At 71.4% G+C, this 53,295-nt stretch carries 65 protein-coding genes (2 of these 65 running past the window's edge); 12 read left to right on the top strand and 53 right to left on the bottom strand.

The genetic code is table 11. The features are described from left to right. Positions 1–144 carry the 3' portion of a WhiB family transcriptional regulator gene (locus ACZ7LE_RS04430; protein WP_020016179.1) on the top strand. The gene continues 144 nt to the left of window position 1, outside the view, so only the last 144 of its 288 coding nucleotides appear in the window; its start codon lies beyond the left edge, outside the window; its stop codon occupies positions 142–144. A gap of 192 nt (positions 145–336) precedes the next feature. Here the strand turns inward: ACZ7LE_RS04430 and groES are convergent, their stop codons facing one another. Beyond that, the gene (gene groES / locus ACZ7LE_RS04425) at positions 337–633 is read right to left on the bottom strand and encodes a co-chaperone GroES (protein ID WP_020016178.1); all 297 of its coding nucleotides are present in this window, start codon (positions 631–633) and stop codon (positions 337–339) included. A 335-nt stretch (positions 634–968) separates the two neighbouring features. Here groES and ACZ7LE_RS04420 point away from each other — a divergent pair, with 335 nt between their 5' ends. Beyond that, the gene (locus ACZ7LE_RS04420) at positions 969–2,237 is read left to right on the top strand and encodes a class I SAM-dependent methyltransferase (RefSeq protein ID WP_470402109.1); all 1,269 of its coding nucleotides are present in this window, start codon (positions 969–971) and stop codon (positions 2,235–2,237) included. Further along, positions 2,234–3,412 carry a glutamate--cysteine ligase gene (locus tag ACZ7LE_RS04415; protein WP_470402108.1) on the top strand — a complete coding sequence of 393 codons (1,179 nt, stop codon included), beginning with the start codon at positions 2,234–2,236 and terminating at the stop codon, positions 3,410–3,412. The genes ACZ7LE_RS04420 and ACZ7LE_RS04415 overlap by 4 nt, the downstream gene beginning before the upstream one ends. 46 nt (positions 3,413–3,458) lie before the next feature. Here ACZ7LE_RS04415 and ACZ7LE_RS04410 read toward each other — a convergent pair whose 3' ends face one another. Continuing rightward, positions 3,459–4,076 (bottom strand): malonic semialdehyde reductase, encoded by a 618-nt coding sequence (locus ACZ7LE_RS04410; protein WP_470402107.1) that lies wholly within the window; start codon positions 4,074–4,076, stop codon positions 3,459–3,461. Positions 4,077–4,198: 122 nt separating this feature from the next. Between ACZ7LE_RS04410 and tsaD the strand changes: the two genes are divergently transcribed. Further along, on the top strand, positions 4,199–5,242 hold the full coding sequence (gene tsaD, locus ACZ7LE_RS04405; RefSeq protein ID WP_470402106.1) for a tRNA (adenosine(37)-N6)-threonylcarbamoyltransferase complex transferase subunit TsaD: 1,044 nt from the start codon (positions 4,199–4,201) through the stop codon (positions 5,240–5,242). A gap of 43 nt (positions 5,243–5,285) precedes the next feature. After that, positions 5,286–6,017 carry a hypothetical protein gene (locus ACZ7LE_RS04400; protein ID WP_470402105.1) on the top strand — a complete coding sequence of 244 codons (732 nt, stop codon included), beginning with the start codon at positions 5,286–5,288 and terminating at the stop codon, positions 6,015–6,017. A 22-nt stretch (positions 6,018–6,039) separates the two neighbouring features. Here the strand turns inward: ACZ7LE_RS04400 and ACZ7LE_RS04395 are convergent, their stop codons facing one another. The 6 genes from ACZ7LE_RS04395 to ACZ7LE_RS04370 all read right to left on the bottom strand — a co-directional run bounded on the left by ACZ7LE_RS04395 (position 6,040) and on the right by ACZ7LE_RS04370 (position 11,418). Next, a complete protein-coding gene (locus ACZ7LE_RS04395) occupies positions 6,040–6,900 on the bottom strand; it encodes a sulfurtransferase (RefSeq protein ID WP_470402104.1) in 861 nt (286 codons plus the stop codon). Then, positions 6,897–7,457, bottom strand: a complete 561-nt coding sequence (gene rimI / locus ACZ7LE_RS04390; protein ID WP_470402103.1) for a ribosomal protein S18-alanine N-acetyltransferase — start codon at positions 7,455–7,457, stop codon at positions 6,897–6,899. Before rimI ends, ACZ7LE_RS04395 begins: the two co-directional genes overlap by 4 nt. Next, positions 7,454–8,215 carry a tRNA (adenosine(37)-N6)-threonylcarbamoyltransferase complex dimerization subunit type 1 TsaB gene (gene tsaB, locus ACZ7LE_RS04385; protein ID WP_470402102.1) on the bottom strand — a complete coding sequence of 254 codons (762 nt, stop codon included), beginning with the start codon at positions 8,213–8,215 and terminating at the stop codon, positions 7,454–7,456. The genes rimI and tsaB overlap by 4 nt, the downstream gene beginning before the upstream one ends. A 340-nt stretch (positions 8,216–8,555) precedes the next feature. After that, positions 8,556–9,131, bottom strand: a complete 576-nt coding sequence (tsaE, locus tag ACZ7LE_RS04380) for a tRNA (adenosine(37)-N6)-threonylcarbamoyltransferase complex ATPase subunit type 1 TsaE (protein WP_470402101.1) — start codon at positions 9,129–9,131, stop codon at positions 8,556–8,558. Continuing rightward, on the bottom strand, positions 9,128–10,363 hold the full coding sequence (gene alr / locus ACZ7LE_RS04375) for an alanine racemase (RefSeq protein ID WP_470402100.1): 1,236 nt from the start codon (positions 10,361–10,363) through the stop codon (positions 9,128–9,130). Before alr ends, tsaE begins: the two co-directional genes overlap by 4 nt. Positions 10,364–10,410: 47 nt before the next feature. Further along, on the bottom strand, positions 10,411–11,418 hold the full coding sequence (locus ACZ7LE_RS04370) for a pseudouridine synthase (RefSeq protein WP_470402099.1): 1,008 nt from the start codon (positions 11,416–11,418) through the stop codon (positions 10,411–10,413). A 79-nt stretch (positions 11,419–11,497) separates the two neighbouring features. Here ACZ7LE_RS04370 and ACZ7LE_RS04365 point away from each other — a divergent pair, with 79 nt between their 5' ends. Then, complete coding sequence (locus ACZ7LE_RS04365; RefSeq protein WP_470402098.1) at positions 11,498–11,980, top strand: glutathione peroxidase; 483 nt, start codon at positions 11,498–11,500, stop codon at positions 11,978–11,980. 37 nt (positions 11,981–12,017) lie between these two features. Here ACZ7LE_RS04365 and ACZ7LE_RS04360 read toward each other — a convergent pair whose 3' ends face one another. Continuing rightward, on the bottom strand, positions 12,018–12,323 hold the full coding sequence (locus tag ACZ7LE_RS04360; protein WP_470402097.1) for a hypothetical protein: 306 nt from the start codon (positions 12,321–12,323) through the stop codon (positions 12,018–12,020). Between the two features lie 142 nt (positions 12,324–12,465). Here ACZ7LE_RS04360 and ACZ7LE_RS04355 point away from each other — a divergent pair, with 142 nt between their 5' ends. Further along, positions 12,466–12,939 (top strand): GNAT family N-acetyltransferase, encoded by a 474-nt coding sequence (locus tag ACZ7LE_RS04355; protein WP_470402096.1) that lies wholly within the window; start codon positions 12,466–12,468, stop codon positions 12,937–12,939. A gap of 30 nt (positions 12,940–12,969) precedes the next feature. On the opposite strand, the gene ACZ7LE_RS04350 is transcribed toward ACZ7LE_RS04355, so the two are convergent. The 3 genes from ACZ7LE_RS04350 to ACZ7LE_RS04340 are packed head-to-tail and all read right to left on the bottom strand — an operon-like array spanning position 12,970 to position 16,095. Further along, positions 12,970–13,611, bottom strand: coding sequence for a response regulator (locus ACZ7LE_RS04350; RefSeq protein ID WP_470402095.1), 642 nt, complete (start codon positions 13,609–13,611; stop codon positions 12,970–12,972). Beyond that, positions 13,604–14,926, bottom strand: a complete 1,323-nt coding sequence (locus tag ACZ7LE_RS04345; protein ID WP_470402094.1) for a sensor histidine kinase — start codon at positions 14,924–14,926, stop codon at positions 13,604–13,606. The genes ACZ7LE_RS04350 and ACZ7LE_RS04345 overlap by 8 nt, the downstream gene beginning before the upstream one ends. A 38-nt stretch (positions 14,927–14,964) precedes the next feature. Next, positions 14,965–16,095, bottom strand: a complete 1,131-nt coding sequence (locus tag ACZ7LE_RS04340; RefSeq protein WP_470402093.1) for a hypothetical protein — start codon at positions 16,093–16,095, stop codon at positions 14,965–14,967. Positions 16,096–16,220: 125 nt separating this feature from the next. Here ACZ7LE_RS04340 and ACZ7LE_RS04335 point away from each other — a divergent pair, with 125 nt between their 5' ends. Next, positions 16,221–16,982: a class I SAM-dependent methyltransferase gene (locus ACZ7LE_RS04335; RefSeq protein WP_470402092.1), complete on the top strand. Its 762-nt coding sequence runs from the start codon at positions 16,221–16,223 to the stop codon at positions 16,980–16,982. A gap of 35 nt (positions 16,983–17,017) precedes the next feature. Here the strand turns inward: ACZ7LE_RS04335 and ACZ7LE_RS04330 are convergent, their stop codons facing one another. The 5 genes from ACZ7LE_RS04330 to ACZ7LE_RS04310 all read right to left on the bottom strand — a co-directional run bounded on the left by ACZ7LE_RS04330 (position 17,018) and on the right by ACZ7LE_RS04310 (position 26,743). Further along, positions 17,018–18,397 carry a copper amine oxidase gene (locus tag ACZ7LE_RS04330; RefSeq protein ID WP_470402091.1) on the bottom strand — a complete coding sequence of 460 codons (1,380 nt, stop codon included), beginning with the start codon at positions 18,395–18,397 and terminating at the stop codon, positions 17,018–17,020. Between the two features lie 139 nt (positions 18,398–18,536). Further along, complete coding sequence (locus ACZ7LE_RS04325; RefSeq protein WP_470402090.1) at positions 18,537–21,443, bottom strand: choice-of-anchor G family protein; 2,907 nt, start codon at positions 21,441–21,443, stop codon at positions 18,537–18,539. Positions 21,444–21,816: 373 nt separating this feature from the next. Then, positions 21,817–24,240 carry a helix-turn-helix transcriptional regulator gene (locus ACZ7LE_RS04320; protein ID WP_470402089.1) on the bottom strand — a complete coding sequence of 808 codons (2,424 nt, stop codon included), beginning with the start codon at positions 24,238–24,240 and terminating at the stop codon, positions 21,817–21,819. Positions 24,241–24,525: 285 nt separating this feature from the next. After that, complete coding sequence (locus tag ACZ7LE_RS04315) at positions 24,526–24,990, bottom strand: hemerythrin domain-containing protein (protein ID WP_470402088.1); 465 nt, start codon at positions 24,988–24,990, stop codon at positions 24,526–24,528. 28 nt (positions 24,991–25,018) lie between these two features. Continuing rightward, positions 25,019–26,743 (bottom strand): bifunctional ADP-dependent NAD(P)H-hydrate dehydratase/NAD(P)H-hydrate epimerase, encoded by a 1,725-nt coding sequence (locus ACZ7LE_RS04310; protein ID WP_470402087.1) that lies wholly within the window; start codon positions 26,741–26,743, stop codon positions 25,019–25,021. A gap of 99 nt (positions 26,744–26,842) precedes the next feature. On the opposite strand from ACZ7LE_RS04310, the gene ACZ7LE_RS04305 reads away from it, so the two are divergent. Beyond that, entirely contained in the window at positions 26,843–27,892 is a 1,050-nt protein-coding gene (locus tag ACZ7LE_RS04305) for an LLM class F420-dependent oxidoreductase (RefSeq protein WP_470402086.1), read from the top strand. Positions 27,893–27,964: 72 nt separating this feature from the next. Here the strand turns inward: ACZ7LE_RS04305 and ACZ7LE_RS04300 are convergent, their stop codons facing one another. The 4 genes from ACZ7LE_RS04300 to glmS all read right to left on the bottom strand — a co-directional run bounded on the left by ACZ7LE_RS04300 (position 27,965) and on the right by glmS (position 31,775). Beyond that, positions 27,965–28,315, bottom strand: a complete 351-nt coding sequence (locus ACZ7LE_RS04300; protein WP_285101023.1) for a holo-ACP synthase — start codon at positions 28,313–28,315, stop codon at positions 27,965–27,967. Between the two features lie 254 nt (positions 28,316–28,569). Next, positions 28,570–29,430, bottom strand: coding sequence for an alpha/beta fold hydrolase (locus ACZ7LE_RS04295; RefSeq protein WP_470402085.1), 861 nt, complete (start codon positions 29,428–29,430; stop codon positions 28,570–28,572). A 53-nt stretch (positions 29,431–29,483) separates the two neighbouring features. Then, a complete protein-coding gene (locus ACZ7LE_RS04290; protein ID WP_470402084.1) occupies positions 29,484–29,840 on the bottom strand; it encodes a pyrophosphatase in 357 nt (118 codons plus the stop codon). Positions 29,841–29,873: 33 nt separating this feature from the next. Further along, complete coding sequence (glmS, locus tag ACZ7LE_RS04285; protein ID WP_470402083.1) at positions 29,874–31,775, bottom strand: glutamine--fructose-6-phosphate transaminase (isomerizing); 1,902 nt, start codon at positions 31,773–31,775, stop codon at positions 29,874–29,876. Between the two features lie 121 nt (positions 31,776–31,896). On the opposite strand from glmS, the gene coaA reads away from it, so the two are divergent. Continuing rightward, the gene (coaA, locus tag ACZ7LE_RS04280) at positions 31,897–32,892 is read left to right on the top strand and encodes a type I pantothenate kinase (protein ID WP_377231670.1); all 996 of its coding nucleotides are present in this window, start codon (positions 31,897–31,899) and stop codon (positions 32,890–32,892) included. On the opposite strand, the gene ACZ7LE_RS04275 is transcribed toward coaA, so the two are convergent. The 4 genes from ACZ7LE_RS04275 to rplM form a co-directional block, all read right to left on the bottom strand. Continuing rightward, complete coding sequence (locus ACZ7LE_RS04275; RefSeq protein WP_470402082.1) at positions 32,893–33,642, bottom strand: DedA family protein; 750 nt, start codon at positions 33,640–33,642, stop codon at positions 32,893–32,895. It lies immediately after the preceding gene. Positions 33,643–33,842: 200 nt separating this feature from the next. Continuing rightward, positions 33,843–35,207, bottom strand: coding sequence for a phosphoglucosamine mutase (glmM, locus tag ACZ7LE_RS04270; protein WP_470402081.1), 1,365 nt, complete (start codon positions 35,205–35,207; stop codon positions 33,843–33,845). Between the two features lie 123 nt (positions 35,208–35,330). Continuing rightward, positions 35,331–35,816: a 30S ribosomal protein S9 gene (gene rpsI / locus ACZ7LE_RS04265; RefSeq protein WP_182620582.1), complete on the bottom strand. Its 486-nt coding sequence runs from the start codon at positions 35,814–35,816 to the stop codon at positions 35,331–35,333. Positions 35,817–35,859: 43 nt separating this feature from the next. Continuing rightward, positions 35,860–36,309 carry a 50S ribosomal protein L13 gene (gene rplM, locus ACZ7LE_RS04260; RefSeq protein WP_377220017.1) on the bottom strand — a complete coding sequence of 150 codons (450 nt, stop codon included), beginning with the start codon at positions 36,307–36,309 and terminating at the stop codon, positions 35,860–35,862. Between the two features lie 282 nt (positions 36,310–36,591). Here rplM and ACZ7LE_RS04255 point away from each other — a divergent pair, with 282 nt between their 5' ends. Further along, positions 36,592–37,017 carry a DUF5709 domain-containing protein gene (locus ACZ7LE_RS04255; RefSeq protein WP_377231666.1) on the top strand — a complete coding sequence of 142 codons (426 nt, stop codon included), beginning with the start codon at positions 36,592–36,594 and terminating at the stop codon, positions 37,015–37,017. A gap of 114 nt (positions 37,018–37,131) precedes the next feature. Here the strand turns inward: ACZ7LE_RS04255 and ACZ7LE_RS04250 are convergent, their stop codons facing one another. Beyond that, positions 37,132–38,046, bottom strand: a complete 915-nt coding sequence (locus ACZ7LE_RS04250; protein WP_470402080.1) for a tRNA pseudouridine synthase A — start codon at positions 38,044–38,046, stop codon at positions 37,132–37,134. A gap of 39 nt (positions 38,047–38,085) precedes the next feature. Between ACZ7LE_RS04250 and ACZ7LE_RS04245 the strand changes: the two genes are divergently transcribed. After that, positions 38,086–38,844, top strand: a complete 759-nt coding sequence (locus ACZ7LE_RS04245) for an ROK family protein (RefSeq protein ID WP_020016142.1) — start codon at positions 38,086–38,088, stop codon at positions 38,842–38,844. Between the two features lie 75 nt (positions 38,845–38,919). Here the strand turns inward: ACZ7LE_RS04245 and rplQ are convergent, their stop codons facing one another. From rplQ to rplB, 27 genes are all read right to left on the bottom strand, one after another. Further along, positions 38,920–39,441, bottom strand: a complete 522-nt coding sequence (gene rplQ / locus ACZ7LE_RS04240; RefSeq protein ID WP_470402079.1) for a 50S ribosomal protein L17 — start codon at positions 39,439–39,441, stop codon at positions 38,920–38,922. A gap of 58 nt (positions 39,442–39,499) precedes the next feature. Continuing rightward, a complete protein-coding gene (locus ACZ7LE_RS04235) occupies positions 39,500–40,516 on the bottom strand; it encodes a DNA-directed RNA polymerase subunit alpha (RefSeq protein WP_285101000.1) in 1,017 nt (338 codons plus the stop codon). 184 nt (positions 40,517–40,700) lie between these two features. Continuing rightward, positions 40,701–41,105, bottom strand: a complete 405-nt coding sequence (gene rpsK / locus ACZ7LE_RS04230) for a 30S ribosomal protein S11 (protein ID WP_020016139.1) — start codon at positions 41,103–41,105, stop codon at positions 40,701–40,703. Between the two features lie 75 nt (positions 41,106–41,180). Continuing rightward, complete coding sequence (rpsM, locus tag ACZ7LE_RS04225; protein ID WP_036964594.1) at positions 41,181–41,555, bottom strand: 30S ribosomal protein S13; 375 nt, start codon at positions 41,553–41,555, stop codon at positions 41,181–41,183. Between the two features lie 183 nt (positions 41,556–41,738). Further along, positions 41,739–41,852: a 50S ribosomal protein L36 gene (gene rpmJ, locus ACZ7LE_RS04220; RefSeq protein WP_003956441.1), complete on the bottom strand. Its 114-nt coding sequence runs from the start codon at positions 41,850–41,852 to the stop codon at positions 41,739–41,741. 128 nt (positions 41,853–41,980) lie between these two features. After that, positions 41,981–42,202 carry a translation initiation factor IF-1 gene (infA, locus tag ACZ7LE_RS04215; protein ID WP_020016137.1) on the bottom strand — a complete coding sequence of 74 codons (222 nt, stop codon included), beginning with the start codon at positions 42,200–42,202 and terminating at the stop codon, positions 41,981–41,983. Between the two features lie 295 nt (positions 42,203–42,497). Next, positions 42,498–42,911 (bottom strand): hypothetical protein, encoded by a 414-nt coding sequence (locus ACZ7LE_RS04210; RefSeq protein ID WP_470402078.1) that lies wholly within the window; start codon positions 42,909–42,911, stop codon positions 42,498–42,500. 60 nt (positions 42,912–42,971) lie between these two features. Beyond that, complete coding sequence (locus tag ACZ7LE_RS04205; protein WP_470402077.1) at positions 42,972–43,913, bottom strand: type I methionyl aminopeptidase; 942 nt, start codon at positions 43,911–43,913, stop codon at positions 42,972–42,974. A 3-nt stretch (positions 43,914–43,916) separates the two neighbouring features. Continuing rightward, the gene (locus tag ACZ7LE_RS04200; protein ID WP_470403276.1) at positions 43,917–44,474 is read right to left on the bottom strand and encodes an adenylate kinase; all 558 of its coding nucleotides are present in this window, start codon (positions 44,472–44,474) and stop codon (positions 43,917–43,919) included. A gap of 80 nt (positions 44,475–44,554) precedes the next feature. Continuing rightward, positions 44,555–45,850: a preprotein translocase subunit SecY gene (gene secY, locus ACZ7LE_RS04195; RefSeq protein WP_397391596.1), complete on the bottom strand. Its 1,296-nt coding sequence runs from the start codon at positions 45,848–45,850 to the stop codon at positions 44,555–44,557. A gap of 213 nt (positions 45,851–46,063) precedes the next feature. Then, positions 46,064–46,516 (bottom strand): 50S ribosomal protein L15, encoded by a 453-nt coding sequence (gene rplO, locus ACZ7LE_RS04190; RefSeq protein WP_285100994.1) that lies wholly within the window; start codon positions 46,514–46,516, stop codon positions 46,064–46,066. 2 nt (positions 46,517–46,518) lie between these two features. Further along, the gene (rpmD, locus tag ACZ7LE_RS04185; RefSeq protein ID WP_020016131.1) at positions 46,519–46,701 is read right to left on the bottom strand and encodes a 50S ribosomal protein L30; all 183 of its coding nucleotides are present in this window, start codon (positions 46,699–46,701) and stop codon (positions 46,519–46,521) included. Next, complete coding sequence (gene rpsE, locus ACZ7LE_RS04180; RefSeq protein WP_020016130.1) at positions 46,701–47,354, bottom strand: 30S ribosomal protein S5; 654 nt, start codon at positions 47,352–47,354, stop codon at positions 46,701–46,703. The genes rpmD and rpsE overlap by 1 nt, the downstream gene beginning before the upstream one ends. A 31-nt stretch (positions 47,355–47,385) precedes the next feature. Then, positions 47,386–47,757 carry a 50S ribosomal protein L18 gene (gene rplR / locus ACZ7LE_RS04175; protein WP_026365834.1) on the bottom strand — a complete coding sequence of 124 codons (372 nt, stop codon included), beginning with the start codon at positions 47,755–47,757 and terminating at the stop codon, positions 47,386–47,388. Between the two features lie 2 nt (positions 47,758–47,759). After that, entirely contained in the window at positions 47,760–48,296 is a 537-nt protein-coding gene (gene rplF / locus ACZ7LE_RS04170) for a 50S ribosomal protein L6 (RefSeq protein ID WP_397391591.1), read from the bottom strand. Positions 48,297–48,317: 21 nt separating this feature from the next. Next, positions 48,318–48,716 (bottom strand): 30S ribosomal protein S8, encoded by a 399-nt coding sequence (gene rpsH, locus ACZ7LE_RS04165; protein ID WP_026365832.1) that lies wholly within the window; start codon positions 48,714–48,716, stop codon positions 48,318–48,320. 73 nt (positions 48,717–48,789) lie between these two features. Then, positions 48,790–48,975, bottom strand: coding sequence for a type Z 30S ribosomal protein S14 (locus ACZ7LE_RS04160; protein WP_020016126.1), 186 nt, complete (start codon positions 48,973–48,975; stop codon positions 48,790–48,792). Position 48,976: 1 nt separating this feature from the next. Next, positions 48,977–49,549: a 50S ribosomal protein L5 gene (gene rplE, locus ACZ7LE_RS04155; protein WP_020016125.1), complete on the bottom strand. Its 573-nt coding sequence runs from the start codon at positions 49,547–49,549 to the stop codon at positions 48,977–48,979. Next, positions 49,549–49,890, bottom strand: a complete 342-nt coding sequence (gene rplX, locus ACZ7LE_RS04150) for a 50S ribosomal protein L24 (RefSeq protein ID WP_020016124.1) — start codon at positions 49,888–49,890, stop codon at positions 49,549–49,551. Before rplX ends, rplE begins: the two co-directional genes overlap by 1 nt. A gap of 2 nt (positions 49,891–49,892) precedes the next feature. Next, complete coding sequence (gene rplN, locus ACZ7LE_RS04145) at positions 49,893–50,261, bottom strand: 50S ribosomal protein L14 (protein WP_020016123.1); 369 nt, start codon at positions 50,259–50,261, stop codon at positions 49,893–49,895. 133 nt (positions 50,262–50,394) lie between these two features. Next, positions 50,395–50,685, bottom strand: coding sequence for a 30S ribosomal protein S17 (gene rpsQ, locus ACZ7LE_RS04140; RefSeq protein WP_020016122.1), 291 nt, complete (start codon positions 50,683–50,685; stop codon positions 50,395–50,397). 4 nt (positions 50,686–50,689) lie between these two features. After that, complete coding sequence (gene rpmC, locus ACZ7LE_RS04135) at positions 50,690–50,929, bottom strand: 50S ribosomal protein L29 (protein ID WP_020016121.1); 240 nt, start codon at positions 50,927–50,929, stop codon at positions 50,690–50,692. Further along, the gene (gene rplP / locus ACZ7LE_RS04130) at positions 50,929–51,345 is read right to left on the bottom strand and encodes a 50S ribosomal protein L16 (RefSeq protein ID WP_020016120.1); all 417 of its coding nucleotides are present in this window, start codon (positions 51,343–51,345) and stop codon (positions 50,929–50,931) included. Before rplP ends, rpmC begins: the two co-directional genes overlap by 1 nt. Before the next feature lie 2 nt (positions 51,346–51,347). Continuing rightward, positions 51,348–52,184: a 30S ribosomal protein S3 gene (gene rpsC, locus ACZ7LE_RS04125; protein ID WP_470402076.1), complete on the bottom strand. Its 837-nt coding sequence runs from the start codon at positions 52,182–52,184 to the stop codon at positions 51,348–51,350. After that, positions 52,184–52,543 (bottom strand): 50S ribosomal protein L22, encoded by a 360-nt coding sequence (gene rplV, locus ACZ7LE_RS04120; RefSeq protein WP_020016118.1) that lies wholly within the window; start codon positions 52,541–52,543, stop codon positions 52,184–52,186. Before rplV ends, rpsC begins: the two co-directional genes overlap by 1 nt. Before the next feature lie 68 nt (positions 52,544–52,611). Further along, complete coding sequence (gene rpsS, locus ACZ7LE_RS04115) at positions 52,612–52,893, bottom strand: 30S ribosomal protein S19 (protein WP_020016117.1); 282 nt, start codon at positions 52,891–52,893, stop codon at positions 52,612–52,614. 14 nt (positions 52,894–52,907) lie between these two features. Beyond that, on the bottom strand, positions 52,908–53,295 hold the end of the coding sequence (gene rplB / locus ACZ7LE_RS04110) for a 50S ribosomal protein L2 (protein WP_020016116.1). The gene runs 449 nt beyond the window's last position; the window shows 388 of its 837 coding nt (coding positions 450–837); its start codon lies off the right edge, out of view; its stop codon occupies positions 52,908–52,910.

The following is a 53,295-nucleotide window of genomic DNA, read 5'->3' as shown; positions in this document are numbered from 1 at the left end:
GCCAAGGCGATCTGCCGCTCCTGCCCCGTGATGATGCAGTGCCGCGAGCAGTCGCTCCGCGTGCGCGAGCCGTACGGCGTGTGGGGCGGGCTCAGCGAGGACGAGCGGTCGGCGATCCTCGCCGGCAAGTCCGTCTCCGCCTGACCCAGGCTGCACAACTTCTGACGCTCGAGGCGTGACGCGCTTCTGCCGCACGCCCTGCTGTGAACGCACGACCGCTGTGCACGCATGCCTGCTTCGATGCCGAAGCAGCGCCTGCCGCGACGCTCTCCGGACAGGACGAAGGCCCCGCACCGATCCGGTGCGGGGCCTTCGGCTGTCTGACGCGGGCTGGAATCAGCCCACGACCACCGCGAGGACGTCGCGGGTCGAGAGCACCAGGTACTCCTCGCCCGCGTACTTGACCTCGGTGCCGCCGTACTTGGAGTAGATCACCTTGTCACCGACGGCGACGTCCAGCGGCACACGGTTGCCGTTGTCGTCGATACGGCCCTGGCCCACGGCCAGAACCTCGCCCTCCTGGGGCTTCTCCTTGGCGGTGTCCGGGATGACCAGGCCGGAAGCGGTCGTGGTCTCGGCTTCGAGAGCCTTGACGACGATCCGGTCCTCGAGCGGCTTGATGGGGACCGACACGTCGGACCTCCCTCTTTCGTGAGCGGATCAAGTGATCAGCTGCGTGGTTGACTTCAGGGGCTCGAACGTTCGACGGTCCGCCGTCGTCGCGGGTGCCGGCGGGCACGAACGTCTGGGTCCTCCGCCGAGGGCCCCGGCTACCGGGATCCGCGGCGATGAACAACCCCAAATCTAGGTCGGCGCTAGCACTCGGTCAAGGCGAGTGCCAATCGCGTGGAGCACCTCACACGCCCGGCGCGCGACGCGCCGTCCGCACTTCGAGATCTCGTCATCCCAACGAAAAGGTTGCGTCCAGCCACTCGTCATGACCTGGACAAACATGGAAAGATATTCCCATGGATGCGGCGATTCTGGGCAAACTCCTCAGCCCCGACGGGTGGGCCCTGCTGGCGGCTCTTCCGCCGTACGACGAACGCGACGCGATGAAGACCGTGACGACCCTGCGCTCCCAGGGCGTCGCGGCGGACCTCGCGGCCGCCGTGGTCACCCAGTCCCGGCTGCGGGCCCGGGCACGGGCCAAGTTCGGTGACTTCGCCGACGGGATGCTGTTCACCGCCGACGGTCTGGAGCAGGCCACCCGGCTCGTCGTCGCGGCGCTGCACGCCCGACGATACCTCGACGCGGGCGTGACCACGCTCGCCGACCTCACCTGCGGCATCGGTGCCGACTCCCTCGCCTTCGCCGGCACCGGCCTGCGTGTCGTCGCCACCGACCTCGACGAGTGCACCGCCGCCATCGCGCGGTGGAACCTGCGCCACTTCCCCGAGGCGGAGGTGCGGCACGCCGACGGCCTGACGCTCGACCTCCGTGCCGAGGGGATCGACGCCGTCTACGCCGACCCCGCCCGGCGCGTGCGCGGTGGACGGGGCGGCCGCAGCAGCCGCATCTTCGACCCGCGCGCCTACGAGCCCCCGCTCGACGCCGTCTGGGCGCTGCGGGACTCGGTCCCGGCCGTCGGCATCAAGGTAGGCCCGGGCATCGCGCACGAGGGGCTGCCCGACGACGCCGAGACCCAGTGGGTCTCGGTCAACGGCGACGTGGTCGAGGCCGGGCTCTGGTTCGGCTCCCTCGCGCCCGACGGCCCCGGCCGCTCGGCGCTCGTGCTGCGTTCGTTCACCGACGACGACGGCAAGGAACACACCCTCAGCCGCACCCTGCGCGGCGACGGCGCGGAACCGGACGTCGGCGCCGTCGGACAGTATCTCTACGAGCCCGACGGCGCGGTCATCCGGGCCGGGCTGGTGGGCGAGGCGGCCGCCGAGCTGGGCGGACGCCTCGTCGACCCGACGATCGCGTACGTCACCACCGACGACCCCGCCGTCCTGCCGTCGGCGCGGCCCGCCGAGGCCGCCGGGGCGCAGGCCCCGATCGCGACCGGATACCGGGTGCTCGACACCATGCCGTTCGGCCTGAAGCGACTCAAGTCCTACCTCCGCGACCGGAACGTCGGGCGCATCACGATCAAGAAGCGGGGCACCGCGGTGGTGCCCGAACAACTTCGCAAGCAGCTCGTACTCACCGGAACCGAGGAGGCGACGATCGTGCTCACCCGTGTGGCAGGCAACCAACAGGTACTCCTCGTCGAACCGCTGGGAGCCGTATGAGCTCGCCGGCACGGCTCGGCTTCGGCGCCTCCCCACGATCGACCGTGGGCCTCGAGTGGGAGATCGGGCTCGTCGAGCCCGGTACCGCCGACCTGTGCCAGGCAGGCCCGGCGGTGCTCGAGGCTCTCGCGCGCGACGGGGGCAACCAGCGGGAGGATCCCGCGGGACATCTCGTCCCGCACGTCGCCGGCGAGTACATGAAGAACACCGTCGAGCTGGTCTCCGGCGTCGGCCGGACCGTGGCCGACGCCGGGGCGGACCTCAGCCGCACGCTCGACCGCGTGCGGTCGGTGACGGACCCGATGGGCGTGGAGCTCATGGGCGGCGGCTCGCACCCGTTCGCCAGGGCCGCCGACCAGGAGATCGGCGAGAAGGAGCGCTACGCCCGCATCCGCGAGCGCACAGGGGTGTGGGGCGCGCAGCTCATCATCTGGGGGCTGCACGTGCACGTCGGCATCGAGCACCGGGACAAGGCGCTGCCGCTGATGCGCGGGATGCTCAAGTACTTTCCGCACCTGCAGGCGCTGTCCGCCGCGTCGCCGTACTGGGCCGGCGAGCACTCGGGGTACGCCTCGAACCGGTCGCTGCTGTTCCAGCAGATCCCGAGCTCGGGTCTGCCGGTCGCGTTCGAGACCTGGCAGGAGCTCGAGGCCTACGCGGGCGACATGCAGCACATCGGTGCGGTCGAGGCCTTCAACGAGGTGCACTGGGACATCCGCCCGTCGCCCAAGTTCGGCACGCTCGAGGTCCGGGTGTGCGACGGCCCGACCAACCTCGCGGAGGCCCTCACGCTCGCCGCGCTGGTGCACTGTCTCGTGGAGCACCTGTCCACGCAGCTCGACCACGGCCGGGAGCTGGTCGAGCTGCCGCCGTGGTTCGTTGCGGAGAACAAGTTCCGCTCGGCCCGCTACGGGCTGGACGCCACGGTGATCCTCGACGCCCACGGCAACCAGGGGCCGGTCGTCGACGCGATCGGCAAGCTGCTGGTCGAGCTGGAGCCCGTGGCGCACCGGCTGGGCTGCGCGGCGGAGCTGGCCGGGGTGCGGGACATCCTCCGCACCGGGCCGTCGTACCGGCGGCAGGAGCGGGTCGCCGCCGCGCACGACGGCGACCTGGTGCCGGTGGTGCGCGCGATGTTGGAGGAGATGCGGGCCGGCCGGCCGCTGCCCGCCTGACGGCGCTCTCCGCTCCCGCTCCGCGCCGGACGGCGCCGGGCGCGGGTCAGATGACCTGCGCGGCGTCGTCGAAGTTCAGGCGCGGGGCGCGGGGGCGGGTGGTGTCGGCGCCGTCGGCCGCGCTGACGTTGACGACGAGGAAGCCCTTCCAGCCGTTCTCGGCGAAGAACTCGGCGTCGATCCCGGCGTAGTCGCCGTTCATCGGGCCGACCGCCAGGCCCGCGGCGCGCAGGCCGACGAGGAGGTAGCCGGCCTGGAGCAGGGCGCTGGTGCGCGCCGCCCCGGCGCGCATCGCGGCGTCGCCGGCGAACATCTCGCGGGCACCGGGGTTGTGCGGGATCAGCACGTCGAGCCGCTCGTGGAAGTCGGGGTCGGAGGCGAGCACGAGCGTGACGGGAGCCTTGGACACGCGCTCCTGGTTTCCCTCGGGCATGTGGCCGACGAGGCGCTGCCGGGCCTCCGGCGTGCGGACGACCAGCATCCGCAGCGGGCTGGTGTTCATCATCGTCGGGCCCCACTTGATGAGGTCGTAGACGGCGGCGAGCTGCTCGTCGGTCACCTCGGACTCGGCGAAGGTGGTCACGGTCCGCGCGGTGCGGAACAGGCGGTCGGCGGTCGCGTCGTCGATGGCGAGGCCCTGGGCCTCAAGAACGGTGTCGGTCATACGCGCGACAACAAGTTGCTCCAAGCGATAGTTCCAGATTCAACCGTGACGTCCCGCACGTCCGCGTGTCACATCCCGTCCGGTTCCCCGCTCACCGGCGCCGGGGAACTAGGCTGGAGCACATGGCAGATCCACTGGTCCTCGGTATCGAGACGTCCTGCGACGAGACGGGCGTCGCGCTGGTGCGCGGAGACGACCTGCTGGTCGACGCGGTGGCCAGCTCGATGGAGGAGCACGCCCGCTACGGCGGCATCATCCCCGAGGTCGCCAGCCGGGCCCACCTCGAGGCGATGATCCCCACGATCCAGAAGGCCCTCGGCGAGGCGGACGTCGACTTGTCCGAGGTCGACGCGATCGCCGTCACCGCCGGGCCCGGGCTCGTCGGTCCGCTCACGATCGGTGCGTCCGCCGCGAAGGCCCTGTCCATCGGCCTGAACAAGCCGCTATACGGCGTGAACCACGTGATCGGCCACGCGTGCGTGGACCAGCTCGTGGACGGTCCCCTGCCGGAGCGGGCGATGGCGCTCGTGGTGAGCGGCGGGCACAGCTCGCTGCTGCTGGTGGACGACATCGCCACGGACGTCACGGAGCTCGGCTCCACCCTGGACGACGCCGCGGGCGAGGCCTTCGACAAGGTCGGCCGCCTGCTCGGCCTGCCCTACCCCGGCGGCCCGCACATCGACCGCCTCGCACGCGAGGGCGACCCCACCGCCATCCGGTTCCCCCGCGGCCTGACGGCCGCGAAGGACCAGGCCAAGCACGCCTACGACTTCTCCTTCTCCGGCCTCAAGACGGCGGTGGCCCGCTGGGTCGAGGCCCGCACGGACGCCGGCCAGGAGATCCCCGTGCACGACGTCGCGGCGTCGTTCGCCGAGGCCGTCGCCGACGTGCTCACGGCTAAGACCATCGCCGCGTGCCACAAGCACGGCGTCGACACGCTCGTGGTCGGCGGCGGGTTCTCCGCCAACAGCCAGCTCCGCGAGATGGCGGCCAAGCGCTGCGCCGAGGCCGGCATCGACCTGCGCATCCCACCGATCCGCTACTGCACCGACAACGGCGCGATGATCGCGGCGCTCGGCTCCGCCGTCGTGCGGGCCGGGGTGGCGCCGAGCGACCTGGACATCCCGGTTGACTCGTCGATGCCGCTCACGACGATCACCGTCTGAGCCACAAGCCGCACTGTCGGCGGGTGGCTCTACGCTGCGTCCCGTGGCCGTCAGCACACTCGGGAAGCTCGAGCCCGTACCCGTCATCGAGACCGCGCGCCGTCTGTGCGACCGCATCGGCGCGCGGTTCCCCGACCGGGGTATCCACCGCGTCGCGCACGAGCTCGTCGCCCTGACCGAGCAGGTGGCGGACACCTCCGCCGGGACCCGCCGGCGCAGCCGTCTCGTCCGGACCGGGTCGCGGGGCATGATCGCCGTCGTCGTGCTGGTGGCGCTGGTCGCGTTCGGCTTCGCCGTGGAGGCCGCGTTCACCGAGGCGCCCGACAACGGCCTGGACTGGCTGCCGCTCATCGAGAGCGCGGTGAACGACGTGGTGTTCGTCGCGATCGCCGTCGTCGTGCTGCACTCGTTCCCCGAACGCGTGCAGCGCACGGACCTCCTCGCCAAGCTGCACCGGTTGCGCTCCCTGGCGCACATCATCGACATGCACCAGCTCACCAAGGAGCCGGAGAGCCTCCGGGACGCCTTCGCGGGCAGCCTGGACGACGACGTCGACCTCACCGCCGAGCAGGTCGAGTACTACCTGGAGTACTGCACCGAGCTCCTGTCCCTCGTGAGCAAGGCCGCGGCGCTGTGCGCGGAGGAGTCGCAGGACGACGTCGTGCTCACCACCGTGTCGACGATCGAGACGCTCACCATGGGCATGTCCCGCAAGGTCTGGCAGAAGATCTTCGTGCTCAACGAGGGGCGGATGACCCCGGACGCCATGTCCTGACGCCGTCGTCCACGTCCCGGGCTCAGGCCCCGGTCGCGACCTCGCGCGCCGGGTCGTTCGACCACTGCGACCACGACCCCGGGTACAGGGCGGCGTCGACACCGACGATCGCGAGGGCCGCCACCTCGTGCGACGCCGTGACGCCCGACCCGCAGTACACCCCGACGGTCCCGCCGTCCGCGACGCCCAGCTCGCCGAAGCGCCGCTTCAGGTCCCCGGTGGGCAGGAACCGGCCGTCCGCGCCGAGGTTCTCGCCGGTCGGCGCGCTGACGGCGCCGGGAATGTGCCCGGCCTGCGGGTCGACGGGCTCCACCTCGCCGCGGTACCGCTCGGCGGCCCGCGCGTCCAGGAGCACACCCTCGCCGTCGGCCAGGGCTGCCGCCTCGTCGGCGTCGAGCACGGGCATCCCGCCCGGCTGCACGACGACGTCGCCCGGCTCGGGCGTGACGTCACCCGGTTCGAGGGCGCGCCCCTGCGCGGTCCAGGCGTCGAGGCCGCCGTCGAGGATGCGCACGTCCTGCGCGCCGAAATACCGCAGCAGCCACCAGGCGCGGGCGGCCGACGTGCCGCCCACCGAGTCGTAGACCACGACGCGCGACCCGGCCGAGACGCCCCAGCGGCGCGCGGCCTGCTGGAACGCCGACGCCGAGGGCAGCGGGTGCCGCCCGTCGGTGGGGGCCCCGTGCGCGGCCAGCTCGGTGTCGAGGTCCACGTACACGGCGCCCGGGACGTGGCCGGCGCGGTACTGGTCGTGGCCGTCGGTCATGCCGAGCGCCCAGCGGACGTCGAGCACGACGGGCCGACCCTCGACCGGGTCCGGGCCCGCGCCGACCTGGAGGTCGGCGGCCAGCGTGGCGGCGTCGACCAGAACTCGTTCCCTCATGCCGCGTCTCCCGTGGCGTCGTCGGGGGTGTCGTTCGGAGCGTCCACCGGCGACTCCACCGGGGCGTCCGTGGGGTGCGCGGCCTCGTTCAGGTCGAGGCGCATCGTGTACGCGTCGACGTCCTCGGGCTGGTAGTAGCGCTTGCGCACGCCCAGGATCTGGAAGCCGAAGTCCCGGTACATCTCGATCGCGGGCTGGTTGTCGACCCGCACCTCCAGCAGCACCGCCTCGGCCTTGACCTTGCGCGACCGCTCGATGAGCGCGTCCATGAGCTGCCGGCCCACGCCGTGGCGCTGGACGTCAGGGTCCACGCCGATGGTCATGATCTGCGTGACATCGCCGTCGAACCACAGCCCGGCGTAGCCGACGACGGGCTGCTCCCCCGCGCGGTCGAGCCGCTCCGGCTCGGCCACGATGTACCAGCGGCCCAGGCCGGCGAGCTCGTCGGCGAGCATGCCGTAGGTCCAGGCGCCCCGGCCGAAGAGCTGTCGCTCGAGCTGCAGCACGCGGTCGAAGTCGGCGTTGCGCAGCGGGCGCAGCCGTACCTCGGTGATCATGCGGCACCGCCCGTGGCGACGGAGGCCGTACCGGCCCCGGAGCCGGTACCGGTCGGCGATCCCGGATCGTGCACGTCGGGACGCCGCAGGTACAGCGGCTCGGTCGGCAGTTCCTCGCCGGCGGCGCGGCGGACGAGCGCCAGGCGGGCGAGCACCGTCGCGTCGGGGACCAGCGGAGCGTCGTCGGCCACGGGAAGAAATTCGGGGTAGAGCATCGCGCCCTCGCCGACCACCACGGGCAGTTCCTCGCCGGCGTCCGGCGGCGCGAGCTGACCCTGGGCGACGAAGCCGGCTCGGTCGACGTCGGGCCCCGCCGTCCGCTCCACGACGGGGACGCCGTGCGGCCCCTCGTGCGCGACCACGCGGTAGCGCGCCCAGTACACCTCCTTGCGGCGGGCGTCGGAGGTGGCCAGGATCTCCTGCCCCGCGCGGAGCCCGAGATCGCTGACGGCCTGCACCGCCAGCGCGTCGAGGCTCGGCACGCCCAGCACGGGGATGCCGAGGGAGAGCGCGAGCGTGCGGGCGGTCACCAGCCCGACGCGCAGCCCCGTGAACGGGGCGGGGCCCGTTCCGGCGACGACGGCGGTCAGGTCGGTGCGCTCGATCCCTGCCTCGTCGAGGACCTCGGTGATCAGGGGCGCGAGCGACTCGGCGTGCCTGCGGCGCTCGTCGGAGGAGCGGGACGCGAGGCGCGTGCCGTCCTCGTCGACGAGGGAGACGGCGACGGCTGCTGAGGTATCGAGAGCTAGAACGGCCACGTGACCAGGGTATTACTGACGGGCGGCGCGGGTGGGCACAGGATCAGGATGACCAGGGCTCGAGCCAGCTCCACTCCCCGGGGCACGATCTGAGTTCACGCAACACCCGGTTCAGCCCGTCGTGAAGGGATGTCGAGTCCGTTCTGATGAACGCCTTGTCGCCAGTCCCCGGACCCGACAGGACCACCGTCCATGGCTTGCCGCCCTCGGCCATTCGTTCGTGGTCAACCTTGACGATGCAGGTAATCCCTTCTCGTCCGAGGCTGTCCAGAAGAAGCTCTATGTCCACGACGCCTTCTCGGTGTCCGTGCAGCAACAACGCGACGTCCCTAGCGGGACGTCAGCCCAGCAACGCCCCGAGGTCCACCCCGGCCCACCGCGGCCCCACCGCGCGGATCGTCACCTTCCGCGTCCCCGCCTCCGGGTCCTCGGCCGTCTCCACGCCGGGGTCGAACGCCGCCGCAGCACCCCGCGGCCGCTCCAGGTCGATCTCCAGGCGGTCGTCGGCGAGCGTCTCGGCCAGGCCGCGCCCCCACTCCACGACCGTCACGGAGTCCTCCAGCGACGAGTCCAGGTCGAGCGCGTCGAGCTCGCCCAGCCCGCCGAGGCGGTAGGCGTCGACGTGCACCAGCCCGGGCCCGCGCGTGCCGTCCTCGCGGGGCAGCGGCGGGTGCTCGCGCGCCACGATGAAGGTGGGCGACGCCACCTGGCCGCGCACGTTCAGCGCGGCCCCGATCCCCTGCGTCAGGGTCGTCTTGCCCGCGCCGAGGTCACCGGTGAGGATCACCAGGTCCCCGGAGCGCAGCACCCCGGCGAGCGCAGCCCCGAAGGCGCGCGTCGTATCGGCGTCAGGCAGCTCGAAGACCACTGCCTCCGACGTCGAGATGTTGCCCGGTCCGTTCACTGCCCCGCTCACGCGGTCTCCCTTCCTGCCGTGCCCACGTACACCCGGGGCACGCGCGCGCCGAGGCGCGTCACGATCTCGTAGCTGATGGTGCCGGCGGCCTGCGCCCAGTCCTCGGCGTTGGGCGCTCCGGCACGGGTCAGCCCGTCCGACGCCCCGAACAATGTGACCACGTCTCCAGCCTGCTCGGGTGCGTAGGGCCCGAGGTCCAACATGATCTGGTCCATGCACACCCGGCCCGCGACGCGCAGCACGCGGGCGGTGCCGAGTCCGTTCTCGGGGGTCGCGACGTCGTCCACACCGCCGCCCACGAGCACCGGACCGCCCGCCCCCAGCGAACCGCCGGAGGCGTGCCGCGGGATCCCGTCCGAGTAACCGAGCGGGACGACGCCGAGCACCGTGTCCTGCGGTGTGACGTAAAAGTGCCCGTACGAGACGCCGTGGCCCTCCGGCACGCGCTTGACCGTGGCGAGCCGCGCCTCCAGGGTCATCGCCGGCCGCAGGCCGTAGTCGCCGGGCGCGCCGAGCTGCGGCACCGGCGAGAGCCCGTAGACGGCGATCCCCGGGCGCACCAGGTCGTAGTGAGACGCCGGGTTGGTCAGGGTCGCCGCCGAGTTGGCGATGTGCCGCACCTCGAGGTCGAACCCGGCCGCCTCGACGGTGCGGACCGCGTCGTCGAAGACGTGGGTCTGCATCTTCACCGACGGGTCGTCGGGCTCGTCCGCGAGCGCGTAGTGCGACATGACGCCGACGACCGCGAGCGCGCCCTCGGCCTGCAGCGCCTTCGCCCGGTCGAGGACGGCGGGGAGGTCGCCGGGCATGATCCCGTTGCGGCCGAGCCCGGTGTCGACCTTGAGGTGCACGCGCGCGGTGCGGCCCGCGACGCGGGCGCCGTCGGCCACCTCGTCGAGGGCCCAGGCCGCGGCGACGGCCACGTCGACGTCGTCGCGCACCAGGTCCGCGAACGGCGCGCCGGGCGCGTAGAGCCAGGTCAGGATGCGCGGCCCAGGTCCGACGGCGGCGCGGATCGCGAGCGCCTCGGTGCTCTGCGCCGCGCCCAGCCACGTCGCGCCGCCCGCGAGCGCCGCCCGGGCCGCGGGGGCCAGGCCGTGCCCGTACGCGTCGGCCTTGACGACGGCCATGACCTGGGCGGTCGGGGCGGTCGTCCGCAGGGCGCGCACGTTGTCGCGGATCGCGTCGAGATCGACGACCGCGCGAGCGGGGTAGACGGGGGCGGTGCTCATCGCACCGATTCTTGCACCTGTCCGAACCTGGCGGACGTGTCAGCCGCTCAGGTCACTCCGGTGATCTGTGGGTCTGACAGGTCCGGGGGTGTGTGGCCGGGCCATTCGCTGAGCACCCGGCGGGACTCGAAGCGGCGCGGCAGCCCGGACAGCGGGTCGGTGAGCTCCAGGGAACGGGACAGGAGCTGCAGCGGCCTGCCGAAGTCATCGGGGTCGGTGGCGCGCAGCTCGGGCCAGAACGGGTCGTGCAGGATCGGCAGGCCGAGCGACGCCAGGTGCAGCCGGAGCTGGTGGGTCTTGCCGGTGTGCGGCTCCAGGCGATACAGGCCGAGACCCCGTGCCTCGTCGACGGCGGCGAGCGTGATCAGCGACTCCGCGTTCGGCTCGCCGGGCACCTCCTCGGCGCGCGTGACGCCGCGCCGCTTCACGATGCGGCTGCGCAGGGTGACGGGCTCGCCCAGGCCCAGGCGCCCGTCCGACGGTGGCAGCGGCGCGACCGCCTCGTACACCTTGCGCACCTCCCGGCGGGCGAACGCCTCCTGGTAGGCCCCGCGCACCTCGGGCCGCACCGTGAGCACGAGCACGCCGGCCGTGCCGCGGTCGAGCCGGTGGGCCGGGGAGAGCTCGGGCAGGTCGAGGGCGACCCGGAGCCGCACGAGCGCCGTCTCCCGCACCCACCTGCCGCGCGGCATCGTCGCGAGGAAGTGCGGCTTGTCCACGACCAGCAGGTTCTCGTCGCGGTGCAGCACCTCGGGCTCGAACGGGATGTGGTCCTCGTGGGCGGGCGGGTCGCGGTACAGGTAGAGGAACCCGCGCGGCTCGTACGGCGTGGTCGGGGTGAGGGGTTCGCCGTGGCCCGTGACGACCTCGCCCTGGGCGACCTTCTCGAGCAGCCGGTCCGCGTCGTCGCGGAACCGGTCCAGGAGGTAGTCGAGCGCGTACGGGAACCGCACCACGACGTCGGGGTCGTGCGGCAGCACGATCCGGGTGGGGTTCAGCCCGTCCCGCACGGGCAGCGGGGGCCGGTGCTTGGCGGGGCCGGGCGTGCGGTTCACGCCGTCAACCTAACCCGCGAGATCCTTCGCCGTGCACGAAGGGTTCCGTTGACCCGGACAACGGGTGGAAGATGTCCGGGTGACCCTCTACGACATTCCCTTCCACACGATGGACGGCACCGAGATCTCGCTGGCCGACCACAAGGAGGACGTCGTCCTCGTGGTGAACGTGGCCTCGCGGTGCGGCCTGGCCCCGCAGTACGCGACCCTCGAGGAGCTGCAGAAGAAGTACCAGGACCGCGGCTTCACGGTGCTGGGCTTCCCCAGCAACCAGTTCCTGCAGGAGCTGAGCTCGAACGAGAAGATCGCCGAGTTCTGCTCCATGACGTACGGCGTCACCTTCCCCGTGCTCGACAAGATCCGGTTGAACGGGCGGCACGCGCACCCGCTCTACGAAGAGCTCAAGAAGACGGAGGACGCCGAGGGGCACTCGGGCAAGATCCGCTGGAACTTCGAGAAGTTCCTGGTGCTGCCCGGGGGCGACGTGCGTCGCTACTCGCCGAGGACCCTGCCGGACGACCCGGCGATCATCAGCGAGATCGAGGCGCACCTGCCCCGCTGACGCCCGGCCGGCGGGCCGGCCCTCACCGGGCCGGCCCTCACCCCGGGTCGCCGGCCGCGAGCGTGAGCCGCATCGCGACCGGCACCACGTCCGAGGCGTCCCCGAGCCAACCCGTCCAGACCCGGGTCAGGCCCAGCTCCCGACCCGGTTCCGGCTCCACCGGCGTCAGCCGGTACCGGGTCACGAGCGGCAGGGCCGTGAGCTCGTTGACGGTCAGTATCTCGATGACAAGCACGTCCACCCGGTCCAGGCCGAATGCCAGCCAGTCCTGTTCCACCCGCAGCGAGAGTGTGTCGAGCGCCGAGAGGCGGGACATCACCGCGCTGAATGCTGTGTTCGTCATGCACCCTTGACGCGCGAACCGCACCGAGGTCACAGCACTTCGGGAAGAAGTTGCACACCAGTTTTCGCCCGCTCCCGCGCAGGTCCGGGACGCAAATCTCAGCGGTGGTGCCAGGGGTGAAGCAGGGCCGTAGGCTGGGGCAATGGTCGAGAACCTGTTCCGGCAGGCCACGCCCGAGGATGCGCAGGCGCTCCTGGACGTGGAGCGCGCCGCTGGGATCGCGGCGCTGGGCCACATCTTCCCGCCGGGCATGTACCCGTTCCCGTCCGCCGAGGTCCTGGCCAAGTGGCAGGCCGCACTCGTCGAGCCGGGCGTCCGCGTCCATGTGCTCGACGACGACGCCGACCGCGCCGGGCTGGCCTGCTTCGTCGCCCACGACGAGCGGCTGCTGCGGCACCTCGCGGTGCACCCGACGCACTGGGGCAGCGGCCTGGCCCGGGCCGCCATGGACGTGGCGGTCGCGGAGATGAGCGACCCCCGCCTGTGGTGCCTCGCCGACAACGACCAGGCGATCGGCTTCTACGAGCACCTCGGCTGGCGCCGCACGGGCCGCCGCAAGACCTCGGACTATTCGCCGTTCCCGGACGAGATCGAGATGGTCCTTCCCCGCGACTGACGCGGGACCGACCCGGGACGGCTGGACCGCCTACAGCTCCACCAGCCCCGCCCGGTAGCCCAGCACCACGGCCTGCGTCCGGTCGCGCGCCTGCAGCTTGGCCAGCACGGACGCCACGTGGGTACGCACCGTCTCGACGCCGACCACGAGCGCCGTCGCGATCTCCGCGTTCGTCATGCCCTGCGCCACGAGCGCCAGCACCTCCCGCTCGCGCGGCGTCAGCGCCGGCGCCCCCGCCGTCGCGCGCGGCCGCGTGCGCACCAGGTCGCGCAGCGCCTGCGGGTACAGCAGGCTCTGCCCGACGGCGACGGTCCGCACCGCCTGCACCATCTCGTCGGCCCCGGCACGCTTGAGCAGGAACCCCGAAGCCCCGGCCGTGAGCGCGTCGAGCACGTAGCCGTCGTGCTCGAACGTGGTCACCACGAGCACCCGGGGCGGCTGCGGCAGCCGGAGCACCAGCTCTGTGGCGCGCAGGCCGTCCACGCCCGGCATCCGCACGTCCATGCAGACGACGTCGGGCCGCAGGCTCCGCGCCAGCTCGACGGCTCGCGCGCCGTCGCCCGCCTCCCCCACCACCTCCAGGTCGGGCTCCGCGTCCAGGATGAGGCGCAGGCCGCTGCGGACCAGCGGCTCGTCGTCGGCGAGGAGCACCCGCACGGGGGCGTCAGGCATCGGGTTCCTTCCGGTCGGGGCGGACGGCGGGCGGGACGACGACGGGCGGGACGACGGCGGGCGGAACGACGGCGGAGCCGCCGGGGTCGCCCGGCGTCGGTGTCCAGGGCAGCGTCGCACGGAGCACCCAGCGGTCGCCGTCGGGCCCCGCCTCCGCCGTGCCGCCGAACAGCGCGACCCGCTCCCGGATACCGGCCAGGCCGCGTCCACCGGACGAACGACGCCCGCCGGCCCGGCCTCGACCTCCGACCGCACCCGCCCGCACGGGGTTCACCACCTCGATCAGCACCCGCTCGCCGTCCTGCCCCACGACCAGCCGCACCGGTCCCGCCCCGCCGTGCCGGTGCGCGTTGGTGAGCGCCTCGGTGACGATCCGCTGCACCGTGCGGCCCAGCAGGGCGGGCAGCCCGGCCGGCAGGTCGACGGTCGCGCCCAGGTCGAGGCCGGCGCGGCGGTGGGCCCGCACGACGTCGTCCAGGGCGGGCGCGAGCGCCAGGGGCGCGGCGGCGTGGGCGTCGTCCCGCAGGACGGCGAGGAGCTGGTCGAGCTCGGCGAGCGCCGACCGGGCCGTGTCCTCGATGGCCGCGAGCGCGTCGGCGGCCGCGTCGGGGTTCGCCGCGACGACGCGCCGTCCGGCCGCCGCCTGCACGCTGACGACGGTCAGGGCGTGGCCGATGCCGTCGTGCAGCTCGCGCGCGAGGCGGGTGTGCTCCGCCTCGCGGTGGGCTCGGGCGAGAGCGGTCTCCATCCGGTCGTGCGACGTGGGGCCGAGCACGCGCCCGGCGAGCGCCGAGGCCGCCGCCCCCAGTGGCCAGGTGGCCGCGAGCGCCAGCAGCCCGACGACGGCGCACGCCGCCAGCCGCAGCACCGCCTCCGGGGCGCTGTCCGGCAGGGGGAACCCGGACCCGAACGGACGCCCGGCCACCGCCTCGACGGCGACCAGCGCCGCACCGGGGAGCACGGCGAACAGGCAGACGGCGACGAGCATCCCGGTCGCGAGATGGAGCACCACCCAGGCCGCGGTCCGGACCCGGTGGGCGAGCCGGGGCCGGGCCGGGACCACGAGCTCGGCGTCGACGTCGAGCAGGGCGCGGGCCGCCGTAACCTCCAGCTCGCGGGCGCCCGGGACCAGGCCGAGCCCGACGGCGGCGGCGACCGCCACGACGGCGACCACCCAGGCGGGCAGCCCCGTGACCGCGGAGAACAGGAGGCTGTACACGAGCAGCACGAGGGCCAGCCCGATCGCCGCGCCGAGCATGTGCCAGGCGAACCGCCGGGCCAGGTACCGCGCGAGGTGCCGCGTCGTCGCCTGCATGCCGTCATCCTCTCCGGTCGTCGGGGCTGCCCGCCAGGTCATCCGGCCGTGGCCCGGGCGCGCGCGGCCACGTCCGCGCCCGGTGCGCGGTCCTCAGCGCCGGGCGCCGCGCGCTCCGCCCGGATCCGGTGCGCCACATATCCCCAGACCGCGAGCGCCAGGGCGGGGCCCCAGTACCAGCACGGGAAGGCGATGGCCCCGACGATCGCCTGGGACAGGCTCTGGCTGCCGAACATGACCAGCATGGGGACCGTCGAGAAGATGAGCGTCACCGCGATCAGCCCGCCGGGCACGGCGGCCGCGGCGATCGGGACCCGGCGTCCGGCGAGGCCGGGCATCCATCGGGGGAACACCTCGCCCCAGGGCCGGATCAGGCCGAGGGTGAGGAAGAACCCGAGCCACGCGCCGCTGGACAGCGTCAGTCCCCAGATCCGGGTGGACAGGTCCATGTCGAACCCGAGCTGGGGCCACGGCGTCAGCCAGGTGAGCCGGATCAGGGCGTACGGCAGCGGCCCGGTGGCAGCCACGACGGTGAGGGCGGTGCGGTGTCGCACGACCCAGTCGGTGGCACGCTCGATCGCGGGCGTCCCGGCCAGCGACTGCGCGCCGACCGCCGCCCAGAGTGTCCCCATGACGAGGACCAGCAGCGACAGGAGCAGCCCGGCGCGGTTCTCGACGAGGCCGGAGCCGAGCATGCGCAGGATCCCGCCGAGGGCGTCCCGGGCCAGGAAGCCGCCGACGAGGAGCACGGCCAGGCCGGGCACACCGACCGTCCAGCGCGCCACGCGGTACCGGCGCACCACCTGGACGAGCAGGACCACGACGGCGGCGGGCATCGCCATCGCGACGAGGTAGCCCATGGTGGACAGCGGCCCGGTGCCCTGCAGCACCACGCCGAACACGGCGAGCTGGACCACGGCGGTCGCGACGCGGCCGCGTGCGCCGACGGCTCCCGAGAGCGCGGCGATGCCGGCCGCGACGCCGGTCAGCGCCGTGACGACGTGCGTGACGGTGGCGGCTCCGGGCCCGGCGAGGCCCGCCAGGAGCGCGGCGCCGGGGACGGCGTACGGGCTCGGCCAGAGCCCGGACAGCCAGGCGATGCCGAGCAGCGCCGCGGCGCCGCTCGCGATGGTGGCGCCGAGGAGCGTGGCGCGCGTGAGGCGTGACATGACGGTTCCCTCCTGTCGGTGGTGCGGTATGCCTCCACGCTCCCGTCCGCGGCACGCGGCGCCCCTCCCCCGGCCGGGGGATATCCGCTGGTGGACGGGGGATTCCCCGGGCTACGTTCGCCGACATGACGTTCGAGGAGCAGATCGCCGAGGGAGTCGCCGTCCCCACCGACGGCTGGGACTTCTCGTGGTTCGCGGGGCGGGCCACCGAGGAGCGCCCCGGGTGGGGTTACGTGCGGCTGTGCGGCGAACGCCTGGGCCGCGCCAGCGCGGCGCTCGACGTCGACACCGGCGGCGGCGAGGTCTTCGCCGAGGCGCTGGGCCGGGCCGAGCGTGGGCCCGGCGTCGTCCGCGCCGTCGAGGGCTGGGCGCCGAACCACCGGCTGGCCTCCGCCGCGCTCGCACCGTTCGGCGGCGTGGTGACCCTGGTCGACGACGGCGCCGCCCCGCTCCCCTACGACGACGGCACGTTCGACCTCGTGCTGAGCCGCCACCCCGTGTCGTTCCCGTACGCCGAGGCCGCGCGGGTGCTGGCGCCCGGCGGCACGGTGCTCGTGCAGGAGGTCGGCGCGGGCTCGAACCGAGAGCTGTACGAGTTCCTCATGGGGCCGCAGGCGAACGACGACGCCGGCTACGTGGAGCGGCTGCGCGGACGGGTGACCGGGGCGGGGCTCGACGTGGTCGACGTGCGGGACGCCCGGACCCGGGTGGAGTTCTTCGACCTCGCGGCGGTCGTCCACTTCCTGCGGAAGGTCCTGTGGACGGTGCCCGACTTCGGTGTGGACAGGTACGAGGACGAGCTCCGTGCGCTGTACGGCCACATCGCCGAGCACGGGTCCTTCGTCTGCCACAGCCGCCGCACGCTGGTCGAGGCCCGGAAACCCTGACCACGCCAGTGACTCCCTGAAGCAGGGCCGGTGGGTCAGTCGGCGGGTTCCGCGTCCGGCTTCCCGTTCACGTCCTCGCGGGCCGACGGCGGGTCGGCGCGCTGCGCCGTCAGGTCACGCGGCGTCAGCGTGAACCCCTGCCAGTGCATCTCCATGGGACTCTGGTCCTCGTCGCGCGCCACGTGGTGGAAGCCGACGGCGACCCACGTGACGACGTCGGACAGCTCCGCCTCGTCCTGCGCGAAGTCGAGCACGCCCGACCCGCAGGACCCCTCCTTGTTGGCCGTCGCGTAGAGCTGGCAGTCGTCCGCCTCGGTGAACGCGATGGCGTAGCCGCCGTCGTCGCCGCCCGCCGGGCCGTCGTGGCGATGGTCCTGGGTGAGCTGGAAGGGCGTCGTCGCCCCGAGCTCGACCTGGTAGGAGATCTCGTGCCCGTCGGCGTTGAGCACGTCAGGGTTGACCACCCGCCACCAGCGCCGGTCAGCCGCCGTGGCCGTGCCCTCGCGCGGGATCCGGGTCAGGGCCCCCTCGACCAGCGGCGCCCGCGGGCCCACCTCGCCGGTCGGCGCGGCGTCGTACTGCTCCACCACCTGGCCGCCCTGCCCGCCGAGCGCCCAGTGCACCCGCCAGACGGCGTTGTGCGAGTGGCTCGTGGCGTAGTCCGTGTCGCCCGGGCCGACGGGCCAGCCGTACGCCGGGTCGTCCCCGTAGTCCTCGGGCGACAGGTCGCCGGTCGCGCCGAGGTCGGACCGGATGCTGCCGTCACCGCCGAACGTGTACTGGCTGACGTACTCGTACCAGCCGACCTTCGAGATCGTGGAGAGCCGCAGGTCCGTGCGGCGGGCCACCTCGGTGCCCGTCGTGTCGCCGCTGCGGTACGCGATCCCGCCGTCGACCACCTCCTGGCACAGCACGGCGCGGCGCTCACCGCCGCCGCCCATCGAGCCGTCGCCGATCTTCGGCACGTACGTCTCGAGCCGTTCGCCCAGGCACTCCGGCTCGGTGAGCGTCATGAGGTGGCTGCCGCCGAAGCCCTGGGTCGTGATGTCCTCGGTGTTGCGCAGGCCGGTGTCGTACGGCACCTCCAGCTGCCCGATGGACAGCTCGGCGAGGACCTGCACCGGCTCGTCGCCGGCGGGCGTGAAGTGCACGTCGTCGAGCACCAGCCCGCGGCTGGCGTCGATCCGCCAGCACATGGTCCACGTGGAACCGCCGAGCAGCTCCTCCGTGACCGGTTCGTTCTCCGCGCACGTCACGTGCGCGCTGCCCGACACCCGCATGTCCTCGCCCCGCGGGGCAGGCGCGGCGGGCAGGGCCTGTTCCACCACCATGATCGCGGCCACGACGAGCGCCACGATGGCGGTCGCCGCGACGATCGCCGGTATCAATCTGCGCTTGGACGACACCTCGCGCACGACGTTCCCCCGATCTCAGTTCCCGGCCCCTGCGGGCCCTGACAGGACCGGCCCGGTGCGACGATGTCGCACCGGGCCGGCCTTACCGCTCCGGACGCCTGCCTGCTGCGTCCGTCCTGCTACGTCGGCGACTCAGCCGTCAGACGGCCTTCGAGTCGTCGGACATGCGGCCCATCGCGGTGGCGAAGGCCTGGCTGATCTCGCGGCGACGCTTGATCATGACCGCACCGGCACCGAGCAGCAGCACGGTGGCGCCGATCAGGATGCCCACGTTCGCACCGGTGGCGGCGAGGCCGCCGTCACCGTTGTCGTCGCCGCCGCCGACGGCGGTGGAGACGACCTCGAAGGTGGCCATGGCCGAGTCGCCCTCGACCGTGCTGACGGCGATGCCCTGGTGCTCACCGACGTCGAGCTTCTCGTCGACCGTGAAGGTCCACTGGACGTTGCCCTCGCTGTCTGCGGCCTGGGCCTGCAGAGCGAACGACGTCGAGTTGATGATGCCGACGACCTGCTCGCCGGGCTCGAAGCCCGACGCGTAGAAGGTCTGCTCGTCACCCTGCTGGACCGTCGGGTGCTCGAAGCGGGCCGTCAGGTCGCGCCCGTCGCCGCCACCGGTGTTCTCGGTGACCACGATCGGCGTCTGCGCGCCCTCGCTGCCGTCCTCCGGCTGCGCGTCCACGATGATGACGCCCGGCTCGGTGCCCTCGGGAACGGTGATCGGGGTCTCGAAACCGCAGTCCTCGTCCACCAGCACGGTGACCGGGTCACCGATCTTGTTGCCCTCGGTGTCGAAGAGCTGCACGACCACGTTCACGCCGGCCGGGAAGCCGGTGCCCGTGACCTGCACCTCGTCGCCCGCCTCGACGACGGTCGGGTCGGCCGTGATGGCCGGGTCGGTGCACTCCTCACCCTGGTTGTCCGGGTTCAGGATCTCGAGCGGCGCCTCGGCACCCTCGCTGCCGTCCTCCGGCTCTGCCTCGACCACGTGGTCGCCGGGCTCGGCGTCCTCGGGGACGGTCAGGTCCGTGATGAAGCCGCAGGCCTCGTCCGGGGTGACCGTGACGGCGTCGCCCACCGGGTTGCCCTCGGCGTCACGCAGCTGCACGACGACCGGCACGCCGGCCGGGAAGCCCTGGCCGATGACCGAGACGGTGTCGCCCGGGTAGGCGGCGTTCGGCACGACGGTCAGCGTCGGGTCCATGGCGCACACGTCGGCGCCCGAGATCACGGCGAGCGGGGCCTCGGCGGCCTGGCCGGTCGTGTCGTCGGTGCCGACGACCGTGTAGTCGCCGAGCTCGGCGTCGGCCGGGACCGGCACCGGGGTGGTGAAGGTGCCCTCGGAGTCCGTGTCGACCGCGATCGGGTCACCCACGGGGTTGCCCTCGGGGTCGGTCAGCTGAACCGTGGCGGTCGAGTCCGGCGTGTAGCCCTCACCCGTCGCGACGGTCGACTGACCCGGAGCGACAGAACCGGGGACCACGGTCAGGGACGGGTCGATCTCGCCCGTGCCACCGTCGCCGTTGATGCGGACGGCGGCGTTGCCCAGGTTGATCCGGGCGACCTCGTTGGCCGGCAGGAGCGCGATGCTCAGCGCCGACAGCTCGAAGGAGGTCTCCGCGGCCGCGGCCGTGGTGGAGGTCTGGGTCACGCCCTCGGTGCTGACCTGACGGTTGATCGTGATCGACAGGACCTGCGCCAGGACGTCGAAGACCGGCGAGAGCAGCTCGCGGATCGGCTTCGTGATGGAGTCCGTCTTGAGGTCGTTGATCAGCAGGTTGAAGATGTTGTCACCCTCGTCGCTGATCAGCAGGTCGTACACCGGGGCCAGGATCGGCGCCAGGGCCGGGCCGAGCGTGTTGATGGTGCTGACCAGGAGCTCGGCGACCGGAGCCATCGTGCCCGTGCTGTTGTTCACGGCCTCGGGGAAGTTGCCGTTCACGGCGTCGGCCAGCGGCAGCGACCACGAGACGTCGAGGTTGCCCAGCGGGCTCTCGTCGGTGAAGGCGATGTTGATCGTCACCGAGTTCAGCGAGTCCTCGATCGCGCCGATGAGGATGTTGGTGACTTCCTCCATCAGCTCGTGCACGGTCTCCGCGATGAGCGGGTAGGTCGTGTCGTCGATGAGCTCGGTGTTCGGGTCGAGCGCGTTGATGCCACCCTCGTTCGGGCCGTCCACGAGCTTGTCGAGGTGGACCTCGAGCTGACCGGTCGACAGGTCGATCGTGATGAGCTGGTTCGCCGAGGTGATCGGCTCACCCACGACGGACTGGAACAGGTTCTCCTGCATGTTGCTGTCGACGGTGATCGACGGCGTCGGGACGCCCGGGATCGCGTCGAACAGCCCGGTCAGGGCGCTCTCGTCCAGGTTCTCGTTGACGAGGTCCTCGACGGTCGTGTCGATGGTGCCGCCGATGTCGTAGATCGACGAGGCAGCGTCCTCGATGACCGGCGAGTGCAGCGTCAGGTCCAGGTCGGCCACGCGGTACTGGCCGAGGCCACCCACGCCGTCCTGGTCCAGGATCACGCCGTCCTCGGCCTTGACCTCGGCCGCACCGGCGCCCGCCTCCAGCAGGAGCTGGTCGACGATCTGGTCCGTGAGGCCGTCGACGCCCAGCAGGCGCGCGACGGACAGCACGTCCACGGTCGCCTTGCCGAAGTCCTCGGTCTCGCCGTCCAGGGTCACGCCACCGTCGGCGCCGGCCAGGCCGGAGACCGCGTACGCGTCGGCAGGGGACGACGCCTCGCTCTTGCTGGCCAGCGCACCGAGCTGACCGAAGTCCAGGATCTCGTCGAGGGGGACCTCGACGTCACCGAGACGGATGAGCTCCGAGCCGAGCAGCTCGACGTTCAGGTTGCCCTCGTTGGGGCCCGCGTTGGAGACCGAGCCGGCCTCCGAGTAGGCGGCTGCGAGCAGCGCCTCCTGGAAGAGCGTCGAGTCGAGGACGCTCGCAGCGGCCTCCGACGGCTCGTCCGGGTAGTTGTCCACAGCCGCGACTGCCGGCAGACCCGTGGTGGTCACCACGAGGGCCGACGCCGCGACCGTCACCAGAGATCGGCGCAGTACGAGGCCACCCCTTCGACGGCGTGACGGTACTTGCGTTGGGTTCAACGGAATTCACTCCTCCACGTTCGCGCTTAAGAAAAAGCGTCCGGATCGGTACGTGATCACGTCCGGATCTCGGGGCGGTGGCATGAGGCGCACCGGCTCCCGGCCCTCAGGGAACAGTGGTTCTCAGCCGCCTGCCAGGCAGAGCCGTAATCGTGCGCTGACGCAATCCAGCGCAACGTGAAGTGCGTTCGATACGTTTCGAGGCGCGCCCGAGGCGGCCGCGCACACAATGCCGGAGATACGAGAAAGAGGTCCGGAATGCCGGGTGAAAAGTGAGCGCAGGAGCGGGTGAAAAATCTGCGCTCGATCGCTACCCGCCGACGAGCCAGGCGGGCGGTCGCGTCTCGGCGAGACGGACCAGGTCCCGGCGGTCCCGGATGCCGAGCGTCGTGTACGCCTGGCGCAGCCGGTTGACGACGGTCCGCTCGGACACGAACGTCGCCTGGGCGATCTGCGAGTTGGTCGCGCCGTGCACGGCGAGCCGCACCATCTCCCGCTCGTGCCGGCCGAGCACCTCCCACTCGGGGCCCGCTCCGCCGCCGGCGTCGGTCTCGGCCAGGAAGGCGTCGATACCGCGCAGCCACCCGGTCATCCCGGCCAGCCGGACGAGCGTCCGGGCCTCGTCGAGCAGCGCGGTCCCTGTGCTGCGGGCGCCGCGGGTCACGGCGTACCGGCCGTAGGCCACCAGCATGCGGACCCGCTGCCAGGGCGACATCGGCACCGGCGCGGCGTGCAGCGCGGCCTCGAAGGCGGCCGACGGCGTGCCGTCGTCCGCCAGCAGCGCCCGCAGCCGGGACCAGGCCGCCGCCACGTCGACCGCCGACCGCTCCTCGGGCGTCACCACGGGCTGGAGCAGCCGCTCGACGCGCGGCCCCACCCGGCCGGGCGGCGTCGACGCCATGACGGCCTCGACGAGGTCGCAGCGCACCTGCACGCGGCCGCGGTAGGGCCACCCGCAGTGCTCCAGCGCGATGGTCAGCAGGGCGACGGCGCCCTCCGCCTGTCCCACGACGAGGTGCGCGGCGCCGAGGTCGGCGGCGTACTCGCCCAGCGCCCGCGCCGACCACGAGCCCGCCTGCGCGGGCATGGTGCTCGCCGGTGCGGTGCCGTCGACGACGGCGTCCGCCGCCGCGCGCAGCCCTCGCGCGGGCAGCCACTCGTCCACCGACGGCCGCAGCTCCGCGGCGTGCGCCAGGTGCGTCCGGACGTCGACGGCGCGGCCGTCGAAGGCGGCGACCCGGGCTGCCGCGACATCGCGCGCGACGATCTCCGCGACCGTGCTGTCCTCCGCGCCGCCGGAGTGGTCGGCCAGCAGGCTGCGCGCGCCCACGACGTCGCCCAGCATCAGCAGGGCGTGCACCTGGACCTCGACGCCCACCCAGTCCTGGCCGGATGTCGGCCCGAGCAGCCGGAGATCGGCGCGGAGCGTGCCGGGGTCGGGCAGCTCGCCCGTGCTCTCCAGGCGGAGCAGGCCCGCCGCCACGCGCGCACCGGCGGCGCGTGCCTCTTCCGGGACGCCGGCCGGGTCGCGCCACCAGAGGTGGTCGGTCCACTCCGGACCCACGCCGTCGGGCACCAGGGCACCCTCGCGGTGGTCCAGCCACGTGCGCCCCGTCAGCAGGGACACACCGACGGCGCGGGCCGCCAGCCGGGGCTCAGGCGTGGCCGCCACGACCGCCCAGGCGCGGGCCGGCAGCTCGTCGAGGTGCAGGCCGTCGAGGATGCGCTCGGCCGCGCGCACGCCGGTCACGTGCATGCCGGTCACGTGCGCGCCGGACGCCTGTACGCCGGCGACCTGCGCGCCGGACACGTCGCGCTCCGCGGCCTGGGCCTCGCGGCCGTCGGCGTGCCCGTCGGCCCCGCGCGCCTCGCGGCACAGCAGGGCCAGCAGCGGATGCCGCACGGCCGACCGGCCGTCCCGGCGGGCCAGGGCGGCGCCGCCCAGCGGCGGGGTGCCCAGCGGCGCGGTGGCGAGCGCGGTCATCGTCGCCGGGTCCAGGCCCGCCAGCATGGCGCGGTAGACGCGCCGGGCGGCAGAGCCCGCGGTCTCGGGGCCGGTCCAGGAGGCGTCCCCGCGCAGCTCCGCGGCGCTCAGGGACCCGGCGAGCTCCAGCGCGAGCCGGGGGTTGCCGGCGCTCCACCAGCGCAGCTGCTCGACGACGTCGGCGGCCACCGGCACGCTCAGCTCCATGTCGAGCACGCGGCGCAGGGACCCCCGGTCGAGCGGCCCCAGCTCGAGCACCTCGACGTCGTCCGACAGCGGCTCGGCGGAGATGCTCCGGACGGCGGCGATCACCCGCCAGTCCTGCCCGTACGCCTCGTCCGCGAGGTGCTGGAGCCAGCGTGCGCGCTCGGCGGTGAGCACGCCCACGTCGTCGACGAAGAGGACGCGCGGGCCGGTGCCGCCGTCCCCACCGCCGTCGGCCGCCCAGGCCGACACCGCGCGCAGGAAGCCCGCCGCGTCGAAGTCCGTGTCGTGCTCCGGGTGGTCCGGAACGGACCAGGCCGACAGGTCGATGCGCCGGCTGTTCTCGAGGTCGTGCGCCGAGGGCCGGGACGAGCACGGCCGGACCACGCGCACGGCCGACGACCCCGCGCCGACCAGCTTGAGCGCGCGGATCACCGTCGCCGTCTTGCCGATGCCGCTCAGCCCGCGCACGACGAGGACCGTCGGGTCCAGGTCCGTCGCGAAATGCCCGATGACCCGCAGCTCTCTGTCCCGCCCGTGGACCACGTGGCCCCTCCCCCTGCTACCCGCCTGGCTCCCTCGTGCCCCCGACGACGCCGCGGACATGGCCATGGAAGGCCCGTCACTAGATGGCACGCACACCCCGATTTCGTGACTTACATGAATATCGATCGGAGCGCGTCAGGAGTCTATGACAAGAGATAAATCGTGCAGGGCGTGCCTGTGATACGGGAAATTACGGTTCTACCTGGCACATCTCGGACAGCCGAGATAAAGACCAGACCGTTCGGAAATAAATCCGGAATGCCCAATTCGGGAGAGGCGGTGATATCAGGCCAGCGGGCCGAGCAATTGCTGCCGGTCGGTCTCCGGGCGGTCAGCGCCGTCGAGCACGCCGACGATCTTCTTCTCCTCGAACCGGAAGTGCGTCTCCATGACGGCCTCGATGCCGTCGAGGTGCCGCAGCAGCTCGTCCCGGTCCGCGCCCGACAGTGCGGCGCGCTGCAGCTCGCCCAGGAGATGGTCCAGCATGGAGTGGTCCCGCTTGAGGTCCGCGACGACGGGCGCAAGGCCCGGTTCGGCCGCCAGCACGACGTCGAAGAGCGTGGCGTCCTCCGCGCGGTGGTGCCCGGTCAGCGCGGCGCAGAAGCCGACGCAGTAGAGCTGCAGGTCCCGCGCCGCCGTCGGCCCGGAACCACCGTCCTCGACGGCGGACCGCGCGACGCCCAGGGCCTCGCGCAGCCGCCGGTGGATCTCGCGGAGCTCCTGCCCCCAGGCCACGACGCGTTGACTCATCGCCGGACAGCCTAGCCCGGGCCCGTGGTCAGCCGCCCAGCAGCTCGGCGATCACGGCGGGCACCGCGTGGGCGATCTCCAGCGCGGCGACCGGCCCGCCCGCCGACGCGCGCGCCGCCGCCCGGCCGTGCACCACCACGGCGGCCGCCGCGAGGCGCGCCGCGAGCGTCTCGTCCGCGACGACGTCGGCCGAGCGCCCGGCGAGCAGCGTGCCCAGGATGCCCGCGAGGACGTCGCCCGCCCCCGCCGTCGCCGTCCACGCCGGGGCGTCCGCCTGCGCGTAGGCGCCGCCGGGGCCGGCCACCACCGTGATCGCGCCCTTGAGCAGCACGGTCGCGCCGGTCGCCTGGTGCGCCGTCCGCGCCCAGTGCAGCGGGCGTGCCTCGACCGCGGCCCGGTCGGCGTCGTGCCCGAGCCCCTGCAGCAGCTCCGCCAGCTCGCCGGCGTGCGGCGTCAGCACCGCCCAGGCCGGCAGGCGGTGCTCCAGCATCGTGAGCGCGCCCGCATCGATCACGGCGGGCATCTTGCCGCCGGTCACGTCCTCGGACAGCACGCCGGTCACAGCCGCGAGCGCCCCGAAGACGCGGCGCGCCTGGCCGTCGTCGTCCGGGCCGTCCTCCGGGTCGAACGCGGGAACGCCGGGGCCGAGGACCCAGGCCTGGACCCGTCCGCCGGCCACGACCACCTCGGGCCGGGCCAGCAGCACGCGGGTGCCCACGGCCTCGGGGCCCAGGTAGCGCACCATGCCGGCCCCGGCGCGCACGGCGCCGGACGTCGCCAGGACCGCCGCGCCCGGGTAGGTGCTCGTCCCGGCGATGACGCCGACCACGCCGCGCGTGTACTTGTGGTCGTGGGCGGTGGGGGCGGGCCAGAGGGCCGCGGCGTCCGCGGGCTCCATACGCTGCACCCGGCCGGATCCGGTGTCGGTGCCGGCCATCGCGTGCCGGCCGAGGGTGACGCGCTGCGCCGCGCTGGCCCAGTGGTCGGTGCCGGAGGCGGTGGGGAAGCCGACGTCGACCAGCTCGACCGCGCCGGCGAGCTGCGCCGCCGGGGGCAGCAGGAGGCCGGGCTTGAGCGCGCCGAACGTCACCGTGCGGTCCGCGCGCAGCACGGGGCCGGGCACCACGCCGTCGTCCACGCCGATGCCGCTCGGGATGTCGACCGCGACGGTGTACGGCCACCGCTTCCCGGCGGCCTCCCGGGCCTCCGCGAGGGCCCGCACGAGTCCGCCGGCGGGCGGCCGCAGCGCGCCACGCGCGCCGACGCCGACCAGGCCGTCGAGCACGACGTCGGCCGCGAGGGCGGAGCGGACGACGGACGGGACGCGGGCGTCGGCGAGGCGGACGACCTCGCCGCCCGCCGACTCGAACGCCGCCAGGCCCTCCTCGTGGGCGCGCGCGGACGAGAGGACCGCCGTGACCGTCATCCCGCGCCGGACCAGGTGCGCGCCGGCGAACAGGGTGTCGCCGCCGTTGTTGCCGGGGCCGACCAGGAGCAGGGCGCTCGCGCCGCGGACGTCGCCACGGGTGCCGGACGGGCGTCCGGGCCGAAGCCGGGCCGCGCCGGGGAGCCCGTCGGAGCCGAGGCTGCCGTGCAGCCGGGCGCCGGCCGGGCGGGGTGTCGTACGGGCCGCGACCTCCCGGAGCACGGCCTGCGCCAGCGCGTACGCCGCCCTGGCCATGAGTGGCTCACCCGCCGCGATGAGCGGCTCCTCGGCCTTGCGTACCTCGTCGGAGGTCCATGCGTCCTTCACAGGCCTATAGTGCCGTGTCCTTTGAGAACTGCGGTAACCAAACCCGGCATTTTCGACCACCCCTCCCCTGGGTGCGGGCCGTCGGCATAGGGTCGGGCCATGCGATTCGGACTCTTCATCCCGCAGGGCTGGCGCCTCGACCTGGTCGACGTCGCGCCCGCCGACCAGTGGGCCACCATGCTCTCCCTCGTGCACCGCGCCGAGAACCAGGCGGCCGGCGAGGCCGTCCCGGGCGGCGAGTTCGCCTGGGAGTCAGCCTGGGTGTTCGACCACTTCCACACCGTCCCCGAACCCTCGACCGAGGCCACGCACGAGGCCTGGTCGCTGATGGCCGCGTTCGCGGCGGCGACCCAGCGCATCCGGCTGGGCCAGATGTGCACCTGCATGGCGTACCGCGAGCCGACCTACCTCGCCAAGGTCGCCTCGACCGTCGACACGATCTCCGGCGGCCGCGTCGAGATGGGCATCGGCGCCGGCTGGTACGAGCACGAGTGGCGTGCGTACGGCTACGGCTTCCCGACCGCGGGCGAGCGCCTGCGCGCACTCGACGAGGGCGTGCAGATCATGGCGAGCATGTGGCGCACCGGGTCCTCCGGCACGTTCGAGGGCAAGCGCTACCAGGTCGACGGCGCGCTCTGCTACCCGCAGCCCCTCCAGCAGCTCCCGGTGGGCGACGGCGGCGCCGAGGTCCCGTCGATCCCCCTGTGGATCGCGGGCGGCGGCGAGAAGAAGACGCTGCGCATCGCCGCGCAGCACGCCCAGTACACGAACTTCGACGGCTCGCCCGAGGGTTTCGCGCACAAGTCGAGCGTGCTCGAGGCACACTGCAAGGACGTGGGCCGCGACTTCGGCGAGATCACGCGGTCCTCGAACTACAACGTGGTGATCGGCGAGAACGACGCCGAGGTCGGCGAGCGGCTGGCCTGGATCGAGGCGCACCTGCGCAAGCAGGTCCCCGCGAAGGCCGACCGCGAGATCGAGAACTGGCGCAACGGCCTCCTGGTCGGCACGCCGGAGCAGATCGTCGAGCGGCTGCAGGGCATGCGCTCGCGCGGGCTGGAGTACGCGATCACGTACTTCCAGGAGGCGGCGTACGACACCAGCGGCATCGAGCTCTTCGAGAAGCAGGTCATCCCCGAGCTCCAGTAGCACCCCGACGGGTCAGACCCACAGGCCACCCGGGTGACCTGTGGGTCTGACACGTCCGGGCGGCGTCCGGCCTCAGCCCTCGGCGATCACCATGGCGGACGCGATGCCGGCGTCGTGGGAGATCGTGATGTGCCAGGTGCGCACGCCGAGCTCGGCGGCGCGGGCGGCCACGGTGCCGCTCGCGTCGATCCGCGGCGGGCCGCCGATCGTGCGGTGCACCGTGACGTCGTGCCACCGGAGGTTGCCGGGGGCGCCGAGCGACTTGGCGATGGCCTCCTTCGCCGCGAACCGCGCGGCGAGCGACGCCGCCGGGAGCTCGCGCTCGGCCTCGGTGAACAGCTTCTCCCGCAGCCGGGGCGTGCGGTCGAGGGTCTCCATGAACCGGTCCACGTCGACCACGTCGATGCCCGTGCCGATGATCATGGCCTCAGCCTAGGTCCCCGCCGGTCGCCGCCCCGCCCCCGCCACGGCGGCCTGCCGCGGCGCGGCTGTCGGTGTTGCGCAAGGTGCCCGTTTTGCGGCACCATATCCCCGTAATGCACAGGTAAAGGTGGCACCTGCTTCGTGGCAGGGTGCCACCTTTCGCGCGTAGGAGGTTGCCATGCCGGAGGACGACGACAAGCTCCCCTTCCCCGTGATCATGGTCGTGGTCTTCGGCATCGTGATCGCCGCGATCGTCACGCTGCTGGTGTACGTCGCCGTGTCGAGCTGACGTCGTCCGCCTCCTCGACGCGGTCCAGCCACTCCCCCACCAGGGCATCGAACAGGCCGCGCTGCTCGATGTGCAGCGAGTGCCCCGCGCGGTCCAGCACGGCGAACGTCGCGCGCGGGTAGTGCTCCAGCAGGTCCCACGCGTCGCGGTAGCCCGTCATCGAGTCCTGGCGCCCGACGGCGATCAGGACCGGCTTCTCGAACGGCGCGGGCTCCACGGGGAACGTCCCGGCGTAGCTCGCCTCGATCCGCGCGACCGCCGCCGGGTCGGCCGCGGCCAGCCCGGGGTCGACCTCCCGGCGCGCCCGTGCCCAGGTCTCCTCCGTCTGCACCACGAGCACGTCCTCCGTGTCGAGCGCGGCGTCGCCGACCCGCTCGGCGAGCTCCCGGTCCCGGACCAGCACCTGGCGCTCGGGGAGCCGGCGCAGCTCGTGGCGCGGTTCGACCAGCGTGACGACGGCGGCCAGGCCCGCGACCCGGTCCGGGTCGGCCGCGGCCAGGCCGCGCGCCAGGTACCCGCCGTACGACTGCCCGACCACGACGTAGGGGCCCTCGGGCACCAGCGCCTCGACCGCACCCCGCAGGATCCGGAAGACGTCGTCGGTGCTCGCCACGTCCGGGGCAGCCGTCCGGCCCATGCCCGGCAGGTCGACGTAGACCCGGCGCCAGCCCGGGCGTCCCGCGAGGACGGGCTCGAACGCACCGGTCATGAGCCGGTGGTCCACCGGGAACCCGTGGACCAGCACCACCGTGCGCACCCCTGCGCCCGCCTGCGGCCCGTGCTCCACGTAGTGCACCCGGACCCCGTCGACCTCCACGTACGCCATGAAGCGCTCCTCTCCTCCGGCCGCCACGGCGTGGCGTCCGTCCGAGGCAGACCCTAGACGGGGTCACCGACATCGCGGATGCCCGCGGTGTCCTCCGGCCGCACCAGGTGCCGCCAGCGGAACCACTTCCGCTCCAGCTCCTCCGGCAGGTCGACGTCGAACCGCCGTGCCACCAGCAGCAGCTGCGCGAGCGCGTCCGCGACCTCGCCCCGGAACGCGTCCCGGATCTCGTCCTCGGACAGGCCCCGGTCGCGCGAGCGCCCGGACATTGTGAGGAACGCCTGGGTGAGCTCGCCGATCTCCTCCTGGAGCTTCAGCACGAGCCAGTCGTCCGTGCGTTCCAGGCCGTGCACGCGCGCGTAGACCCGGCTGATGATCTCGACCTCGTCGGAGAGCTGCTTCAGTTCCACGCCGACGAGCGTGCCACAGCCGGGCCGGCGGGATTACTCGACGGTCACCGACTTGGCGAGGTTCCGCGGCTGGTCCACGTCCAGGCCCTTGGCCGTGGCGAGCGCCATCGCGAAGATCTGCAGCGGCACGACGGCCAGCAGCGGCTGCAGCAGCGTGGGCGCCTGCGGGATCCAGAAGATCTCGTCGGCGTACTTGCGCACCTCGTCGTCGCCGTCCTCCGCGATCACGAGGGTGCGGGCGCCGCGCGCCCGGATCTCCTGGATGTTGGAGACCACCTTGGAGTGCAGGGAGTCGCGGCCGCGCGGCGAGGGCACCACCACGAACACGGGCTGCCCCTCGTCGATCAGGGCGATCGGCCCGTGCTTGAGCTCGCCGGCGGCGAAGCCCTCCGCGTGGATGTAGGCGAGCTCCTTGAGCTTGAGCGCGCCCTCCAGGGCAACGGGGAAGCCGACGTGCCGGCCCAGGAACAGCACCTTGTCCGACTTCTCCATGGACCGGGCCGTCGCGCGCACGTACTCGCCGCGCTCGATGACGGTCTGGATCTTGCGCGGCATGGCCCGCAGCTCGTCGAGCAGCGTGGCGATCTCGTCGGGGAACTTGTTGCCGCGCAGCTGGGCGAGGTACAGGCCCAGCACGTAGGCGGCGGTGATCTGGGCGAGGAACGCCTTGGTGGAGGCGACGGCGATCTCGGGGCCGGCGTGCGTGTAGAGCACGGCGTCCGACTCGCGCGGGATCGTGGAGCCGTGGGTGTTGACGATGGAGATCACCTTGGCGCCCTGCTCGCGCGCGTGCCGCACGGCCATCAGGGTGTCCATGGTCTCGCCGGACTGCGTCACGGCGACCACCAGCGTGCGCTCGTCGACGATCGGGTCGCGGTAGCGGAACTCGTGCGCCAGCTCGACCTCGACCGGGATGCGGCACCAGTGCTCGATCGCGTACTTCGCCACGTGACCGGAGTAGGCGGCGGTGCCGCACGCGATCACGATGATCTTGTTCACGGCCCGCAGGATCGACTCGTCGATGCGCAGGTCGTCCAGCACGAGCGCGCCCGCGGCGTCGGTGCGGCCGAGCAGCGTGTCGGCCACGGCCTGGGGCTGGTCGTGGATCTCCTTGTCCATGAAGGAGTCGAAGCCGCCCTTCTCGGCGGCCGCGGCGTCCCAGTCCACGGTGTAGCGCTTGGCCTCGGCGGGCTTGCCGTCGAAGTCGGTCACGTCCACCGACGTCGGCGTGATGGTCACCACCTGGTCCTGGCCCAGCTCCAGGGCCTCCTTGGTGTGCGCGATGAACGCGGCGACGTCGGAGCCCAGGAAGTTCTCGCCCTCGCCGAGCCCCACCACGAGCGGGGAGTCGTGCCGGGCGCCGACCACGGTCTCGGGCGCGTCGGCGTGCACGGCGAGCAGCGTGAACGTGCCCTCCAGCCGGCGGGCGGTGGCGGTCATGGCGGCCGTCAGGTCGCCGGTCTCGCGGTACGCCTTGGCCACGAGGTGGGCGGCCACCTCGGTGTCGGTCTCGGACCGGAACACCACGCCGTCGGCCAGCAGCTCGGCCTTCAGCTGGGCGAAGTTCTCGACGATCCCGTTGTGGATCACCGCGAGGCGGTCGCCGTCGGCCAGGTGCGGGTGGGCGTTCGCGTCGGTGGGGCCACCGTGCGTGGCCCAGCGGGTGTGCCCGATCGCCGCGGTGGCCTCCGGGAGCGGGTCGTGGTCCAGGACCTCGATCAGGTTGGCGAGCTTGCCCGACTTCTTGGCCCAGGCCACGCCGTCCAGCCCCGGCGCGACGAGTGCGACCCCGGCCGAGTCGTAGCCGCGGTACTCGAGGCGCCGCAGCCCCTCGATGGCCACGTCGAGAGGCGTGCCCGAGGGCAGGGCCGCGCCCGAGGCGCCGCCGTCCGCGATAGTCGCGGCAGTTCCGGTGTAACCGACGATCCCACACATGCGGGCGAGTCTAACGAGCGTTCGGAGCGGTACCCATGACCGGGCTCACAGGGCACTTTTCTCACCCGCAGGATCACCTGCTACCTCGGACGATGTCGATCCTTGCCCCGGGTGGGGCACAATGCTGCAGGTGGTTTCACAGTTCCCGACGACGGACCTCGGGGAGCACCTGCTCGCCCTCGCCCCGTCCTCGCCCTACGTGGATCTCGACCGGGCGGCCTGGAGCCGCCTCTCGGCATCCACCCCGCTGCCGCTGACCGACGACGACGTCGAGCGCCTGCGCGGACTCGGTGACCCGATCGACCTCGCCGAGGTCGACGCGATCTACCGCCCTCTGTCGCGACTGCTCAACCTCTACGTGCAGGCCACCGGCGGCCTGCACGACGCGACCTCGACCTTCCTGCACGAGGACCCGCCCCGCACCCCGTATGTCATCGGCGTGGCCGGATCGGTGGCTGTCGGCAAGTCGACGACGGCGCGCGTGCTGCGCGAGATGCTCGCCCGCTGGCCCGAGACCCCGCGCGTCGAGCTCATCACGACCGACGGGTTCCTCTACCCGAACGCGGAGCTCGAACGGCGGGGCCTCATGGAGCGCAAGGGCTTCCCGGAGTCGTACGACCGGCGCGCCCTGATCAGGTTCCTGTCCCGGATCAAGGCCGGCCAGTCCGAGGTGCGGGCCCCCGTGTACTCGCACGTCATCTACGACATCGTGCCCGAGCTGGAGGTGGTGGTCCGCAAGCCCGACGTGCTCATCGTCGAGGGCCTGAACGTGCTGCAGCCGGCCCGGCCGTCCGCCGTCGACGAGTCGACCGTCGCGGTGAGCGACTTCTTCGACTTCTCGATCTACGTGGACGCCCGCACCCGGAACATCCGGCAGTGGTACGTGGAACGCTTCCTGGAGCTGCGCCGCACCGCGTTCACCAAGCCCGACTCCTACTTCAAGCGGTATGCGTCGCTCTCCGACCAGGAGGCCACGGACAAGGCCCTGTCGATCTGGGAGTCGATCAACGCGCCGAACCTCGAGAAGAACATCCTGCCCACGCGCGGACGCGCCACGCTGGTGCTCACCAAGGGCTCGGACCACGCGGTGCAGCGGGTCCGGCTGCGCAAGCTCTAGTCAGCGGTCCTTCGCGGATCGGCCGCCGTCGTCGGCCCGGTGGACGTACTCCTTGACCATCTCGGTGGCGCCCGCCGGGACGGCGACCTTCTCGCCGCCCGCACCCTCCTCGCCGTCCGCGTCCTCGTGGAGGTGGCGGCGCGAGAACCAGCCCACCACCTTGTCCACGAGGAAGCCCATCGCGACGCCCAGCACCACGCCGATGACGATCGCCAGCAGCGGCTCGTGCCCGAGCCACTGGGCCGCGACGAGGCCGATGCCCGCGGAGTACAGCGCCCACATGACCGCCGCGATGGCGGCGATGAGCATGAACCGGCGCCGCGGATAGCCGACGGCGCCCGCCGTCATGTTCACCGCCACGCGCCCGATCGGCACGTAGCGCGCCGCGAGGATGAAGGAGGCGCCGCGGCGGGTCAGCGCCCGCTCGGCCCAGTCCACGGCCCGGCGCCCGCGGGCCGAGCGCAGGAACGGCACCCGGTCGGTGCCGATCATCTTGCCGATCTGGTACGCGATCTGGTCGCCGACCCAGGCCCCGGCGGCCGCCGCGATCAGCACCAGCCACATCCAGGGCGTACCGGTGCTGTGGGCCGACACGGTCAGGGTGATGACCACCGACTCGCTGGGCAGCGGCGGGAAGAAGCCGTCGATGGTCGCGAAGGCGAACATGGCCGGGTAGATCCACGGCGAGGCGGCCATCGCGAGGATCCATGCCTCGGTGGCGCTCAGGACGGTGGAGATGAGTTCGAGCACGGGACCTCGGGAGTCTCGGCCGGGCACTACCCGGGGGCGGAGAAGGGCACCTCATAGTGCCTCCGTCCAGACTACGCAAGGGGGCCCCCTGAATCGCATCAGGGGACCCCCTGGTAGAACCCCGCTTCCCAAGGTTTCACGGGCCGTTCACGCCGACGCCCCGCCGAGGGTGAAACGTGCCGGAGCGCCCGGCGGCTCCGTCAGAGCGCCAGCCGCTCCCGCACCACGGCGGCAAGATCCTCCGCGACCTTGTCCGCCTCGTCCTGGGCCGGGGCCTCGACCATGACACGCACCAGCGGCTCCGTACCGGACTGGCGCAGCAGCACGCGACCGGTGTCGCCGAGCCGCGAGGTCGCGTCAGCGACGGCGTTCTGCACGCCCTCGTCGGTGCCGGCCCGCGACTTGTCCACGCCGCGCACGTTCACGAGCGTCTGCGGCAGGCGCTCGATCTCCCCCGCGAGGTCGGCCAGCCGCTTGCCCGACGCCTTGACCCGCGCCGCGAGGTGCAGTGCCGACAGCACGCCGTCGCCGGTGGTGGCGTGGTCCGCCAGGATGATGTGGCCCGACTGCTCGCCGCCCAGGCCGTAGCCCTGGGCACGCATCTCCTCCAGCACGTACCGGTCGCCCACCGCGGTCTGCACCGTGGTGATGCCGCGCTCCCGCATGGCGAGGATGAGCCCGAGGTTGCTCATGACGGTCACCACGAGGGTGTCGCCCGGCAGGCGGCCCTCCTCCTTGAGGGCGGTCGCGAGGATGCCGAGGATCTGGTCGCCGTCCACGATCGCGCCGGTGTGGTCGACGGCGAGGCAGCGGTCGGCGTCACCGTCGAACGCGACGCCGAAGTCCGCCTCGGACGCCACCACGACGGCCTGGAGCTGCTCCGGGTGGGTGGAGCCGCACTTCTCGTTGATGTTCCGGCCGTCGGGGCTGGCGTTCATCACCACGACGTCGGCGCCCGCGGCGCGCAGCGCCTCCGGGCCGACCTCGCTCGCCGCGCCGTTCGCGCAGTCCAGCGCGATGCGCAGCCCTTCGAGGGGACGGTGGTCGGGCGTAGTGCCGACGCTGTCGGTCAGGTGCCGCACGTAGCGCTCGGCGGCCGCCTGGCCGTCGGTGCGGATGCGCCCCACGCCGGCGCCCGTGGGTCGCTCCCAGTCGTCCCCGAGGGTCGCCTGGATCGCGTCCTCGACGGCGTCGTCGAGCTTGAGCCCGCCGCGCGCGAAGAACTTGATGCCGTTGTCCGGCATCGGGTTGTGCGAGGCGGAGACCATGACGCCGAGGTCGGCCTCCAGCTCTGTCACCAGGTAGGCCAGCGCGGGGGTGGGCAGCACGTTGAGCATCACCACGTCCACGCCGGCCGATGCGAGGCCGGCGGCCACGGCACCGGCGAGGAACTCGCCGGACGCCCGGGTGTCACGTCCGACGACGGCCCGCGGACGCGGGCCCAGCAGCTCACCCTGCGCGGTCAGGACCCTGGCCGCCGCGGCGCCCAGCTCCAGCGCCAGCTCCGCGGTGATGTCCTTGTTGGCGAGGCCCCGAACTCCGTCGGTGCCGAACAGCCTGCCCATGCACATTCTCCTCAGCTCGATCCGATCCCACCGTAGTGGGGCCCGGCTTGCGCCGGAAATGCAGGTGGCCCCGCTGAACAGTGTCGACACTGTTCGGCGGGGCCACCCGGCCAAGCGCTCTGATCAGCGCTTCGAGTACTGCGGAGCCTTGCGGGCCTTCTTGAGACCGGCCTTCTTGCGCTCGACCTTGCGGTCGTCACGCGTGAGGAAGCCGGCCTTCTTGAGCTCGGCGCGGTTCGACTCCTCGTCGATGGCGTTCAGCGCACGGGCGATGCCCAGGCGCAGCGCGCCGGCCTGACCCGACGTGCCGCCACCCGTGATGCGGGCGATGACGTCGAAACGGCCCTCGACCTCGACCAGGTTCAGCGGCGAGTTGACCAGCTGCTGGTGCACCTTGTTCGGGAAGTAGTCCTCGAGGGTGCGGCCGTTGATCTTCCAGGTGCCGGTGCCGGGGACGAGGCGCACGCGCGCCACGGCCTCCTTGCGGCGCCCGAGGGCCTGGCCCGGGGCGGTGATGGACGAACCGCGCGTTGCCGGCGCGGCAGTCTCGGTGGTGTAGTTGCTGGGCGCCTCGGCGCCCTGCTCGAATTCGACGGTGGTCTCGGCCACGGTGATGTCCTCGCGTCCTTCGCGTTGCGATCCGGCAGCGGCCTCAGGCCTGCTGCGAAACCTGGGTGATCTCGAACGGCTTGGCCTGCTGCGCCGTGTGCGGGTGCTCAGAGCCTGCGTAGACCTTCAGGTGGGTCATCTGCGTCCGACCGAGCGAGGTCTTGGGGATCATGCCGCGCACGGCCTTCTCGATGGCGCGCTCCGGCTTGGTGTCCAGGAGCTCGCCGTACGGGGTGGCCGTGAGACCGCCCGGGTAACCCGAGTGGCGGTAAGCCAGCTTGGTCTCGCGCTTGTTGCCGCTCAGCGCGACCTTGTCGGCGTTGATGATGATGACGAAGTCACCACCGTCGACGTGCGGAGCGAAGGTCGGCTTGTGCTTCCCGCGCAGCAGGGTTGCGACCTGGCTTGCCAGGCGGCCCAGGACGACGTCGGTCGCGTCGATGACGTACCAGTCGCGCTGGACGTCGCCGGGCTTGGGGGTGTACGTACGCACGGTTCGTAACCTTTTCGTTTGCGGTGTCGTCGGGCGAGAAGCGGCGCCCGATGAGTCAGGTCGTTGTGCGCGGGGGTCAGATCGACGTCCGGGCCGTTCGTCCGCACTCGAGTGGGCTCGGTGCTGACGCAGGACGTCGTGACAAAGCACAACGACTCATTAGAGTACCCGCCAGTTTCCCCAGGGGTCAAAGCGTAGGCGGCCTCCCGGGCCTGCCGCGGGCATGAGGTTCGCCACGTCCGCACTCTGGCGTCCGAACCGAACTGATGTAACGGTAGGAACATGACCGAGGAAACACCCGCCACCATGCCTGGACCTGACGGTATCGCCGAGGGCGACACCGACCAGCTCCCGACCGAGGACACCCTGTACAGCCGGGGTCCGAAGGACTTCCTCGACGAGGGCTACTCGCCGCCCGACCGCCCGCGCTCGAACCACTGGGGCGAGACCTCGTGGGAGGAGCGCCAGGGTGAGTCGATGGACCAGCGGCTCAGCGAGGAGGAGCCTGACGTCTGGCAGGACGACCCGCTCGACCGCGCCGACACCTCGCGCGCGGGCCGGCTCGTCTCCGACCCGGACGCCGACCCGGGCAGCTACGCGGCCGAGGACGGCAACCGCCAGAACGACCTGTACGGCACCGACGCGGGCATCGACGGTGCCGGCGCGAGCGCCGAGGAGGCCGCGGTCCACTGGGTCGAGGAGCCGTGACCAGCAGAGAGCCCTAGATCCAGGCGCCGGAGCAGAGCTCCGGCGAGCACATCCGCTGGTCGAGCTCGTCGAGACCCTGGTGCGGTCCCGACAAGCTCGACCAGCGGTTCTGTTCTACCCCGGCGGCGCCACCGCCGGCTCGTCCCACACGTCCTCGTCCATCCGCCTGGCGCGGACGGCGTCGGCGCGGGCGGCGAGCTCGGCGTCCGGTGGGAAGGTGATCTCCTCCAGGCACAGCCCCTCCGGCGGCACGACGACGACGCCGGCCTCCCGCCGCCGGCTCGCCAGGAGCACGGCAGGCCAGCTCGGGTCACGCCGCCCCTCCCCGACCGCGATCGACGCGCCGACGAGCGCCCGCACCATGTTGTGGCAGAACGCGTCGGCGACGACGCGCCCCACCACGAGCCCCGCATCCGGCCCCTCGGTGGGCCGTTCCCACGCGATGCTCTGCAGCTCCCGGATCGTCGTGGCCCCGGGCCGGGGCTTGCAGTAGGCGGCGAAGTCACGCACCCCGGTCAGGGGGCGGACGGCGGCGTCCATCGCCCCGACGTCGAGCGGCTTGCGGTTCCACAGGACGTGCCGGCGGCGCAGGGGGTCGCGCAGCGCGACGTCGTCGGCGATGCGATAGGTGTAGCGGCGGCGCAGCGCGGAGAAGCGCGCGTCGAAGCCCGCGGGCGCGGGCGCGGCCCGGCGCACCACGAGGTCCCCGGGGAGCACACCGCCCAGCCGGGTCACCAGAGCCTCACCCGGTGTGCGGTCGGAGCGGCCCGGCAGCGCGGCCCAGCCGGCGACGTCGACGTCGACGTGCGCCACCTGGCCCCGGGCGTGCACGCCGGAGTCCGTGCGGCCGGCAACGGTGAGCCGGGGCGCCGGCAGGCCGCGCTGCACGCTCCGGAGCACCTGCGCCAGCCCGTCCTCCAGCGCGCCCTCGACGGTGCGCAGGGCCGGCTGACGGGCCCAGCCCGCGAAGTCGGTCCCCTCGTAGGCGAGGTCGAGGCGGACCCGGATGAAGTCGTTCACGACAGCCATCTTCCCCGATCCTTCCGCAGGGGTTCGTACAGTGACGTCATGGCAGACACCCTCACGCTGGCGGTCGACTGTGGCGGCGGCGGGATCAAGGCGGCCGTCCTCGACACGTCCGGGACCGCGCACGCCACGCCCGTCCGCGTGCCGACGCCCTATCCGCTCCCGCCCGAGCTGCTCGTCGACACGATCGCGAAGATCGCCACGGATCTCCCCGCCGCCGCGCGGGTCACCGTCGGCATGCCGGGCATGATCCGCAGCGGTGTCGTGGTGCACACGCCGCACTACATCACCCGGTCAGGTCCACGTTCCCGGGTGGTCCCCGCGCTCCAGGACGCGTGGAGCAGCTTCGACATGCAGGCGGCGGTCGCGGCCCGCCTGGGGCTGCCCGCGCTCGTCCTGAACGACGCCGAGGTGCACGGTGCGGGCGTGGTCGCGGCGTCGGGCCTGGAGCTGGTCATCACGCTCGGCACGGGCCTCGGGACGGCGATGTTCCACGGCGGGCGCATCGCGCCACACCTGGAGTGGTCGCACGCCCCCGTGCGCCGCAGCCTGACGTACGACCAGTACATCGGGGAGCCCGAACGACGCCGGCTCGGGGACGGCCTGTGGTCGCGGCGCGTGGTCACCGTCGTGGACGGGCTGCGGCCCGTCTTCCACTGGGACCGGCTCTACATCGGCGGCGGCAACGCGCGCTGCATCACGCCGTCGGCGCTGGCCCGCCTGGGCGACGACGTCGTCATCGTGCCCAACTCGGCCGCGCTCGTGGGCGGCGCCCGGGCCTGGGACCTCCCGCCGTCCTGAGGCCCCGGACGACGACGCCGGCCGCACCCTCCCGGAGGGAAGGTGCGGCCGGCGGCGTGCAGGAAAGAAAGGGGCTCAGGCCTCCTTCTTGTCCTCCGTGGTCTCCTCGGCGGGGGCGTCCTTGACGTCCTCGGCGGGGGTCTCCTCGACCGGGGCGTCCTCGACGGGCGCGTCCTCGACCGGGGCAGCCTTCTCGGCGGCCTTGGTGGCCTCCTTGACGACGGCCTGCTTGGGGCTCACGGGCTCGGTGATGAGCTCGATGACCGCCATCGGCGCGTTGTCGCCCTTGCGGGTGCCGATCTTGGTGATGCGTGTGTAGCCACCGTTGCGCTCGGCCATGGCCGGGGCGATCTCGGTGAACAGCGTGTGGACCACGCCCTTGTCGCGAACGACCGTGAGCACGCGGCGGCGGGCGGACAGGTCGCCCTTCTTCGCGAACGTGATCAGACGCTCGGCCAGCGGACGCAGGCGCTTGGCCTTGGTCTCGGTGGTCGTGATGCGGCCGTGCTCGAAGAGCGAGGTCGACAGGTTCGCGAGGATCAGGCGCTCGTGAGCCGGGCTACCGCCGAGCCGTGCGCCCTTGGTGGGGGTAGGCATTGTTGCTTGTCTCCTTGAATGTGGTTCCGCGTGCTCGGCCTAGGCCGGGCACGGGACGTCAGTACGACTGCTCGTCGCTGCTGTAGGCCGCGGAGTCGCCACCCTCGAAGTACGAGGCGCCGGCCGGATCGAAGTCCAGCGGCGAGTCCTTGAGGCTGAGGCCGAGCTCGGCCAGCTTCTCCTTGACCTCGGTGATCGACTTGGCACCGAAGTTGCGGATGTCGAGCAGGTCCGCCTCGCTGCGGGCCACGAGCTCGCCCACCTGGTGGATGCCCTCGCGCTTGAGGCAGTTGTACGAACGGATGGTGAGGTTGAGCTCCTCGATCGGCAGCGCCAGGTCCGCGGCCAGCGCGGTGTCCGTCGGCGACGGGCCGATCTCGATGCCCTCGGCCTCGACGTTCAGCTCACGTGCCAGGCCGAACAGCTCGACCAGGGTCTTGCCAGCCGAAGCGAGCGCGTCGCGAGGCGTGATCGCCTGCTTGGTCTCGACGTCGACGATGAGCTTGTCGAAGTCGGTGCGCTGCTCGACTCGGGTGGCCTCGACCTTGTACGTGACCTTGAGGACCGGCGAGTAGATCGAGTCGACCGGGATGCGCCCGATCTCCGCGTCGAACTGCTTGTTCTGCGCGGCGGACACGTACCCACGGCCCCGCTCGACGGTCAGCTCGATCTCGAGCTTGCCCTTGTCGTTCAGGGTGGCGATGTGCAGGTCGGGGTTGTGCACCTCGACCCCCGCCGGCGGAACGATGTCCGCGGCGGTCACGGTGCCGGCGCCCTGCTTGCGCAGGTACATCACGACGGGCTCGTCGTTCTCCGAGGAGACGACGAGGTTCTTGATGTTGAGGATGATCTCGGTGACGTCCTCCTTCACGCCCGACACGGTGCTGAACTCGTGCAGCACGTTGTCGATACGGATGGACGTGACGGCCGCGCCCGGGATGGACGACAGCAGCGTGCGACGCATCGAGTTGCCGAGCGTGTAGCCGAAGCCAGGCTCGAGCGGCTCGATGGAGAAGCGGGAACGGCTCTCCGAGATGACCTCTTCGGTCAGCGTGGGGCGCTGTGCGATGAGCACTGTGGGTGTCCTTTCAGTGTGCGTCCGCTATATGACGCATCACGGCCTTGCGATCTCTCGCAGCCCGGGCGGATCTCTGTCACCGTCCAGGCGGGTGCTCACCGCGGACGGTGAGCGGATGTCGCGGTCCGGTCGCGGCCGGGGCCTGAGGCCCGCAGCCGCGACCGGCTACGACGAGTCGTCGTCAGACGCGGCGACGCTTCGGGGGGCGGCAGCCGTTGTGCGCCTGGGGCGTCACGTCCTGGATCGAGCCGACCTCGAGGCCGGTCGCCTGGAGCGAGCGGATGGCGGTCTCGCGACCGGAACCCGGGCCCTTCACGAAGACGTCGACCTTCTTGACGCCGTGCTCCTGCGCGCGGCGGGCAGCCGACTCGGCGGCCATCTGCGCGGCGTACGGGGTGGACTTGCGGGAGCCCTTGAAGCCGACGTGGCCGGCAGAGGCCCACGACACCACGGCACCGGACGGGTCGGTGATCGAGATGATCGTGTTGTTGAAGGTGGACTTGATGTGCGCCTGGCCGAGCGGGACGTTCTTCTTGTCCTTGCGGCGCGGCTTGCGGCCGGCGGCGGCGCGAGTCTTGGGAGGCATCTGTTCTGTAATCTCCTGGTCTGATCGGACCGGGGCGGTCTCAGCTCGGTGAGCCGACCGCTCCACGGACTGCTATCAGCGGGCCTTCTTCTTGCCCGCGACGGTGCGCTTGGGACCCTTGCGGGTGCGCGCGTTGGTCTTGGTGCGCTGACCACGCACCGGCAGGCCGCGACGGTGGCGCAGGCCCTGGTAGGTGCCGATCTCGACCTTGCGGCGGATGTCGGCCGCGACCTCACGGCGGAGGTCACCCTCGAGCTTGAAGTTGCCCTCGAGGTAGTCGCGGAGCGCAACGAGCTCGGCGTCGCCGAGGTCCTTCACGCGGACGTCCGGGCTGATGCCCGTGGCGGCCAGGGTCTCCTTCGCGCGGGTACGACCCACACCGAAGATGTACGTGAGCGCAACCTCAAGCCGCTTGTCGCGGGGGAGGTCGACGCCGATAAGACGTGCCATGTGCCTTCCGGCTCCTGTACTGCTCGTCGGAGGTCTGCCGCACCGCCATCCCGCGACTCTTCGCGGGCCCCGGCCTCCGGACCGAGGGTTCCCCTGCCCTGCGCGGTTGCCCGCGGGGCTGGTTCGAGGTGGTGCGCTGGTGGTGGCCTCAGCCACCGGCCCGGGCTGGTGCCCGGAGGGTGATCAGCCCTGGCGCTGCTTGTGGCGCAGGTTGTCGCAGATCACCATGACGCGACCGTGCCGGCGAATCACCTTGCACTTGTCACAGATCTTCTTGACGCTCGGCTTGACCTTCATCGGGTTTTCCTCCGCCACGAACGTCCGGTCTCCCGGTGCGCGCGCAGCAGTGTCGTGGGTGGTCGATCGTACGGCGACGTCGCCTTCGGCCCAGGCCGCGGGTGACGTAGCCCCGGATCGGGGACTGACTACTTGTAGCGGTAGACGATCCGGCCGCGGGACAGGTCGTACGGGCTGAGCTCCACCACCACGCGGTCCTCGGGGAGGATCCGGATGTAGTGCTGACGCATCTTTCCCGAGATGTGCGCGAGAACCTTGTGACCGTTCGACAGCTCGACGCGGAACATCGCGTTCGGCAGAGCCTCGATCACACTGCCCTCGATCTCGATGACACCGTCCTTCTTTGCCATATCCTCCGCTAACTCTCGTCGTGACTGCTTCCACGCCCACGGCACCGCAGGGAACCCTGCGAGACCGACAGTCGGGTGTGGATGTCGCGTGTGTCCGCGTACCGCCTACCTCGTGTGCCTCGGCCTGCGCCCCGCTTCCGCGGGGACCGGCAGGCGCCGTCGGCACCCTTTCAAGATCTGGAGGCGTTGAACGGACTACACCCAGCGATCTATCTTACGTCAGTTCGTAAACCATTCAAAGCGAAGACCGCCGACGGCGCACGTCCGGCGCGTGAGCCTCGCCACGCGAGGCCGCTCAGAGGTCGTACTCGATCCCGGGCAGACCGATCATCGTGTGCGGCAGGCTGCCCACGAAGAAGAACAGCATCGGCAGCCACCCGAGCACGATGCCCAGGCCCAGCGCGACCAGCACCGACTGCCCCCGCGCGGCCCAGAGCCACACGCCGGCCAGCCACACCACGATGCCGAGCAGCAGGACGGACTCCCACACCAGGAGCGAGGTGCCGAACCCGAGGACGATGCCGACCCACAGGAAGGGGCTCACCGCCAGGCGTCGACCCCATGCGCCGAGCCAGCGCCCGAACCGCCGCAGGCCGCGGCCGAGGGCCGGGAGGATCCGCGTGTACCAGGGCCCACCAGTCCGGTGGGGCCCCGCGTGCGCAGGAGCCGCGTAGGTGGTGTCGGACGGGGTGTGCGCTTCATCGGTCACGGGCCGATCGTAGCCAACTGACCCCGACCTAAATAGATCCCGGGTGAAAGTGCTCGGAGCTCAGGCGAGCGCGACCGGCCGCACCTCGAAGTCGGCAAGGCGCGCCGCTCCCCCGTCGACCGCCGTCAGGACGACGATGCCGTCCTCCATGATGGCCGTCGAGTGCTCCCAGTGCGCCGCGCGCGACCCGTCGGTGGTGACCACCGTCCAGTCGTCCGCGAGCACCCTGGTCTCGCCCCCGCCACGGCTGATCATCGGCTCGATGGCGAGGCACATCCCCGGCCGGAGCCGCGGGCCAGAACCCGACGTCCGGTAGTTGTGCACGTCCGGGGGCTGGTGCATGGCGCTGCCGATGCCGTGCCCCACGTACTCCTCGACGATGCCGTACTCGGCACCGGTGAGCTCGCCGGCCATCTCGACGGCGGTCTCGACCGCCTCGCCCACGGCGTTCAGCCGCCGGGCCGAGGCCAGCGTGGCGATGCCCGCCCACATGGCGGTCTCGGTGGCCCGGACGAGCGCGATGTCCGCGAGGTCTGGAGCGTTGGTCCGGAGCGAGCTTGCGAGCGCAGGATCAGAGCGACTGTCGATACAGCCCGCGGCGACCAGGTCGTCGTCCGGCAGCCGGTGGTCCAGGGCGCCCTCGGCGCCCAGGACGAAGGAGACCGCCGAGTCGCCGTGCCAGCCGTCGACGATCGCGCCGCAGTCGACGGAGACGAGGTCACCCACGGCCAGCACCCGGCTGCCCGGGATACCGTGGATGACCTCGTCGTTGACCGAGGTGCAGATGACCGCCGGGAAGCCCTGGTAGCCCAGGAAAGACGGCGTGGCGCCGGCCGCCTCGATCGTGCGGGCGGCGATCGCGTCCAGGTCGGCGGTGCTCAGGCCGGGCCGGGCGGCAGCCCGGACCGCAGCGAGCGTCTCGGCGACCACCAGACCGGCGCGCCGCATGAGGCGCACCTGGTCCGGCGTCTTGTACTCGATCCGCTCCCGGCCGAAGACCACCGCTCAGCCCAGCTGGGTCGCGAGGGAGGCGACGATGCGGTCGGTGACCTCGGCGATCTCGCCGACGCCGTCCACCTTGGCCAGCAGTCCTCGCTCCGCGTAGGCCGCGGTGAGGGGCGCCGTCTCGCTGTAGTAGATGTCGAGGCGGCGGGCGATCCCCTCGGGGGTGTCGTCCTCACGACCCTCTTCATCCGCACGCTTGGTGAGGCGCTCCATGAGGACGTCCCGCTCCGCGGTCAGCTCGATCACGCCGTCGAGCTCCCAGCCGAAGCCGGCGAGCGTGGCGTCCAGCTCGACGACCTGGGCCGCGTTGCGCGGGTAGCCGTCGAGCAGGAAGCCGGCCTTGACGTCGTCCTGCCCCAGGCGGTCGCGCACCATGGCGTTGGTGACCTCGTCCGGAACGAGCTCGCCCTTGTCGATGTAGGCCTGCGCCGTGTTGCCGAGGTCCGTGCTGTCCTTGATGTTGGCCCGGAAGATGTCACCGGTGGAGATCGCCACGATCCCGAAGACCTCGGCAAGGCGCGCTGCCTGCGTGCCCTTGCCGACGCCCTGCGGACCCATGATGACCAGGCGCGTGACCTGACCCTCCCGGTCCGGACGAGCGTGCAGCTCGCGGCGAGTGGCGGTGGTGGGAGTCTGGCTCAACGGAGGAATCCTTCGTAGTGGCGCTGCTGCAGCTGGGAGTCGATCTGCTTGACCGTCTCCAGCCCGACGCCGACCACGATGAGGATCGAGCTACCGCCGAAGGGCAGGTTGGTGCTGACGCCAAGGAAGACGAGCACCAGCGTCGGGATCAGCGCGATCAGCGCGAGGTACAGGGAACCGGCGGAGGTGATCCGGGTGATCACGAAGTCGAGGTACTCCGCCGTGGGGCGGCCGGCACGGATGCCGGGGATGAAGCCGCCGTACTTCTTCATGTTGTCCGCGACCTCGTCCGGGTTGAACGTGATCGACGTGTAGAAGAAGCAGAAGAAGATGATCATCAGCGTGTACACCGCGATGTAGAGCGGCGACGACTGCTGGACCAGGTTGTTGGAGATCCAGATGACCCACTCGGAGGTCTGGTCCCCGAACTGGGCGAGAAGGCCCGGGATGGCGAGGATCGACGCCGCGAAGATCACGGGGATCACGCCGGACATGTTGATCTTGATCGGGATGTACGTGCTGGTGCCGCCGTACATGCGGCGGCCGACCATGCGCTTCGCGTACTGCACCGGGATCCGGCGCTGCGACTGCTCGACGAACACCACGAGACCGATCACCAGGACGATGACCAGGATCATGATCGTGAAGTTCACGACGCCGTTGGCGCCACCGGCGATCGACCACAGGGAGGTCGGGAAACTCGCGGCGATCGACGTGAAGATCAGCAGCGACATGCCGTTGCCGACACCGCGCTCGGTGATCAGCTCGCCGAGCCACATGACCAGGCCCGTGCCCGCGGTCATGGTGATGACCATGAAGATCGAGGTGAGGATGGAGTCGTCGGCGATCACGTTGAGACCGCAGTTCTGGAACAGCACGCCCTGGCGAGCCGTCGTGATGACGGTCGTCGACTGCAGGATCGCGAGGGCGATCGTGAGGTAGCGCGTGTACTGGGTCAGCTTGGTCTGGCCCGACTGGCCTTCCTTGTGCAGCGCCTCGAAGCGAGGGATGACCACGCGAAGCAGCTGCACGATGATGCTCGCCGTGATGTACGGCATGATCCCGAGGGCGAAGATCGACAGCTGCAGCAGCGCGCCACCGCTGAAGACGTTGATGAGGCCGAGCAGCGAGTTGTTGCCCGCCTGCGCGATACATTGCTGCACGTTCGCGTAGTCCACGCCGGGGGTCGGGATGAACGACCCGAGCCGGAAGATCGCCATGATCGCGATCGTGAACAGCAGCTTGCGCCGCAGGTCTGGCGTCCGGAAAGCCCGGCCGAAAGCGCTGAGCACCCTATCCTCCTGGCCCGCCGTTGCGGGATCTAGTGTCGCCGGCAGGACGCCGGCGAGGTGAGTCGAACGTGGGCCAGACCACAACGGTGCAGCCAGACCGTGTCGGATTCTACGTTGCTCACGAGGCCCTGTGGACCACGTTCGCTCCTGGAAATACTCAAGAGAGCACACAGGGCCGGCCGCGCTCACGCGCCGCCGGCCCTGTCAGCTGTCTCAGGCCTCCGAGACCGAACCGCCGGCCGCCAGGATCTTCTCCTTGGCGGACGTCGAGACGCGGTCGACCGCGATCTCGAGCTTGACGGTGATCTCACCGTTGCCGAGCACCTTCACGGGCTCGCCCTTGCGGACGGCGCCCTTCGCGACCAGGTCCTCGACGGTGACGGAGCCACCCTCGGGGAACAGCGCGGAAAGCTTGTCCAGGTTCACGACCTGGTACTCGACCCGGAACGGGTTCTTGAACCCACGCAGCTTCGGGAGGCGCATGTGCAGAGGCATCTGCCCACCCTCGAAGCCCGCGGGCACCTGGTAACGAGCCTTCGTACCCTTGGTACCACGACCCGCCGTCTTACCCTTCGAGCCCTCACCGCGACCCACACGGGTCTTCGCGGTCTTGGCGCCGGGGGCAGGACGGAGGTGGTGGACCTTCAGCGGCTTGTTCTCCGCCATGATCACTCGACCTCCTCGACGGCGACGAGGTGCGCCACCGTCTTGACCATGCCACGGATCTCCGCGCGGTCCTCCTTCACGGCGGTGTCGCCGATCCGCTTGAGGCCGAGCGTCCGCAGCGTGTCACGCTGGTTCTGCTTGCCGCCGATGGCGGACTTGGTCTGAGTCACCTTGAGTCGAGCCATCACGCACCCGCCTTTGCAGTCGACTCGGCACGACCGGCGGCCTGCGCGCGGAGCAGCGCGGCCGGGGCCACGTCCTCCAGCGGGAGCCCACGACGAGCGGCAACAGCAGCCGGCTCCTCGAGACCCTGCAGGGCCGCGACCGTGGCGTGCACGATGTTGATCGCGTTGGACGAACCGAGCGACTTGCTCAGCACGTCGTGGATGCCGGCGCACTCCAGCACGGCGCGCACCGGACCACCGGCGATCACACCGGTACCCGGCGACGCCGGACGCAGGAACACGACACCGGCAGCGGCCTCACCCTGGATGGGGTGAGGGATGGTGCCCTGGATGCGAGGGACGCGGAAGAAGTTCTTCTTCGCCTCCTCGACACCCTTGGCGATCGCGGCCGGAACTTCCTTGGCCTTGCCGTAGCCGACGCCGACGGTGCCGTCACCATCGCCCACCACGACGAGCGCGGTGAAGCTGAAGCGACGGCCGCCCTTGACGACCTTGGCGACGCGGTTGATGGAGACGACCTTCTCGACGAAGGCGCTCTTCTCCTCGCGCCCGCCGCGACGGTCGTCCCGACGCCCGCCACCACGGCGGTCGTTGCGGTCCTTGTTCTCGGTGGCGGCACCCTGGGGGGCGCCGCTGCGCTGCCCTGCAGCCATCAGAGAGTCCTCTTCTTCCGTGCGTTGGTCATCACAGGGCCAGACCGCCCTCGCGGGCGCCGTCAGCCACAGCAGCGACGCGACCGTGGTACTTGTTGCCGCCGCGGTCGAACACGACGGTGTCGACGCCGACAGCCTTGGCACGCTCGGCGACGAGCTCGCCGACCTTGCGGGCCTTGGCCGTCTTGTCGCCGTCGAACGCACGCAGGTCGGCCTCGAGGGTCGACGCCGAGGCGACGGTCTTGCCCACGCTGTCGTCGACGATCTGCGCGACCATGTGGCGCGCGGAGCGGGTGACGACCAGACGGGGACGAACGGCGGTGCCGGTGATCTTCTTGCGCAGGCGCAGGTGACGACGCTGGCGAGCGACGGACTTGCCCTTGCCCAGGATCTTGATAGCCATCGTCACTTACCAGCCTTTCCGACCTTGCGGCGGACGTTCTCGCCGGCGTAGCGCACGCCCTTGCCCTTGTAGGGCTCAGGCTTGCGGATCTTGCGAATGTTCGCTGCGACCTCGCCGACCTGCTGCTTGTCGATGCCCGAGACCGAGAACTTGGTGGGGCTCTCGACAGCGAACGTGACACCCGCGGGGGGCTCGATGACAACGGGGTGGCTGAAGCCGAGCGCGAACTCGAGGCTCGAGCCCTTCGCCACGACGCGGTAACCGGTACCGACGATCTCGAGCTTCTTCTCGTAGCCCTGGGTGACGCCGACGATCATGTTGGCGATCAGGGTGCGAGTGAGGCCGTGCAGCGCACGGGAGTTGCGCTCGTCGTCCGGACGGGACACCACGATCTGGGCGTCCTCCTGGGCGACATTGATGGGTGCGGGCACATTGTGCTCGAGAGAACCCTTGGGGCCCTTCACGGTCACGAGCGCGCCGCTGACAGTGATGTCCACGCCGGCCGGGACCGGAACGGGAAGCTTGCCGATTCGAGACATTGGCGTTTTCTCCTTTCCGGATTACCAGACGTAGGCGAGGACTTCGCCGCCGACGCCCTTGGCCTGTGCCTGGCGGTCGGTCAGCAGGCCGGAGGACGTGGACAGGATCGCCACGCCCAGGCCGCCGAGGACCTTGGGCAGTTCGGTGGACTTGCGGTAGACGCGCAGGCCGGGCTTCGAGATGCGGCGCACGCCCGCCAGGGCGCGCTCCCGGTTCTGGCCGTACTTCAGCTCGAGCGTGAGGGACTTGCCCACCTGGGCGTCCTCCACGGACCAGCCGGCGATGTAGCCCTCGGCCTGCAGGATCTCAGCGATGTGCGTCTTCAGCTTCGACGACGGCATGGTGACCGTGTCGTGGTGCGCCGAGTTCGCGTTACGCAGACGGGTCAGCATGTCTGCGATCGGGTCGGTCATAGTCATCGGGCTCTTGCCCTTCCTCGCCGGGGTATCCGAGCGGCCTCGTGTGGCCGGACGGACCTACGGCGTAGTTGTGTTACCAGCTGCTCTTGGTGACGCCGGGAAGCTCGCCACGGTGGGCCATCTCCCGCACGCAGATGCGGCACAGGCCGAACTTGCGGTAGACGGAGTGCGGGCGACCGCACTTCTGGCACCGGGTGTAGGCGCGAACCGCGAACTTCGGCTTGCCGGCCGCCTTGTTGATCAGGGCCTTCTTCGCCATGTCAGTTCTCCTTGAAGGGGAAGCCGAGACGGCGCAGCAGGGAGCGGCCCTCGTCGTCGGTCGTCGCCGTCGTCACGACCGTGATGTCCATACCGCGGACCCGGTCGATCTTGTCCTGGTCGATCTCGTGGAACATCGACTGCTCCGTGAGACCGAAGGTGTAGTTGCCGTGCCCGTCGAACTGCTTGGGCGACAGACCGCGGAAGTCGCGGATACGCGGCAGAGCGGTGGACAGCAGGCGGTCGAGGAACTCCCACATGCGGTCGCCGCGGAGCGTGACGTGCGCACCGATCGGCATGCCCTCGCGCAGCTTGAACTGAGCGATGGACTTACGAGCCTTGGTGACCTGCGGCTTCTGACCGGTGATCGCCGAGAGGTCGCGGATCGCGCCCTCGATGAGCTTCGAGTCCTTGGCCGCGTCGCCGACACCCATGTTCACGACGATCTTCGTGAGACCGCCGGCCTGGTGCAGGTTCTTGTGGCCGAACTCCTCGATCAGCGCCGAGAGGATCTCCTCGCGGTACTTCTGCTTGAGGCGCGGCTGGGCCGGGGCCTCGATGGTCGTCTCGGTCATCAGATGTCCTTCCCGGAGCGCTTCGCGACGCGGATCCGGACGGTCTTGGTACGACCGTCACGCTCCACCTGCTCGAGGCGGTACCCGACGCGGGTGCCCTTCTTGGTCTCCGGGTCGACGATCATCACGTTGCTCACGTGGATCGGCGCCTCGACCGTCTCGATGCCACCGGTACGGGTGCCGCGCTGCGACTGACCCACCTTGGTGTGCTTCGTGACGCGCTGAACACCCTCGACCACGAGGCGGTCGGAGTCCTTGAGGACCTCGAGCACGCGGCCGGTCTTGCCCTTGTCGCGACCCGAGATCACGATGACCTGGTCGCCCTTCTTGATCTTCGCCATGGTCAGAGCACCTCCGGAGCCAGCGAGATGATCTTCATGAACCGCTTGTCACGCAGCTCACGACCCACGGGGCCGAAGATGCGGGTGCCGCGAGGCTCGCCGTCGTTCTTCAGGATGACGGCGGCGTTCTCGTCGAACTTGATGTAGGAACCGTCGGGACGACGGCGCTCCTTGGCGGTCCGGACGACGACAGCCTTGATGACGTCGCCCTTCTTCACGTTGCCGCCCGGGATCGCGTCCTTGACGGTGGCGACGATGGTGTCGCCGATTCCGGCGTAGCGACGGCCGGAGCCACCGAGAACGCGGATGCAGAGAATCTCCTTGGCACCCGTGTTGTCGGCGACCCGAAGTCGCGACTCCTGCTGGATCATTTGAGTGAACTCCTGTCGTCGAACTGGTTCTCGCGCGGACTGGTTCCGGCGAGCCTGGCCGAACGGATAGTTGCTGTGCTGGGGGCGCCACGCGTACGTGTGTCACGCACCGCCCCCAGCGGGAAGAGAAGTCTTACTTGGCCTTCTCGAGGATCTCCACGAGCCGGAACCGCTTGGTGGCGGACAGCGGGCGGGTCTCCATGATCAGAACGAGGTCGCCGATGCCGGCGCTGTTCTGCTCGTCGTGCGCCTTGACCTTCGTGGTGCGACGGATGACCTTGGCGTAGAGCGGGTGCTTCACCCGGTCCTCGACCTCGATCACGATGGTCTTGTCCATCTTGTCGCTCACCACGTAGCCGCGGCGCACCTTACGCGTCGCGCGCTGGGCCTCGGGGGCCTCAGCAGCAGTCGTGTTGTCGCTCATTGCCTCACTCACTCACGCTCGGAGCCGTACGGATGCCGAGCTCGCGCTCACGCAGGATCGTGTAGATCCGGGCGATGTCGCGACGCACGGCCTTGAGACGACCGTGGCTCTCGAGCTGGCCGGTCGCCGACTGGAAGCGGAGGTTGAACAGCTCCTCCTTGGCTTCCTTCAGCTTGCCGACGAGAGTCTCGTCGTCCATGCCGTCCAGATCGATCGGGGCGAGCCCCTGGGTACCGATAGCCATCAGACACCACCCTCGCGCACCACGAAACGGCACTTCATCGGGAGCTTGTGCATCGCGCGGCGCATGGCCTCACGTGCAAGGGACTCGTCCACGCCGGCCAGCTCGAAAACGATGCGGCCCGGCTTGACGTTGGCGACCCACCACTCCGGCGAACCCTTACCGGAACCCATGCGGGTCTCGGCAGGCTTCTTCGTCAGCGGACGGTCAGGGTAGATGTTGATCCACACCTTGCCGCCACGCTTGATGTGGCGAGTCATTGCGATACGCGCCGCCTCGATCTGGCGGTTGGTGACGTACGCCGGCTCCAGAGCCTGGATGCCGAAGTCGCCGAACGCGATCTGGGTGCCACCCTTGGCCGCGCCGGAGCGCGACGGGTGGTGCTGCTTGCGGTGCTTGACCCTGCGCGGGATCAGCATGGTCAGGCCTCCGTTCCGGTCTCTGCGGCCGGAGCTGCAGCTGCCTCCGCCGCGGGGGCGGACTCGGCGCTGCGCTCGGCCGGACGCTCGTTGCGACGACCGCCACGACGGTCTCCGCCGCGCTCGCCACGCTCAGGGCGGTCGCCCCGGCCACGACCCTGACGGGGTGCGGCTGCAGCCTGCTGAGCGGCGAACTCCTTCTCGGTGGTCTCGCCCTTGTAGATCCACACCTTCACGCCGATGCGGCCGAAGGTGGTGCGGGCCTCGTAGAAGCCGTAGTCGATGTACGCGCGGAGCGTGTGCAGGGGCACGCGGCCCTCGCGGTAGAACTCCGAACGGCTCATCTCGGCGCCGCCGAGGCGGCCGGCGACCTGCACGCGGATGCCCTTCGCGCCGGCGCGCTGGGCGGACTGCATGCCCTTGCGCATCGCGCGACGGAACGAGACACGGCTGGCGAGCTGCTCGGCAATGCCCTGAGCAACGAGCTGCGCGTCGATCTCCGCGTTCTTGACCTCGAGGATGTTGAGCTGGACCTGCTTGCCCGTGAGCTTCTCGAGCTCACCGCGGATGCGGTCTGCCTCAGCACCCCGACGGCCGATGACGATGCCCGGACGCGCCGTGTGGATGTCCACGCGGACACGGTCGCGGGTGCGCTCGATCTCGACCTTGGAGATGCCGGCACGCTCGAGGCCGGTGCCCATGAGCTTGCGGATCTGCACGTCCTCGCGGACGTAGTCGCGGTACCGCTGACCAGGCTTGGTGCTGTCGGCGAACCAACGCGACCGGTGGTCGGTGGTGATACCGAGGCGGTACCCGTGCGGGTGAACCTTCTGTCCCACTATCGGGCCCCTTCCTTGTCGGCGAGCACCACGGTGATGTGGCTGGTGCGCTTGAGAATGCGCGTTGCACGTCCCTGAGCCCGCGGGCGGAACCGCTTGAGCGTCGGCCCCTCGTCGACGAACGCGACGGAGACGACCAGGTCGTTCTCGTCGAAGCGCTCGCTGGCGCGGTCGGCCTTCACCCGAGCGTTGGCGATCGCGCTCTCCACAACCTTGCGGATCGGCTCGCTGGCGGCCTGCGGTGCGAACTTCAGCACCGCGACGGCCTCAGAGGCCTGCTTGCCACGGATGAGGTCCACGACGCGCCGGGCCTTCTGGGGCGTGACACGGACGAACCGCGCCTGCGCCTTGGCTTCCATTGCTGTCCTGCTTCCTTTTCTCAGACAGTCCAGGTCATCACTGCTGTGGGTGGGGAGATCCCCACGCCTCAGCGGCGACGACCCTTCCTGTCGTCCTTCACGTGGCCGCGGAAGGTCCGCGTGGGAGCGAACTCGCCGAGCTTGTGGCCGACCATCGCCTCGGTCACGAAGACCGGGACGTGCTTGCGACCGTCGTGCACGGCAAAGGTGTGACCGAGAAAGTCGGGCGTGACGACCGACCGACGGGACCAGGTCTTGATGACGTTCTTGGTCCCCTTCTCGTTCTGGACGTCCACCTTCTTCTGGAGGTGGCCGTCGACGAAGGGGCCCTTCTTCAGGCTACGAGGCATGTTTCAGGCTCCTATCAGCGCTTCTTGCCGGTACGACGGCGACGGACGATCATCCGGTCGCTCGACTTGTTCGGACGGCGGGTACGACCCTCCGCCTGGCCCCAGGGGCTGACGGGGTGACGACCACCGGACGTCTTACCCTCACCACCACCGTGGGGGTGGTCGACCGGGTTCATGGCGACACCACGGACGGTCGGGCGCTTGCCCTTCCAGCGCATGCGGCCGGCCTTGCCCCAGTTGATGTTCGACTGCTCGGCGTTGCCGACCTCGCCGACCGTCGCGCGGCAGCGCAGGTCGACGTTGCGGATCTCGCCGGACGGCATGCGCAGCTGCGCGTACGGGCCGTCCTTCGCGACGAGCTGCACCGACGCACCAGCCGAACGCGCGATCTTCGCACCGCCG

The sequence above is a fragment of the Promicromonospora sp. NPDC110617 genome (assembly GCF_055598465.1).
The sequence above is the reverse complement of the archived record's forward strand: the minus strand, read 5'-3'. Positions and strand labels throughout refer to the sequence as shown.

Excerpts from the sequence above, each read along its gene's own strand:
- ACZ7LE_RS04355 (WP_470402096.1), top strand. The coding sequence starts at position 12,466 with ATGGTCGAGAACCTGTTCCGGCAGGCCACGCCCGAGGATGCGCAGGCG.
- ACZ7LE_RS04410 (WP_470402107.1), bottom strand. The coding sequence starts at position 4,076 with ATGACCGACACCGTTCTTGAGGCCCAGGGCCTCGCCATCGACGACGCG.
- glmM (WP_470402081.1), bottom strand. The coding sequence starts at position 35,207 with ATGGGCAGGCTGTTCGGCACCGACGGAGTTCGGGGCCTCGCCAACAAG.
- ACZ7LE_RS04300 (WP_285101023.1), bottom strand. The coding sequence starts at position 28,315 with ATGATCATCGGCACGGGCATCGACGTGGTCGACGTGGACCGGTTCATG.
- rpsM (WP_036964594.1), bottom strand. The coding sequence starts at position 41,555 with ATGGCACGTCTTATCGGCGTCGACCTCCCCCGCGACAAGCGGCTTGAG.
- ACZ7LE_RS04250 (WP_470402080.1), bottom strand. The coding sequence starts at position 38,046 with ATGGCTGTCGTGAACGACTTCATCCGGGTCCGCCTCGACCTCGCCTAC.
- rpsH (WP_026365832.1), bottom strand. The coding sequence starts at position 48,716 with ATGACTATGACCGACCCGATCGCAGACATGCTGACCCGTCTGCGTAAC.
- rplR (WP_026365834.1), bottom strand. The coding sequence starts at position 47,757 with ATGGCTATCAAGATCCTGGGCAAGGGCAAGTCCGTCGCTCGCCAGCGT.
- ACZ7LE_RS04345 (WP_470402094.1), bottom strand. The coding sequence starts at position 14,926 with ATGCAGGCGACGACGCGGCACCTCGCGCGGTACCTGGCCCGGCGGTTC.
- rplV (WP_020016118.1), bottom strand. The coding sequence starts at position 52,543 with ATGGAAGCCAAGGCGCAGGCGCGGTTCGTCCGTGTCACGCCCCAGAAG.
- rplQ (WP_470402079.1), bottom strand. The coding sequence starts at position 39,441 with ATGCCTACCCCCACCAAGGGCGCACGGCTCGGCGGTAGCCCGGCTCAC.
- ACZ7LE_RS04305 (WP_470402086.1), top strand. The coding sequence starts at position 26,843 with ATGCGATTCGGACTCTTCATCCCGCAGGGCTGGCGCCTCGACCTGGTC.
- ACZ7LE_RS04395 (WP_470402104.1), bottom strand. The coding sequence starts at position 6,900 with ATGAGGGAACGAGTTCTGGTCGACGCCGCCACGCTGGCCGCCGACCTC.
- ACZ7LE_RS04350 (WP_470402095.1), bottom strand. The coding sequence starts at position 13,611 with ATGCCTGACGCCCCCGTGCGGGTGCTCCTCGCCGACGACGAGCCGCTG.
- rplE (WP_020016125.1), bottom strand. The coding sequence starts at position 49,549 with ATGACCGAGACGACCATCGAGGCCCCGGCCCAGCCGCGCCTCAAGCAG.
- rimI (WP_470402103.1), bottom strand. The coding sequence starts at position 7,457 with ATGATCACCGAGGTACGGCTGCGCCCGCTGCGCAACGCCGACTTCGAC.
- ACZ7LE_RS04255 (WP_377231666.1), top strand. The coding sequence starts at position 36,592 with ATGACCGAGGAAACACCCGCCACCATGCCTGGACCTGACGGTATCGCC.
- rpsQ (WP_020016122.1), bottom strand. The coding sequence starts at position 50,685 with ATGAGCGACAACACGACTGCTGCTGAGGCCCCCGAGGCCCAGCGCGCG.
- rplP (WP_020016120.1), bottom strand. The coding sequence starts at position 51,345 with ATGCTGATCCCGCGCAGGGTCAAGCACCGCAAGCAGCACCACCCGTCG.
- glmS (WP_470402083.1), bottom strand. The coding sequence starts at position 31,775 with ATGTGTGGGATCGTCGGTTACACCGGAACTGCCGCGACTATCGCGGAC.
- rpsE (WP_020016130.1), bottom strand. The coding sequence starts at position 47,354 with ATGGCTGCAGGGCAGCGCAGCGGCGCCCCCCAGGGTGCCGCCACCGAG.
- alr (WP_470402100.1), bottom strand. The coding sequence starts at position 10,363 with ATGAGCACCGCCCCCGTCTACCCCGCTCGCGCGGTCGTCGATCTCGAC.
- ACZ7LE_RS04415 (WP_470402108.1), top strand. The coding sequence starts at position 2,234 with ATGAGCTCGCCGGCACGGCTCGGCTTCGGCGCCTCCCCACGATCGACC.
- rpmD (WP_020016131.1), bottom strand. The coding sequence starts at position 46,701 with ATGGCTCGACTCAAGGTGACTCAGACCAAGTCCGCCATCGGCGGCAAG.
- ACZ7LE_RS04340 (WP_470402093.1), bottom strand. The coding sequence starts at position 16,095 with ATGTCACGCCTCACGCGCGCCACGCTCCTCGGCGCCACCATCGCGAGC.
- ACZ7LE_RS04315 (WP_470402088.1), bottom strand. The coding sequence starts at position 24,990 with ATGAGTCAACGCGTCGTGGCCTGGGGGCAGGAGCTCCGCGAGATCCAC.
- tsaD (WP_470402106.1), top strand. The coding sequence starts at position 4,199 with ATGGCAGATCCACTGGTCCTCGGTATCGAGACGTCCTGCGACGAGACG.
- rplF (WP_397391591.1), bottom strand. The coding sequence starts at position 48,296 with ATGTCTCGAATCGGCAAGCTTCCCGTTCCGGTCCCGGCCGGCGTGGAC.
- rpsK (WP_020016139.1), bottom strand. The coding sequence starts at position 41,105 with ATGCCTCCCAAGACTCGCGCCGCCGCCGGCCGCAAGCCGCGCCGCAAG.
- rpmJ (WP_003956441.1), bottom strand. The coding sequence starts at position 41,852 with ATGAAGGTCAAGCCGAGCGTCAAGAAGATCTGTGACAAGTGCAAGGTG.
- ACZ7LE_RS04200 (WP_470403276.1), bottom strand. The coding sequence starts at position 44,474 with ATGGGTCCGCAGGGCGTCGGCAAGGGCACGCAGGCAGCGCGCCTTGCC.
- ACZ7LE_RS04160 (WP_020016126.1), bottom strand. The coding sequence starts at position 48,975 with ATGGCGAAGAAGGCCCTGATCAACAAGGCGGCCGGCAAGCCGAAGTTC.
- ACZ7LE_RS04295 (WP_470402085.1), bottom strand. The coding sequence starts at position 29,430 with ATGGCGTACGTGGAGGTCGACGGGGTCCGGGTGCACTACGTGGAGCAC.
- ACZ7LE_RS04360 (WP_470402097.1), bottom strand. The coding sequence starts at position 12,323 with ATGACGAACACAGCATTCAGCGCGGTGATGTCCCGCCTCTCGGCGCTC.
- ACZ7LE_RS04245 (WP_020016142.1), top strand. The coding sequence starts at position 38,086 with ATGGCAGACACCCTCACGCTGGCGGTCGACTGTGGCGGCGGCGGGATC.
- rplX (WP_020016124.1), bottom strand. The coding sequence starts at position 49,890 with ATGGCGAAGATCAAGAAGGGCGACCAGGTCATCGTGATCTCGGGTCGC.
- infA (WP_020016137.1), bottom strand. The coding sequence starts at position 42,202 with ATGGCAAAGAAGGACGGTGTCATCGAGATCGAGGGCAGTGTGATCGAG.
- rpsS (WP_020016117.1), bottom strand. The coding sequence starts at position 52,893 with ATGCCTCGTAGCCTGAAGAAGGGCCCCTTCGTCGACGGCCACCTCCAG.
- ACZ7LE_RS04420 (WP_470402109.1), top strand. The coding sequence starts at position 969 with ATGGATGCGGCGATTCTGGGCAAACTCCTCAGCCCCGACGGGTGGGCC.
- coaA (WP_377231670.1), top strand. The coding sequence starts at position 31,897 with ATGCTGCAGGTGGTTTCACAGTTCCCGACGACGGACCTCGGGGAGCAC.
- rplN (WP_020016123.1), bottom strand. The coding sequence starts at position 50,261 with ATGATCCAGCAGGAGTCGCGACTTCGGGTCGCCGACAACACGGGTGCC.
- rpmC (WP_020016121.1), bottom strand. The coding sequence starts at position 50,929 with ATGGCTATCGGTACCCAGGGGCTCGCCCCGATCGATCTGGACGGCATG.
- ACZ7LE_RS04335 (WP_470402092.1), top strand. The coding sequence starts at position 16,221 with ATGACGTTCGAGGAGCAGATCGCCGAGGGAGTCGCCGTCCCCACCGAC.
- rplO (WP_285100994.1), bottom strand. The coding sequence starts at position 46,516 with ATGGCGGAGAACAAGCCGCTGAAGGTCCACCACCTCCGTCCTGCCCCC.